66 protein-coding genes are annotated in these 56,028 nt (G+C 42.2%); 11 read left to right on the top strand and 55 right to left on the bottom strand.

Translation table 11 applies throughout. The features are described from left to right. Positions 1-24: 24 nt before the first annotated feature. The 4 genes from J7E38_RS14105 to sirA form a co-directional block, all read right to left on the bottom strand. Positions 25-225 (bottom strand): hypothetical protein, encoded by a 201-nt coding sequence (locus J7E38_RS14105; RefSeq protein ID WP_214707031.1) that lies wholly within the window; start codon positions 223-225, stop codon positions 25-27. Beyond that, positions 215-1,144, bottom strand: a complete 930-nt coding sequence (locus J7E38_RS14100; RefSeq protein WP_214707029.1) for a tyrosine-type recombinase/integrase — start codon at positions 1,142-1,144, stop codon at positions 215-217. The genes J7E38_RS14105 and J7E38_RS14100 overlap by 11 nt, the downstream gene beginning before the upstream one ends. Positions 1,145-1,334: 190 nt before the next feature. Next, positions 1,335-1,550 carry a YneF family protein gene (locus tag J7E38_RS14095; RefSeq protein ID WP_079508605.1) on the bottom strand — a complete coding sequence of 72 codons (216 nt, stop codon included), beginning with the start codon at positions 1,548-1,550 and terminating at the stop codon, positions 1,335-1,337. A 157-nt stretch (positions 1,551-1,707) separates the two neighbouring features. After that, positions 1,708-2,148 (bottom strand): sporulation inhibitor of replication protein SirA, encoded by a 441-nt coding sequence (sirA, locus tag J7E38_RS14090; protein WP_214707027.1) that lies wholly within the window; start codon positions 2,146-2,148, stop codon positions 1,708-1,710. Positions 2,149-2,400: 252 nt separating this feature from the next. Between sirA and J7E38_RS14085 the strand changes: the two genes are divergently transcribed. Next, the gene (locus J7E38_RS14085) at positions 2,401-3,036 is read left to right on the top strand and encodes an FMN-dependent NADH-azoreductase (RefSeq protein ID WP_214707026.1); all 636 of its coding nucleotides are present in this window, start codon (positions 2,401-2,403) and stop codon (positions 3,034-3,036) included. A 38-nt stretch (positions 3,037-3,074) separates the two neighbouring features. Here J7E38_RS14085 and J7E38_RS14080 read toward each other — a convergent pair whose 3' ends face one another. From J7E38_RS14080 to yneA, 11 genes are all read right to left on the bottom strand, one after another. Further along, positions 3,075-3,224 (bottom strand): hypothetical protein, encoded by a 150-nt coding sequence (locus tag J7E38_RS14080; protein ID WP_214707025.1) that lies wholly within the window; start codon positions 3,222-3,224, stop codon positions 3,075-3,077. Positions 3,225-3,340: 116 nt separating this feature from the next. Continuing rightward, positions 3,341-4,327 carry a phosphotransferase enzyme family protein gene (locus J7E38_RS14075; RefSeq protein ID WP_214707024.1) on the bottom strand — a complete coding sequence of 329 codons (987 nt, stop codon included), beginning with the start codon at positions 4,325-4,327 and terminating at the stop codon, positions 3,341-3,343. 236 nt (positions 4,328-4,563) lie between these two features. Next, the gene (locus J7E38_RS14070) at positions 4,564-5,250 is read right to left on the bottom strand and encodes a lysozyme family protein (protein WP_214707023.1); all 687 of its coding nucleotides are present in this window, start codon (positions 5,248-5,250) and stop codon (positions 4,564-4,566) included. Positions 5,251-5,349: 99 nt separating this feature from the next. Further along, entirely contained in the window at positions 5,350-6,096 is a 747-nt protein-coding gene (locus tag J7E38_RS14065; protein WP_214707022.1) for an SDR family NAD(P)-dependent oxidoreductase, read from the bottom strand. A 117-nt stretch (positions 6,097-6,213) separates the two neighbouring features. After that, entirely contained in the window at positions 6,214-6,639 is a 426-nt protein-coding gene (locus tag J7E38_RS14060; protein ID WP_214707021.1) for a VOC family protein, read from the bottom strand. Between the two features lie 175 nt (positions 6,640-6,814). Continuing rightward, positions 6,815-7,837, bottom strand: a complete 1,023-nt coding sequence (locus tag J7E38_RS14055; RefSeq protein ID WP_214707019.1) for a hypothetical protein — start codon at positions 7,835-7,837, stop codon at positions 6,815-6,817. Continuing rightward, a complete protein-coding gene (locus tag J7E38_RS14050) occupies positions 7,834-8,388 on the bottom strand; it encodes an RNA polymerase sigma factor (RefSeq protein ID WP_214707017.1) in 555 nt (184 codons plus the stop codon). Before J7E38_RS14050 ends, J7E38_RS14055 begins: the two co-directional genes overlap by 4 nt. 217 nt (positions 8,389-8,605) lie before the next feature. Then, positions 8,606-10,615 carry a transketolase gene (tkt, locus tag J7E38_RS14045; protein ID WP_214707016.1) on the bottom strand — a complete coding sequence of 670 codons (2,010 nt, stop codon included), beginning with the start codon at positions 10,613-10,615 and terminating at the stop codon, positions 8,606-8,608. A 316-nt stretch (positions 10,616-10,931) separates the two neighbouring features. Further along, on the bottom strand, positions 10,932-11,165 hold the full coding sequence (locus tag J7E38_RS14040; protein WP_214707015.1) for a DUF896 domain-containing protein: 234 nt from the start codon (positions 11,163-11,165) through the stop codon (positions 10,932-10,934). A gap of 75 nt (positions 11,166-11,240) precedes the next feature. Further along, a complete protein-coding gene (locus tag J7E38_RS14035) occupies positions 11,241-11,888 on the bottom strand; it encodes a YneB family resolvase-like protein (protein WP_214707014.1) in 648 nt (215 codons plus the stop codon). Positions 11,889-11,913: 25 nt separating this feature from the next. Next, entirely contained in the window at positions 11,914-12,228 is a 315-nt protein-coding gene (gene yneA, locus J7E38_RS14030) for a cell division suppressor protein YneA (RefSeq protein WP_214707013.1), read from the bottom strand. Positions 12,229-12,382: 154 nt separating this feature from the next. Between yneA and lexA the strand changes: the two genes are divergently transcribed. Both lexA and J7E38_RS14020 read left to right on the top strand, forming a co-directional pair. Next, positions 12,383-13,006 carry a transcriptional repressor LexA gene (gene lexA / locus J7E38_RS14025; protein ID WP_214707012.1) on the top strand — a complete coding sequence of 208 codons (624 nt, stop codon included), beginning with the start codon at positions 12,383-12,385 and terminating at the stop codon, positions 13,004-13,006. Between the two features lie 173 nt (positions 13,007-13,179). Further along, complete coding sequence (locus J7E38_RS14020) at positions 13,180-13,377, top strand: hypothetical protein (protein WP_214707011.1); 198 nt, start codon at positions 13,180-13,182, stop codon at positions 13,375-13,377. A 52-nt stretch (positions 13,378-13,429) separates the two neighbouring features. Here the strand turns inward: J7E38_RS14020 and J7E38_RS14015 are convergent, their stop codons facing one another. After that, complete coding sequence (locus J7E38_RS14015) at positions 13,430-15,352, bottom strand: ATP-dependent DNA helicase (RefSeq protein WP_214707010.1); 1,923 nt, start codon at positions 15,350-15,352, stop codon at positions 13,430-13,432. Between the two features lie 159 nt (positions 15,353-15,511). On the opposite strand from J7E38_RS14015, the gene J7E38_RS14010 reads away from it, so the two are divergent. Continuing rightward, on the top strand, positions 15,512-16,039 hold the full coding sequence (locus tag J7E38_RS14010) for a hypothetical protein (protein ID WP_214707009.1): 528 nt from the start codon (positions 15,512-15,514) through the stop codon (positions 16,037-16,039). Continuing rightward, the gene (locus tag J7E38_RS14005; RefSeq protein ID WP_215038621.1) at positions 16,032-16,568 is read left to right on the top strand and encodes a GNAT family N-acetyltransferase; all 537 of its coding nucleotides are present in this window, start codon (positions 16,032-16,034) and stop codon (positions 16,566-16,568) included. The genes J7E38_RS14010 and J7E38_RS14005 overlap by 8 nt, the downstream gene beginning before the upstream one ends. A gap of 43 nt (positions 16,569-16,611) precedes the next feature. On the opposite strand, the gene J7E38_RS14000 is transcribed toward J7E38_RS14005, so the two are convergent. The 11 genes from J7E38_RS14000 to J7E38_RS13950 form a co-directional block, all read right to left on the bottom strand. Then, positions 16,612-17,031 carry a hypothetical protein gene (locus J7E38_RS14000; protein ID WP_214707007.1) on the bottom strand — a complete coding sequence of 140 codons (420 nt, stop codon included), beginning with the start codon at positions 17,029-17,031 and terminating at the stop codon, positions 16,612-16,614. Between the two features lie 100 nt (positions 17,032-17,131). Beyond that, positions 17,132-17,971: a nucleotidyltransferase domain-containing protein gene (locus J7E38_RS13995; protein WP_214707006.1), complete on the bottom strand. Its 840-nt coding sequence runs from the start codon at positions 17,969-17,971 to the stop codon at positions 17,132-17,134. A gap of 66 nt (positions 17,972-18,037) precedes the next feature. Further along, positions 18,038-18,346, bottom strand: coding sequence for a hypothetical protein (locus J7E38_RS13990; protein ID WP_214707004.1), 309 nt, complete (start codon positions 18,344-18,346; stop codon positions 18,038-18,040). Positions 18,347-18,386: 40 nt separating this feature from the next. Beyond that, on the bottom strand, positions 18,387-18,938 hold the full coding sequence (locus tag J7E38_RS13985) for a ribonuclease FAU-1 family protein (RefSeq protein WP_214707003.1): 552 nt from the start codon (positions 18,936-18,938) through the stop codon (positions 18,387-18,389). Then, on the bottom strand, positions 18,931-19,530 hold the full coding sequence (locus tag J7E38_RS13980) for a hypothetical protein (RefSeq protein WP_214707002.1): 600 nt from the start codon (positions 19,528-19,530) through the stop codon (positions 18,931-18,933). The genes J7E38_RS13985 and J7E38_RS13980 overlap by 8 nt, the downstream gene beginning before the upstream one ends. Positions 19,531-19,620: 90 nt before the next feature. Beyond that, positions 19,621-20,082: a GNAT family N-acetyltransferase gene (locus J7E38_RS13975; protein WP_214707001.1), complete on the bottom strand. Its 462-nt coding sequence runs from the start codon at positions 20,080-20,082 to the stop codon at positions 19,621-19,623. 63 nt (positions 20,083-20,145) lie between these two features. Further along, the gene (locus J7E38_RS13970) at positions 20,146-20,364 is read right to left on the bottom strand and encodes a hypothetical protein (protein WP_214707000.1); all 219 of its coding nucleotides are present in this window, start codon (positions 20,362-20,364) and stop codon (positions 20,146-20,148) included. A 40-nt stretch (positions 20,365-20,404) separates the two neighbouring features. After that, positions 20,405-21,433, bottom strand: coding sequence for a DUF2332 domain-containing protein (locus tag J7E38_RS13965; RefSeq protein WP_483297177.1), 1,029 nt, complete (start codon positions 21,431-21,433; stop codon positions 20,405-20,407). A 16-nt stretch (positions 21,434-21,449) separates the two neighbouring features. Beyond that, a complete protein-coding gene (locus tag J7E38_RS13960; protein ID WP_214706997.1) occupies positions 21,450-22,052 on the bottom strand; it encodes a DUF4253 domain-containing protein in 603 nt (200 codons plus the stop codon). After that, a complete protein-coding gene (locus J7E38_RS13955) occupies positions 22,049-22,654 on the bottom strand; it encodes a kinase (RefSeq protein WP_483297176.1) in 606 nt (201 codons plus the stop codon). Before J7E38_RS13955 ends, J7E38_RS13960 begins: the two co-directional genes overlap by 4 nt. Positions 22,655-22,777: 123 nt before the next feature. Then, entirely contained in the window at positions 22,778-23,224 is a 447-nt protein-coding gene (locus tag J7E38_RS13950) for an NUDIX hydrolase (RefSeq protein WP_214706993.1), read from the bottom strand. Between the two features lie 270 nt (positions 23,225-23,494). Here J7E38_RS13950 and J7E38_RS13945 point away from each other — a divergent pair, with 270 nt between their 5' ends. Further along, entirely contained in the window at positions 23,495-23,824 is a 330-nt protein-coding gene (locus J7E38_RS13945) for a DUF4257 domain-containing protein (RefSeq protein WP_144475998.1), read from the top strand. A 144-nt stretch (positions 23,825-23,968) separates the two neighbouring features. Here the strand turns inward: J7E38_RS13945 and J7E38_RS13940 are convergent, their stop codons facing one another. Next, the gene (locus J7E38_RS13940) at positions 23,969-24,430 is read right to left on the bottom strand and encodes a GyrI-like domain-containing protein (protein ID WP_214706991.1); all 462 of its coding nucleotides are present in this window, start codon (positions 24,428-24,430) and stop codon (positions 23,969-23,971) included. A gap of 78 nt (positions 24,431-24,508) precedes the next feature. Between J7E38_RS13940 and J7E38_RS13935 the strand changes: the two genes are divergently transcribed. Next, entirely contained in the window at positions 24,509-25,030 is a 522-nt protein-coding gene (locus tag J7E38_RS13935; RefSeq protein WP_214706989.1) for an undecaprenyl-diphosphatase, read from the top strand. 148 nt (positions 25,031-25,178) lie between these two features. On the opposite strand, the gene J7E38_RS13930 is transcribed toward J7E38_RS13935, so the two are convergent. The 4 genes from J7E38_RS13930 to J7E38_RS13915 all read right to left on the bottom strand — a co-directional run bounded on the left by J7E38_RS13930 (position 25,179) and on the right by J7E38_RS13915 (position 27,823). Next, the gene (locus J7E38_RS13930; protein ID WP_214706988.1) at positions 25,179-25,712 is read right to left on the bottom strand and encodes a GNAT family N-acetyltransferase; all 534 of its coding nucleotides are present in this window, start codon (positions 25,710-25,712) and stop codon (positions 25,179-25,181) included. 20 nt (positions 25,713-25,732) lie between these two features. Next, on the bottom strand, positions 25,733-25,996 hold the full coding sequence (locus tag J7E38_RS13925) for a hypothetical protein (protein WP_214706987.1): 264 nt from the start codon (positions 25,994-25,996) through the stop codon (positions 25,733-25,735). Between the two features lie 18 nt (positions 25,997-26,014). Next, complete coding sequence (locus tag J7E38_RS13920) at positions 26,015-26,929, bottom strand: Nif3-like dinuclear metal center hexameric protein (RefSeq protein WP_214706986.1); 915 nt, start codon at positions 26,927-26,929, stop codon at positions 26,015-26,017. Between the two features lie 438 nt (positions 26,930-27,367). Continuing rightward, complete coding sequence (locus J7E38_RS13915) at positions 27,368-27,823, bottom strand: GNAT family N-acetyltransferase (RefSeq protein WP_214706985.1); 456 nt, start codon at positions 27,821-27,823, stop codon at positions 27,368-27,370. Positions 27,824-28,006: 183 nt separating this feature from the next. Between J7E38_RS13915 and J7E38_RS13910 the strand changes: the two genes are divergently transcribed. Both J7E38_RS13910 and J7E38_RS13905 read left to right on the top strand, forming a co-directional pair. Next, positions 28,007-28,504 (top strand): RNA polymerase sigma factor, encoded by a 498-nt coding sequence (locus J7E38_RS13910; RefSeq protein ID WP_214706984.1) that lies wholly within the window; start codon positions 28,007-28,009, stop codon positions 28,502-28,504. Further along, positions 28,501-29,943: a zf-HC2 domain-containing protein gene (locus J7E38_RS13905; protein ID WP_214706983.1), complete on the top strand. Its 1,443-nt coding sequence runs from the start codon at positions 28,501-28,503 to the stop codon at positions 29,941-29,943. Before J7E38_RS13910 ends, J7E38_RS13905 begins: the two co-directional genes overlap by 4 nt. Before the next feature lie 43 nt (positions 29,944-29,986). On the opposite strand, the gene J7E38_RS13900 is transcribed toward J7E38_RS13905, so the two are convergent. Together J7E38_RS13900 and J7E38_RS24165 are read right to left on the bottom strand one after the other, a co-directional pair. Then, on the bottom strand, positions 29,987-30,859 hold the full coding sequence (locus J7E38_RS13900) for an aminoglycoside 6-adenylyltransferase (protein ID WP_214706981.1): 873 nt from the start codon (positions 30,857-30,859) through the stop codon (positions 29,987-29,989). A 78-nt stretch (positions 30,860-30,937) separates the two neighbouring features. After that, positions 30,938-31,066 carry a hypothetical protein gene (locus J7E38_RS24165; protein ID WP_285291743.1) on the bottom strand — a complete coding sequence of 43 codons (129 nt, stop codon included), beginning with the start codon at positions 31,064-31,066 and terminating at the stop codon, positions 30,938-30,940. Between the two features lie 195 nt (positions 31,067-31,261). On the opposite strand from J7E38_RS24165, the gene J7E38_RS13895 reads away from it, so the two are divergent. Beyond that, the gene (locus J7E38_RS13895; protein ID WP_214706980.1) at positions 31,262-32,095 is read left to right on the top strand and encodes an STAS domain-containing protein; all 834 of its coding nucleotides are present in this window, start codon (positions 31,262-31,264) and stop codon (positions 32,093-32,095) included. Between the two features lie 145 nt (positions 32,096-32,240). Here the strand turns inward: J7E38_RS13895 and J7E38_RS13890 are convergent, their stop codons facing one another. From J7E38_RS13890 to J7E38_RS13800, 19 genes are all read right to left on the bottom strand, one after another. Further along, positions 32,241-35,411, bottom strand: a complete 3,171-nt coding sequence (locus J7E38_RS13890) for a DEAD/DEAH box helicase (protein ID WP_214706979.1) — start codon at positions 35,409-35,411, stop codon at positions 32,241-32,243. Positions 35,412-35,526: 115 nt separating this feature from the next. Continuing rightward, positions 35,527-35,922: a VOC family protein gene (locus J7E38_RS13885; protein WP_214706978.1), complete on the bottom strand. Its 396-nt coding sequence runs from the start codon at positions 35,920-35,922 to the stop codon at positions 35,527-35,529. Between the two features lie 11 nt (positions 35,923-35,933). Next, positions 35,934-36,260, bottom strand: a complete 327-nt coding sequence (locus tag J7E38_RS13880) for an ArsR/SmtB family transcription factor (RefSeq protein ID WP_214706977.1) — start codon at positions 36,258-36,260, stop codon at positions 35,934-35,936. 1 nt (position 36,261) lies between these two features. Beyond that, positions 36,262-36,675, bottom strand: coding sequence for an SRPBCC family protein (locus tag J7E38_RS13875; protein ID WP_214706976.1), 414 nt, complete (start codon positions 36,673-36,675; stop codon positions 36,262-36,264). Between the two features lie 107 nt (positions 36,676-36,782). Then, the gene (locus J7E38_RS13870) at positions 36,783-38,390 is read right to left on the bottom strand and encodes a ribonuclease J (protein ID WP_215038640.1); all 1,608 of its coding nucleotides are present in this window, start codon (positions 38,388-38,390) and stop codon (positions 36,783-36,785) included. Positions 38,391-38,787: 397 nt separating this feature from the next. Next, entirely contained in the window at positions 38,788-39,945 is a 1,158-nt protein-coding gene (locus J7E38_RS13865) for a homogentisate 1,2-dioxygenase (RefSeq protein WP_214706974.1), read from the bottom strand. Between the two features lie 15 nt (positions 39,946-39,960). After that, a complete protein-coding gene (locus J7E38_RS13860; RefSeq protein ID WP_214706972.1) occupies positions 39,961-40,878 on the bottom strand; it encodes a fumarylacetoacetate hydrolase family protein in 918 nt (305 codons plus the stop codon). A gap of 8 nt (positions 40,879-40,886) precedes the next feature. Then, entirely contained in the window at positions 40,887-41,498 is a 612-nt protein-coding gene (locus J7E38_RS13855; protein ID WP_214706970.1) for a flavin reductase family protein, read from the bottom strand. Positions 41,499-41,501: 3 nt separating this feature from the next. Further along, a complete protein-coding gene (hisC, locus tag J7E38_RS13850; RefSeq protein ID WP_214706968.1) occupies positions 41,502-42,593 on the bottom strand; it encodes a histidinol-phosphate transaminase in 1,092 nt (363 codons plus the stop codon). A 70-nt stretch (positions 42,594-42,663) separates the two neighbouring features. After that, the gene (gene hppD, locus J7E38_RS13845; RefSeq protein ID WP_214706967.1) at positions 42,664-43,782 is read right to left on the bottom strand and encodes a 4-hydroxyphenylpyruvate dioxygenase; all 1,119 of its coding nucleotides are present in this window, start codon (positions 43,780-43,782) and stop codon (positions 42,664-42,666) included. Between the two features lie 120 nt (positions 43,783-43,902). Further along, positions 43,903-45,330 (bottom strand): dihydrolipoamide acetyltransferase family protein, encoded by a 1,428-nt coding sequence (locus tag J7E38_RS13840; RefSeq protein ID WP_214706965.1) that lies wholly within the window; start codon positions 45,328-45,330, stop codon positions 43,903-43,905. A gap of 11 nt (positions 45,331-45,341) precedes the next feature. After that, positions 45,342-46,337, bottom strand: coding sequence for an alpha-ketoacid dehydrogenase subunit beta (locus J7E38_RS13835; protein WP_214706964.1), 996 nt, complete (start codon positions 46,335-46,337; stop codon positions 45,342-45,344). Next, entirely contained in the window at positions 46,337-47,404 is a 1,068-nt protein-coding gene (gene pdhA, locus J7E38_RS13830; RefSeq protein ID WP_214706962.1) for a pyruvate dehydrogenase (acetyl-transferring) E1 component subunit alpha, read from the bottom strand. Before pdhA ends, J7E38_RS13835 begins: the two co-directional genes overlap by 1 nt. Positions 47,405-47,484: 80 nt before the next feature. Further along, entirely contained in the window at positions 47,485-48,591 is a 1,107-nt protein-coding gene (locus J7E38_RS13825; protein WP_214706961.1) for a Leu/Phe/Val dehydrogenase, read from the bottom strand. A gap of 61 nt (positions 48,592-48,652) precedes the next feature. Then, positions 48,653-49,042, bottom strand: coding sequence for a thioesterase family protein (locus J7E38_RS13820; RefSeq protein WP_214706960.1), 390 nt, complete (start codon positions 49,040-49,042; stop codon positions 48,653-48,655). Between the two features lie 191 nt (positions 49,043-49,233). Then, positions 49,234-50,028: an ABC transporter ATP-binding protein gene (locus tag J7E38_RS13815; protein ID WP_214706959.1), complete on the bottom strand. Its 795-nt coding sequence runs from the start codon at positions 50,026-50,028 to the stop codon at positions 49,234-49,236. Next, complete coding sequence (locus J7E38_RS13810; RefSeq protein WP_214706958.1) at positions 50,003-51,034, bottom strand: ABC transporter permease; 1,032 nt, start codon at positions 51,032-51,034, stop codon at positions 50,003-50,005. Before J7E38_RS13810 ends, J7E38_RS13815 begins: the two co-directional genes overlap by 26 nt. 18 nt (positions 51,035-51,052) lie before the next feature. After that, positions 51,053-52,051, bottom strand: a complete 999-nt coding sequence (locus J7E38_RS13805; protein WP_214706957.1) for an ABC transporter substrate-binding protein — start codon at positions 52,049-52,051, stop codon at positions 51,053-51,055. Positions 52,052-52,460: 409 nt separating this feature from the next. Next, on the bottom strand, positions 52,461-53,408 hold the full coding sequence (locus tag J7E38_RS13800; protein ID WP_214706955.1) for an NAD(P)H-dependent flavin oxidoreductase: 948 nt from the start codon (positions 53,406-53,408) through the stop codon (positions 52,461-52,463). Positions 53,409-53,482: 74 nt separating this feature from the next. Here J7E38_RS13800 and J7E38_RS13795 point away from each other — a divergent pair, with 74 nt between their 5' ends. Beyond that, on the top strand, positions 53,483-54,004 hold the full coding sequence (locus tag J7E38_RS13795) for a gamma carbonic anhydrase family protein (protein ID WP_214706954.1): 522 nt from the start codon (positions 53,483-53,485) through the stop codon (positions 54,002-54,004). Positions 54,005-54,038: 34 nt separating this feature from the next. On the opposite strand, the gene J7E38_RS13790 is transcribed toward J7E38_RS13795, so the two are convergent. Both J7E38_RS13790 and J7E38_RS13785 read right to left on the bottom strand, forming a co-directional pair. Next, entirely contained in the window at positions 54,039-54,713 is a 675-nt protein-coding gene (locus J7E38_RS13790) for an NAD(P)H-dependent oxidoreductase (RefSeq protein ID WP_214706953.1), read from the bottom strand. Between the two features lie 59 nt (positions 54,714-54,772). Further along, entirely contained in the window at positions 54,773-55,810 is a 1,038-nt protein-coding gene (locus J7E38_RS13785; RefSeq protein ID WP_215038612.1) for a DmpA family aminopeptidase, read from the bottom strand. Positions 55,811-56,028: the final 218 nt, after the last annotated feature.

The following is a 56,028-nucleotide window of genomic DNA, read 5'->3' as shown; positions in this document are numbered from 1 at the left end:
AAACAGGGATTGCTCCCTGCTTAATCAATAGACACTATCTGTTGGAAATAATTCTTTGATACTACCAGTGAAGAAGTCATAGAACACAGCCATTTCTCCACCTTCCATGTCGAGGATACGTTTACCATAAGGCAATACATTAAAGTCCTCTATCACGATTGCTGATAAGTCAAAATGATTCTTAATCCATTCCATTACTTTTGATTCGTACTGATTATTTGTCATGATTCAATCCCCTTCCTAAATTCATTAATGGACTACACGCAATGGCTTTATCTAATAACTGGTCATCACTCAATGACTGTAAATACCTTTGTGTAGTGCTTATGTCTGAATGTCCAAGAAGGCGGGATAATGAGTAAATGTCCATTTGTCCTGATACCAAACTTTGCACAGCGTAAAAATGGCGAAAAGTATGTGGGCTAACCCTTTTATCTTCAACTCCTGCTCTTTTGCCTGCTTCCTTTATGACATTGTATAAACCAACATGAGATATTCCTGTTCCAAAGTAGGTTAAAAAGTAATTGTCATCCCTCATGGATATATCCTTAAAGTATTCTTTTTTCAATCTGTCATATTTTATTAAGATTTTCTTCAAGGCAGGGCTGATATAGACAATGCGTTCCTTGTTGCCTTTTCCAAAAACTAAAATGCTTGTTTCCTGAATGTTACTTGTCTTTAGTCCTCTAACCTCCATTGCTCTGAGTCCACAATCAGCCATCATAGCGATCATGGCTTTATTTCTCACGTCAATATAAGTTTTAGTTGAAAAAGCGTCTATCATCTTTTGTACCTCAATGGGAGTAAAGCCCTTCAATACCTTTTTCGGCACTTTGGGAGTTTCAACTTTCTTCATCGGATTTTCCTGTAAATATTCTTCTTTCACACACCAATTAAAGAAGGCAGAAACCATTTTGTACATAGAAACAATGCTTTGAGGTTGAAGTCCTGATTTTTGCTTGTCACGAATATACGCTTTTAAGTCAAATACAGTAACACTTTCCAATTCAGTAATTGCCCTTTTCTCCATTAGAAATGATTTAACCTGTTTCAATTCTTGACGCTTGTTAATCATGGTCTTTTTCGTGAATCCTTTGGCTAAACAATGGTAAAGATATTCTTCTAGTACATCTTCCAACAACATAAAAAAGCCACCTCTCTGCTTAATCATTCGCAGTAAAAGTGGCTTTTCGTTTCGGGATATGAAAGATTAACCAAATTAGAGAAAAATTCTAATGAAAGATTCACTCTGAAAGCAATTTTTCATTCAACTTTTATCTAATGAGATTGTACAATCACCGTCAAACCCTTATTTGATAAGGTTTTCAATCAAATTATTTTCCTGTCTGCTTGTTCATTGCTGACATCATTTGATTGATTTTCTTCTGGGATGGTTTCATACCCATTTGCATCATCATCATTTTAAGCATTTGTTCGTTGATTGGCGGATTTTTCTTTAAGTAGCTCTCCATGTATTTACGAGCAATGAAAAATCCTAGCGCTACACCGACAACTAATGCCAGTATACCAACTAGAATTATTGTCCACATAAAACTTCCTCCTTCATGTTGTCTAACATACAGTGTACTAAACCAACAGCTATTATACAATATCTGTGTATTTTTTTCTCTATCAAAAACACTCTTTAATGAACTTTTTTGTCATTTTCCATTAAAAAGCTATTCCGAAATTTTGCTTTTGATAATTTCACACGTATTTCCGCTCTTTGATCGGCTTCAGCCAACCATATTTGTTTGATTCAAGGTCGATCGCAAGGAAGGATGATTCACATTTCCGGAGGATTTCAAAGAAGGCCGTTTCCGTGTCGACCTGACCATGGGAATCCAGCTCCAGCCACCTTTCATGTACCTTAAGGATGGCTGAACTATTGTTTGTTTTGTTTTCATATACATATGTTCCGTTCTCGACATAAAACCCTTGTGTTTTTGAGAGCTGCTGGTGCAGAAGCTGATGGATGCGAAGGGCGGGAATGGGCCTGGTCACGAAGTCTACCTGTTTTGATATGATGGATTTTAAATAACCTTTTGCTTGGTTATATTCTAAAAATAATTGGTAAAACATCCGTTCTCTTCCGAAATAATGGGAGGCAAATTCATCTTCTATTAGATATAGCTGGTAGGATCTCACCTGATCCCCTCCTCTGCAGACAAGCTTTTGTCTTTATTATAGAAAAACGATCGGTCTGCGTTTGTCTAAAGATGCCGAAAATATCCACTAATCTTGTCGAATTCAAAACTTTCTTACATTTTATTATAAATTTAACCTCTTCCGTTGTCACGACTTTAGCAGCAATGCCCATTTTTTTCGAAAAAGAGGAATAGTCGGTCCTAATCAGGGGAATATATCAATGTTACTTTGAAAGAGAAAGGATGACTATACATGGCTACTGTACTTTATATTACTGCGAACCCGAAACCCGTTGAAGAATCATTCAGTTTAACGGTTGGTGAGGAATTCATCAAAGCTTACCGTGAAAACAACCCTGAAGATGAAGTGGTCAGACTCGACCTTTATAAAATGGATGTTCCATTTATTGATACAGATGTTTTCAGCGGCTGGGGCAAGTTACAGAAAGGTTCAGCTTTCGAACAGCTTAGTGACGACGAAAAGCAAAAAGTCAGTGCAATCAATACCCTGACTGACCAGTTCGTTGCCGGCGACAAGTATATCTTTGTAACTCCTTTCTGGAACTTCAGCTTCCCTCCTAAAATGAAGGCTTACATTGATAATATCGCGATTGCGGGAAAAACTTTTAAATACACAGCAGAGGGACCGGTTGGGCTGCTTGGCGGCAAGAAAGCTCTCCATATCCAGGCACGCGGCGGAATCTATTCCGAAGGCCCTGCTAAAGAAATGGAGTTCGGCGACCGTTACTTGCGCACGGTTCTGGCATTCATGGGTATAGAAGATGCAGATACACTTGCGATTGAAGGAATGGCAGCTATGCCTGAGAAAGCAGAGGAAATCAAACAGCAAGCCATCCAGCGTGCAAACGAACTTGCAAAACAATTCTAGACAACAAAAAAAGCCTGTTTTCAGGCTTTTTTTACTGATTATTTAACTCCGTCCAACGGAATGTCCTTACGGTGGTCAAAGCTGAAAATGGTTCCTTCGTTCATTTGTTGTTCTGCTGCCTTTTCCTGCTGGGCAGCCTGATTCACTAAAGCACCTTCTAGCGGAATATCCTTTCCATACTCAAACATTCGGTACACCTCCTGTTTCATATTATGGGTATTTATTACTAATATATTTACCTTTTTATTTCTTTTTTCCTGCAAAATTTCCCCAACTCGAAAAAAAAACACCCAATAGTTGGGTGTTAAGCTTTAAATGAGTCTCGATACATCTGAATATAATTCTCTAATTTTGCTTTTAGATTGAGCAGCCCTTCAGTTAAAGTAAAGCCATCTGGGACTTCTGCTATCTGCAATAATTTTACAAAGGTGATTATGTTATGCATGCGAATGAACATTGGAATTTCGTGTACCAGCTGACGGTCAAGAGTGGTTTCGGATTGATAACCGGTGATGAATGCTTTGACAAAGGGATTTTCAAGATCATCACTTGTTTTAAGGATATCTCTTAAAGCAAAGGCAATATCCGCGACAAACCAATGATTCATACTATCATCAAAATCCAACATCCCAAGTTCTTCGTCCATCCAGCTTAAATTGTCCAATTCAAAGTCATAATGGATCAACCCAAAATGATCATTGGTTACAGGCAAGCCTTTGGCCCACTGGTTGATTGTACTCAATTCCATTAATGCAGCTTTTTCCTGAGTCGGCAATTTTTTGTGTGCTGTACTTAATTGATTCTGCCAACTTTGACGGCCATCCCTATATTCTGATGGCATTTGCTTAAAAATCCTATGAAGCTTACCCAGATGGTTACCCCAGTTAAGAAAATCAGCTTCTTCCAGGTCCTCTATCTCTAATGGCTTACCAGGAAGCGCATCAAAGACTACTGCATAATACATTCCACTATTCGTCTCAACACGCTCAATGAAATTTCCATTCAATGATTTCACTGGCAGCGCAACGCGAATTGACTGTTTCCGCAAATAATCAAGGATCTTCATTTCACTCTCAATATGTGAATAGGCTTTTTCCTCAGCATCACTGAATCTTAGAAAATATCTTTTCCCTGCCTTTTTAAAAACAAACAAAAAGTTCGAGCTTGCGCGAAAGTAATAGACAGACCCAGGATCATGGCCCCACATTTCTAGGATTTCTTCTGCCAGGGTACTTTTCCATTCATCATTTACCGTTTCTACTACCTTTTGCATTGTGGTCAGTTTCATCATTGTTAATCCCTCCAATATGGTTTAAAACAACCAAGGGGATTGATGCTGCGCAAAAAAACACGAGGATTCATTACCCTCGTGGTTCATTTCTCTACTTTCATTCATCCGTATGAGTGAGAGGCAAACATTCCAGTCCCGAGGTTCGTTTTATATGGTCAGACATGTATCCTCTCACTCCCTTCAACTTTAGTTAATTTATTTAAATTTGTAATTGTTGGAAAAGTCAACCAAAATAATTAGAATGCTTCTTTGGTTGAACCTTCACTTAAACTTCCAGGGCTGTTGACCGAAATGGTTTCCATATGCCTGGCAACTTTCGTGCTATAGGTGAAATCGCCGTAGCAATACGGATAGCGAAAATTATTCTTATCGCCTCCGCAATTATAGGTTTTCGGATTTTTCTCTACCTGGATCATTGAAAACTTCTTTGCGAGTTCCTCGCTGTGCTTGTTGCCATTTTGAGCTACAAAATCGATATAGCCGATTCCCATATTATATGCCTGGATAACCGTTGGAAAATCGACTTGCATCTTTTTACCATAATCCATCACCCGTTGAAAATATTTCACACCCTGCTGGATACTTTGCTGCGGATCCTGGATCGTATTAGGCGCTAACCCCATGGATTCAGAAGCTTGCATGGGATCACCGCCCTTTCCTTTGCTTTCCTGCATCATCAGGGCAGCAACAGTAACGGTGTGTTCCTCAAGGCCTACCTTTTTCAATTCCTCCGCAATCATCGGAGTATATTTAGCAACTTCACCAATCGAACTGCTCACCCCAACATTCATCTTCTTTAAGCTATAAATATCTAAATCAAGGAATCTATCAAACAGAAAGAAACCTACAAAGGCAAGAAACAATAAGATTGCCAGATTGAAGTTCCTTTGGACCTGCTTTTTCTTTTTAGGTTTCTTTTTCATTCGTTCGTTCTCTCCCAAATGATTTTCTATTTCTATTTTATTAGAAATCATCTGAAGTTGAAAGGGAGCCGCTATCATTTTTAGCAGCTCCCTGAATCCTTATTCTTCATAAATCATTTTACGCGTCATTCCGCCATCGATGACAAGGTCCTGGCCATTTATAAAATCATTATCCTTATCGGCCAAATACAGGCAAGCCCTTGCAATATCTTCCGGTTTCCCGACACGGTTGGACCAATGCTGAAGATGGTCCTTCTGACGCAGTTCATCATATTCAACTGTCTGAATCCACCCGGGGCTTATCGAGTTGACGGTAATCCCTTTCTCTTGAAGAGAAGCGGCAAGTGCATGTGTCAAGGCCACAATTCCGCCTTTAGAGGAAGCATATGCTTCTGAATTTGGTTCAGACATAGTTGCCCTGGTTGATGCAATATTGATAATTCGTCCACCTTTAGTCATCCTTCTGGCCGCTTCACGTGAGCCGATAAACACACTCCTGAGATTGGTAAATACAACATCCTCCCACTCTTCAGTAGTAAGCTCGAACAACGGCTTGAACCGCGACACTCCGGCATTATTGACCAATACATCGATCTGTCCGAAGTCACTCAACACACTGTCAACAAGCTTGACAATATCTTTTTCTTTTCTGACATCTGTTTGATAAAATCTTACTTGTCCGCCGCATTCTTTTAGTTCAGATACCAATTCCTCCCCCTTGGATTCATCTATGTCTGCGATGCATACATTAGCATGTTCTTGCGCAAATGCTCTTGCGATCCCTTTGCCAATTCCATTAGAACCGCCTGTTATAATCACAGTCTTTCCTTCAAACTTGCCTGGCATAAAATTCTCCTCCTATTTTACAAAAGTTGATATTAATAATGATTCCACTTTGTTCTTCCATTCAATCTCTTTATGAAGATAAAATAAGCCAGACTGCATATGCAGCCCAGCGCGGGATTATTTATTACTTTCTGTTGATACTTGCCACTCGACGCCAAACTTGTCTGTCAACTGGCCGTAAGCCGGACTCCAAAAGGTTTCCTGAAGGGGCATTGTTACCTTTCCGTCCACTTGCAATTTATTAAAGACTTCTTTTGCTTCAGCGGCATTATCCACCATTAGCGCGATTGTTACCTGGGAACCAAGCTGATATGGATGGCCGGGGAATGTATCTGAAAGCATAAAGCCTGCATCACCAATTTTCAATTGGGCGTTCAACACTCGGTTCTTTGCTTCTTCAGGAAGAGGATGATCAGGGTTTGCAGGCATATCTCCAAAAGTTTGCAGACTAATCACTTCTGCTCCCAATGCCTCCTTATAAAAATTCACTGCTTCCTGGCCATTCCCATTCGTTACTATGTAAGGGACAATTCCTGTTACCATAACAGCACCTCTTTCTTTTTTAGAACATCAGTTCGTATATATTTTAACATCTACTATCTCTCTATTCAATTTTACCTAAAAGAAGGCTACTTTCACAATAATTACTGTAGGTGCTTTAGCATGTACTCAAAAAAAAACAAAAAAAGCGGATGTTTCCGCTTTTTTTCTTGTTTATTCAATATGGCAATTCTTTTCCATTTTTATCACGGACTATGATCTCATATTCATCCTCTTTTACAAGTGAATTCGGCTTTTCACTATCGATAAATTTGTTTATCTCATCACGTATTTTATTAACTGTCTCATCAGCTTCATCATCCGAAGCTGCCAGGTTGGTTTTTATAAACATTTCCAATTTATTTTGTTTGTATGAATATGCGTATCCTGTGACATGGAATTCTTTTTTGAGGGCCAGTCCTTCATAGATGGTCCTCAAATAATCAGTCCAAATGCCTTCGCGTTTATTTTTTTCAACATCGACGCTTTCTAGGATTACATCTTTTTCATACCCATACGTTTTTGCAGATTCAATTGTAGTGTTTTTAATTTCTTCTGCTCTGGTTTCTGTTACTGGTATGGAAATTTCAATACTACTGTTGAAAGGATTTACAGTCAATATTTCATATCCTGCTTTTTTTAAATCAGCTTCTAGTTTTTCACCTAACTCAGTTAATTCTTCTTCCTCCTTTGAAAGAGGAGTAACTTGAGGAATATATGAGCTTACTTTAATTTTATAGGAATCATAGCCTTTACTTTTAAGAACTTTCTCTGTGACCTCCGTGATTTTCTCTCTCTCCCGGTCTGCATCCTTTTCAGAACCCTCTATGCTGATTTCAAATTTTGTCACTTCACCCGGTGTCATCCCCAGGGAGAAATTTTTATACCCTTCCTTCTCTAGTGCTTCCCAAAGCATGACATCAACAGATTTTGTCTTGAATACCTGGCCAAGATATGGGATTTTAGAAGCCATTTCTGCAACCGAAGGATTAAGAAATGCTGAACCAGTGATTACCCCTAATGTGATCACTGCGGAGGCAGCAAATTGGAACCTTCTATTTCTCCTCATCTTGACAGTGGCCTTCTTTGGTTCTGCTTCCACTTTAATATTCTTGGCAAAATCGTATAGTGATGATGGCACCTCGATCTTCTTCATTTCTTCCTCTAGCTCCTTTTTGATCATCATGTCCTCATTTTTCATTGAGTGCTCACCCCTATTATTTGATTTTCCATCAACTGGTTTTTAAGTGCTTTCCTGGCCCTGTGAAGATGTGATTTGACTGTTGAAGTTTTTATGCCTAGCATTTCAGAAACTTCCTGAATGGTGAAATCCTGATAGTAGTAAAGGAGCAATACATTCCGATAATCCCCGTTCTTGAGTGACTGGATGCCCTGACTGATCTCGAATTGCATTTCCTCTTGAAGAACACTATCCATTACTCCACGGTGATCTTTTAACGTTTCCATTTCAATTACCGTTTCTTTCATTCTTGCATTTTTTCTTATGTTATCGATCGAGCGATGTGAAACTAGCTTGTAAAACCAGGTGTTGAAATAAATGATTTCTTTTCCAGCTATAATATTTCGATATGCTTCCAGCATTGCATTTTGGACTACTTCTTCTGCTTCTTCCTTTGACCGGACAATACTGTAACTTGTTTTATATGCTTTTTCAATCAGGGGATTCAATAACTCAGCGAAAGCAGATTCATCACCATTCCTGATTCGCAGCATCAGTTCTGACTGTTCCAAAAGCAGCACCTCCTTGTATCTTTCTATTCTTTAGGCGACGACGACCCCTTTATGGTTGCAAAGAAACAAAAAAATATATAACAGTTATGCTCTTGCGATCGAGCTAATTGTTCGATATCAAGCCAAATTGATTTTAACATAAATCCTTACTAATATTTTCCAAACCAAAAAGAGCACGCAACCATTAATGGTTACGTGCTCTTTTATCAAGATAATTTTAGTTTTGTTCGATCAATGCTTTTACGCGAGCGACTACATTGTTGACAGAGAATCCATACTCTTCCATGATCTTTTCACCTGGAGCTGATGCACCAAATGTATCGATCGCAAGGACTTCTCCCTCATCGCCAACATAACGGTGCCATCCTAGTGAAGAGCCCATTTCGATTCCAAGACGCTTTTTGACAGACTTTGGAATGACACTTTCTTTGTATTCCTTTGATTGCTGCTCGAAGCGATCCCATGCAGGCATGCTGACAACAGCCACATCGATGCCTTCTGAAGCAAGAGCTTCCTGTGCTTTTACAGCAAGGCCGACTTCTGAACCAGCTGCAAGGATCATAGCATCAGCTGTTTCTTTCCCAGCTGGAGAAATGACGTAAGCACCTTTTGATACGCCCTCGTAAGCATTCTTGTCCGTATTCTTGATTGTCGGCAAGTTTTGGCGAGTCAGCACTAGAGCTGTAGGATTCTTAGTTGATTCTATTGCCAGCTTCCATGCTGCTGCTGTTTCGTTGCCATCTGCAGGACGAATCACTGACAAGTTTGGCATTGCTCGAAGTCCGGCAAGCTGTTCTACAGGCTCGTGCGTTGGACCATCTTCCCCAACCGCTATGCTGTCATGTGTGAACACATAGGTTACAGGCAATCCCATTAATGCAGCAAGTCTGATTGCCGGCTTTAGGTAATCAGAGAATACGAAGAATGTTCCGCCGAACACCTTCAGGCCGCCGTGAAGTGCCATACCGTTCATAGCTGCTCCCATTGCGAATTCACGTACGCCGAACCAGATGTTGCGGCCTTCGAATGAACCTGGGAAGAAGTCACCTGTTCCCTTGATCATTGTTTTGTTTGAACCAGCAAGGTCAGCAGATCCGCCGATCAAGTAAGGAAGGTTTTTCGCAATGCCGTTAAGTGCTTCACCAGAAGATGCACGGCTGGCAAGGCTCTTGCCTTCTTCGTATACTGGAATGTCCTTATCCCATCCCTCTACTAACTCACCCTTCATAGCTTTTTCAAGCTGGGCACCTAGTTCTGGATACTCACTCTTATATTGAGACAATTGTTCATTCCATGCTTGTTCTGTTTGTTCACCTTTATCAGCGATTTGCTGTTTGAAGTGATCATAAACTTCACTTGGTACATGGAAGTCTTCTTCAAATGTCCACTTGTAAGCTTCCTTAGTCAGCTTCAATTCATCAGCGCCAAGCGGAGCTCCGTGAACATCTGATTTACCAGAGAGGTTCGGTGATCCATATCCGATGATTGTCTTAACTTCAATCATTGTCGGACGATCTGAATCTGTTTTTGCTTCCTCGATCGCTCTTGCGATTTCTTCCAGGTTGTTTCCATCTTCAACGCGGATATATTGCCATCCGTACGCCTTGAAACGGCCTTCAATGCTTTCAGAGAACGACTTATTAAGGTCGCCGTCGAGTGATATATCATTTGAATCGTAAAGGACAATCATCTTGCCCAATTTCAGGTGAGCCGCAAGGGATGCTGCTTCAGCAGAAACGCCTTCCATTAAATCGCCATCACCGCAAATGCTATATGTATAGTGATCAACGATATTATAGTTATCCTTGTTATAGACAGCAGCTAGATGCTGTTCAGCCATTGCCATACCAACTGCCATGGCAATTCCCTGGCCAAGCGGTCCAGTTGTTGCGTCCACACCGGCAGTGTGTCCAAACTCAGGATGTCCTGGTGTCTTGCTTCCCCACTGACGGAATTGCTTAATATCTTCCATTGATAAATCATAACCTGCAAGGTGCAACAAGCTATACAGCAGCATAGAACCATGGCCGGCAGACAAGACAAAACGGTCGCGGTTGAACCATTCTGGATTCTTAGGGTTGATGTTCATATAACGAGTCCATAATGTGTAAGCCATCGGTGCTGCCCCCATCGGCATGCCCGGGTGGCCTGAATTTGCTTTTTCAATCGCATCAATTGATAAAGTACGAATGGAATCAATTGATAGCATATCAATTTCTTTAAACATGAAATACATCCTTTCTATAGGTACTGGCTACATCCTTAATATTATAGCGAGAGAAATTATTATACAACAAATTATGCCTGAAGGAGACAGAAAAGGCCGTATTGTTATTTATTTTGACACATACTCGCTGTACTTATGTAAGCGAACAGTTTAGATGAAGACGGAATACAACTTCGAAGCTATGAGTTTTAATTGGCCTCAGTGCTGATTTTCCACTTTAGAAGTCGTATAAAACATTCTATTTCAGTTGTTTTATCTGTCTTGCTGGTAAAATAAAAATGGAATACATTCTCTCATGTATTCCAAATTAAATATATTAATGAAGTTTATTCTTCATTTTTTCTTCTTTTAATTTTTCAGGTGTCACATCATTTCCCTCAGGATCGACAATGGTAACTCCCTTTAGTGTGTTGAGCATAGAAGAACGGAATGACTGGAGATACTCGGCGCGAAGCTTTGTCTGTTCCTTTGCTTCCTCTTCATTCAGCTTCGATGTTTTTGCTTTCCTTGCCAGTTCGTTGATTCTAGCAATTTTATCACTTGATAGCATTGTAAAGCTCCTTTGTAAAAAATTACGTCAAATGACATCTTACTAAATTTTTTTGGGTTTTACAAGAAAGGAGCCTTATTCCTCATCTGTTTCTATATACTCAAGATATCGTCGATTCACTGTTGCCTTGGATACATTGTAGCCAAATCCTTTTAGGGTAGCGGCAATTTCAGCAAAAGTAAGGCCATTATTCCGCAGCCTGACAATCTCCGCAATCGGCATGTCTTTACGTTCCCTGCCGGAATGCTCGCCCTGGTTTTTCAGATTGCGCTGAGGCTTGTATCCATGTTCTACCGCACGTTTCATTCCGCGTTTAATCTTTATGTTATGGATCTTCCTCTGATATTCTTCTACCATACTGACAATCTGGAGGACCATGGAATCCGATTCAGAAAGTTGGAGTTCCCCGCTGTGCGAGATGCTGTATAACTTAACGTTCTCCTTGAGGATGCAATGGAGAATCGCAACCTTGGCATTCCCCCTGCCAAGTCTGGTCTCATCCTGAATCAAAACGGCACTGACTGACTTGTCCTTGATCAACTCCAGCAGTTCCAGTATCCCGTCCCTTTCAAGGTCATACCCGCTGGCTTGTTCCTTGATGATGCTCATCACTTCAAATCCATAGTCTTCTGCAAGGCGGAGCAATTCTTCCTCCTGCCTGGCAAGCGATGTTTCCTGTGTTTCCTTCGTGGTACTTACCCGGCAATAAATAATCGCTTTCATGCTGTCACCTTATTCTATGTACAAATTATCTTTCTGCTCCGGCAATTTGGGTAGGTTCTACATATTCCGCTTTTACCGGGATGACAAGTTCATCTCCTGGAAAAACCTTTTCTCCTACGATCGCATTTTCTTTTTCTACCCAGCTCACGAATTCATTTTTCGACAAATGATGTTCACTGGCGTATGTCTCAGCAACCTCCCACAGTGATTGCCCTTCTTCTATAGTAACAGTTATGTATGCATCATCGTTATTTAATTGTGCTTTTGCCACGAGTGAAAAAATCAGGCTGACAGCAAGAAGAATTAAAGCGTAAGAATAGTTTTCCCATAGTTTTTTCATAATCGACACTCCCTAACGAATATATGTTCGCCTATTTAATTTTTATTATAATACGAACATTTGTTTTGTGTCAACTCAAAATTCGAACTTATGTTTGTATCTATTAAATAGACATGGTATAATTAGGACAAGAAAATATACGAGGTGCGTGAATATGACAAAGTTATCAAAGCGGCAACAAGATATATTTGAATTCATAAAAGGTGAAGTCAAGAAAAAAGGATATCCGCCATCCGTACGTGAAATTGGTGAAGCAGTTGGACTGGCATCAAGTTCTACGGTACACGGCCACCTTGCAAGGCTTGAAAGCAAAGGACTGATCAGACGCGACCCAACAAAACCGCGTGCAATTGAAATACTGGAAATTGAAGAGGAAACCCGTATCCCTAAATATAATGTTGTCAACGTGCCTGTTGTCGGTAAAGTAACAGCCGGTATGCCGATCACCGCAATTGAGAATGTAGAAGAATACTTCCCGCTTCCAGATCGGCTTGTTCCTCATGATGAGCAGGTTTTCATGCTGGAAATCATGGGTGACAGTATGATAGAGGCTGGTATCCTTGATGGAGATTATGTAATCGTCAAGCAGCAAAAGACTGCCAATAATGGAGACATTGTCGTAGCCATGACAGAGGATGACGAAGCAACTGTTAAACGCTTCTTCAAGGAGAAGGACTATTTCAGGCTTCAGCCTGAAAATTCGTCAATGGAACCGATTATCCTTCGGAATGTATCGATTCTTGGGAAAGTCATTGGCGTCTATCGTCATATGCACTAAAAAGCAAGCGGCCTCCGCTTGCTTTTTTTCGTTCTATTAAACTTTCATTCTTTAAAGGTTCTATGAGAAGAGCACATTCGTTTTCAAAAATAGGTACAAACCCTGACAACTTGTCCCTTTCCGAATAAGATATCGTGTAAGTATTTTTTTGATGGAAAGGAGTTGAATTTCGAATGGGATCCAATCGAAATAACAACGATGTAGCAGGAGTTTTTTACCCTAACCGCAACAACAACCAGGTAAGGGCGACAATTGATTTCGATGACCTTTGCCGTGCTGTCCGTCGCTGCATCATCAATGATCTGGTTGCTGGTGCTCAGGATGAGAATGATCGTGACCGCGATAATAGAAAGTGCGGCTGCAGAGACTAATTACCGCAAAAAAATCCCGAAAGGCTTGTAGCTTTCGGGATTTTTTTCTATCTTAATGAATGTCTCTAACAGGAAGCACCCCAGTTATTTCTTCCATAAATTCTGCTTTTTGCTTACCAGTAAGCCATAAATGGACGATACCCTGGTCCTGGCTGCTCCTGATCAACCGGCCGATTCCCTGTCTTAATCGAAGCAGCATGTATGGAACGTCTACTTCTGCTTCAGGGTTGGCCGCATGCTTGCGTTTTGCCTGGAATACCGGGTCATGAGGCGGGAATGGCAATGAAGCGATAATGACCTGGGTCAATGATTCACCTGGAACATCAAGACCTTCCCATAAACTGTATGAGCAGAGTACAGTGCTTTTGACATTCTGGAAGTCTTTTACGGTTTCACTGATCTCCCGGTCGCCTTCAAATAAAATGGCAAAATCCCATTCCTGTTGTTCGGACCATTTTCTGAACCTTTCCATTTCCTGCATGGAAGAAAACAAAACCAGGGAGCTTCCATTTGCAGTGCTCAAGTCCTCACCTATCTTCTCCCATTTTTGATTTTCAGCATCCTGAACATGCACTTTAATTTCCATTTGTTCTTGATAATCAAACGGTGATGCCACCGTGAAGGAAGAATATTTTTCGATTCCGAGACTCTTAGCTATATAGTTGAAGTCCCCTGCCTGTGATAAAGTAGCTGATGAAAAAACGAACGGGATATTCTGTGCAAAAACTTCTTTTTTCAAAATGTCCTCTACCAAACGGGGCATGATGACGAGTGAAGACTGAACTTCATTCTCTTCAAGCCAGAAAATCCCTTCGTCGTTCTTCAGGAAGATCGCTAGACCATACGCAAAAAACTCGAGGTACTCTTCCATGATTTTTAAATGGTATTCATCAATCAAGAACATTTCTGCGTCAAAAACAAGCTGGTCCATTAATTCGCTGACCTTCTTTTCCAAAGTTTCAGCTGTCTTCCTGATGGCAGGATGCTTCGCAACTTCTTTTCGATTCGAACCCTCAACAGCAGTTGAGTTTTCAACCAGCAGGTCGAACCATGAATCATGCAGTTCTATAATATCCTCGATTAAATAGAGAGATTCCTCCCTGACATCCTGATGCATATAACCTGTTAACACAGTCGTCAGCGTTTGCGAATTAAATCTGTATGTCAAGCCTTTTTGCGCTGCGAATTCAAGCAAATGGCCTTCATCAAAAATGACGGTGCTTGCTTCTGGCAGCAATGGCATCTGGCCCTCTCTTTTGCGAGATTCTTTCGTCCAGACATGCTCCATGTAAAAATCATGCGAGCAAATAATCAAGTCTCCGGCATGTCGATAGTAATCACGATTCAATGTTTGTCCGCAGCGATGGCGCCAGCTGCATGTTGAGCATTGCTGGAGCGGATCCCACGCCATCTGGGACCATTTTTCATTGGTGACCCAAGGATATTCCTTTCGATCACCATAGCGGCTGAACGAATTCATGGAAATGCCTTCATCAAAAATAAAATCAGGCAGCTGGTCATGGACATCAAGGATTTCAATGTCGTCAGAAGTGTTGGAAAGCTCATCAAGCTTCTTGACACATACATATTGCTCCCTTGCTTTCGCCAGCCGGACGTCCACTTTGAGTCCCAATGCCTGCTCTAGTTTCTCAATATCTCCGCCCTCTTTGACAAGCTGTTCGATCAGCGTTTCATCTGAACAGGATACAATCGCAGGCTTCCCCATATAACGAGCGTAGAGGATTGCGTAGATCAGGTAAACGAAGGTTTTTCCTGTCCCCACACCTGCTTCCGCAAACACAATCCCTTTGTTCTTAAAGGCCTGTTCCACCTGGAAAGCCATATATATCTGTTCATCGCGCAATTCATAGCCCTTTTCAGGCAAAATATCATAAAAAACATCACCAATGTAATCTCCTAATAAATCAAAGAATGTATCATTTTTAGTGATGGTAAATGGAAGATTTTTTGTCATTCAGGTTCTCCTTGAAAATTGATTCTGGCCAAAAGCCAGCTTTAATCATAACAGAAAAAAGTGCTGGAAGTGAAAGAATTCATTCTGGTAAAAATTCTGATTACTCTTTTGGAATTTTCTGCTATTATTAATTCAGACTTTAACCAAAGGAGTAAATTTATGAAGGCGAAAAAGTCTAAATACCTTATTATATTCGTTCTCGCAGCATTGATTTTACTCAATATCTATCAATATAACAAAATTTCCGACATGGAAAAGGAAGCAGGACTTGAATTCCAGCGTACTGTACGGGATTCTATCTTTCTGCTGGAAAACGATGCCGATCCGACTATATGGATAAAGATCCTGAATGAAGAAGATGGCGAATTCACGTTTGCCAGTCATCTAGGTGAACTGTCTAATCTGAGCAGACAGTACCATATGATGAATGGAAAGATCTCAATGTTAGGGACAATGTGGGATCAACTAGCAGACCGTTATACAGACTTAGCGATCAGTGTTAAAAATGGCAGGGACTACACTCAAACAGAAGAGGAAATCAACAAAGACAGAGAGTTTCTAGTTATGTTTCTAAATGATATCGACTCAATATCAGGTGAAAGTGAAAAGCGTTATTACAGGGGATTTTCTGATTCCAAATCCAAAACTTCAAATATGGTATGGAGGGAGTATAAGAAATATGAATAGCGTTGATTATATTATTCGCCCGGAAGAAATGCACGATATCCATGGTATCAGGGTTCTAAATCAAGTGGCTTTTGAAAAGGGTGAAAATGAAGCCCGTTTGGTTGACCTGATCAGGGATTCTGAACATTTCATTCCTGACTTAAGCCTGGTAGCTGTTGACGAGAATGGAAAAATCATCGGGCACATTCTTTTTAGCATCATCAGTCTTGTTACAAATCAAGGAATGATTCCAACCATCGGTCTCGCTCCCATGGCCGTGAATCCAGAATATCAAAATAGCGGAATCGGTTCAGCACTCGTCACGGAAGGCCTGAAAAAATGCAAGTCTTTAGGATATCAACATGTATTCGTACTCGGCCATAAGAATTTTTACCCCAAATTCGGGTTTCAGCCCTCGAAAAACTTCGGTATCCAAGCTCCCTTTCCAGTACCAGACGAAGTGTTCATGGCAATTGAGCTTGAGCAGGGCTCATTGAATGGTTTAGAAGGAAAAATAGAATATCCTCCGGCATTTAGTGCAGTAAGCTGAAAAAAGTGCCCGTATTGGCACTTTTTCTTTTGTATGGCACTAATTATTCACCTAGCAGCAAGGCTGATCTTAGGTCACGAACTTCAGTTTTATCGGTTAATCTTCCATACCCTTCATTTTCCTTGTTGCTGATTATGGTTGCAGACTCTCCCTCAAACCAGATTCGGTATTCATCCAAGCTCTCAGGCATATTTTTCTCTTCCTGGATGAAGAAAATCGCCAATACATCTTCTTTCCTTGCCATTTCAGGCTTCGTCTTTGGGGACCATTTGATTTTATCGAATGATTGCTCAATTGTTTGCAGCTCATTTTTTGAGGCAATTATTCTCTCCTCACCGTCTTTCATGCCATCCTTTGTTAGTTTTTGCACATCGACCCTGGTTAATTCCGGTTGAAAATTCGAACTGCAGCCAGTCAAAACAACAATTAGAATCATCATTGTTATAATAGCAAGCTTTTTCATTTAATCCCCTCAATCGTATTATTCAAAGATACTGCAGAGTTAGATTATTATCCCTGATTTTTAGCGCTTATCATTGGATGATCAATCAGTGAAGGAACAATCATAACACCATTTCAATGATTTCCCTGAAACGTTCTTCATCCGCTTCCAGTCCTGCCTTTTTATGTAGAACTGTATACAATCTCATTACTTCTGGATACATTATCGATAATGCAGCTAAAATTTCTTCCGTTTCTCTTTTACAATTCCATTTGGCCAGCAACGATAATTGCTGGTCGTTCAACAAACTTCTTTCACCTTCAACTTTAGACCAAACACCATATGCAGAATCCAGATGGTTTCCGGCTTCCATATACCAGCCGTCAGCAATCAACCATCTGACCCTGTCCAGATTTGCCAATGCATAGTACCACTCTTTCCGCATTGCAGCCCGGTATGTTTCATGGTAAAAAGCCAGTATCTTACCTTTCCAAAAATCTACAGCTTCTGCATCTATCACAAATGCAATCTTGGAAGATTCCTCGAAAACATCTTTTAGAATATCTTTCGGGTCATATAAAACCTCCAAGCCTTTTAACCAGATAGAAGGTTGTATTTGACCTGCCGTTTTATACCAAGTATCAGCTTTAACAAAGGAATCAAAGTGTGCGACCACAACTGGTGAATCCGGGTGACTGTCTTCAAAAAATAATACATTTCCCCAATTCAAAGCGCGCTGCCTTTTATATCGAATAAAATCTACCAGACTGGCATCCTCAACAATGATATGTAGATCTATATCTGAATAGTTATCATAGTTTCCTTTTGCCAATGACCCACCAAGATAAATGGCTCTTACATTTTCATCACTAGTTAAGTCTGCTGTTGCTTTTTTTAAAATTTCATGGCGGTCCCTTGGTAAATTCATATCCCTGACAAAATTCTTAGTTTCTAATCCCACACATATATAACACTCCTTATTTGTCATCACTAATTGCTAATTAAATAACCCCATATTGATTTAATTTCATGTTAAATTCCTGATGTTATAACTATCTTCTGTTAATTCTTCCTCTGAAGTTATGACTTCGAGAAAATGCTTATACATTTCCTTGATTTCTGGCTGCTGGTCAACTGCATGAATACTGTCAGTATAGCTTTTTTCATCCTGATAGATATGCATCTCCATCCACTTTGAACTGTCTTCCTTGCTTTGTAAGTAAAAAGTCTGTTTATTGGTGAAACGTGAATAAATTTGCTCGGCTTTCACTTGAATCTCAAGGTAGTCTTTTTCCCGCTCTGGCTTAATGCTGTAACTATATGTTTTTACGAACATAATAGAGTTTATCATCCCTTAAATTTTTCTCGAGTAGGTCTCAATCCTTCCTGTCAAAATACTCTTTATGGATCCTGGTCAATTGAAACAATTTAAATTCATTTGCTTCTATTTGTTTCTTAATTTGCTCGGCCTCGGTTATTGCGATTTGATATAAATCCTCATTGATCATTCCTGTCGAAAATGCTTCTTCCAGTTCATCATGATCTTTATAGAATATTTCCCCACCAGGCAATATGATAATATCCAGAAACAGGTCATCCCAATAGGGGCGGTTGTTTTCAACCCCATTTCGAAGGCAAATGTCGATATACCACTGAACAACCTCTCCCTGGGCATTGAACATGGTTGTGACGGAATGGCGTTTTCCTTCAGGAAAATGCTGCATCCAGGTAAAGCCATTGTTTACTATGCAAACCTTTTTATCTTCGTATTGAAAAAATAATGGTTCGGTGACTTTTTTTACTTCCAATGAAGTTACATATCCTCGGAAATCTTCCTCTTCAAAAAATTCCTGTTGGAACTCCCTATGGCTAACCCGTTTCCAATCTGCACGGTCACCGTACCTTCTTTCTAGCATTGGCTTATTCATATAAATCTCCCATATTATTATTCAACGGAATATTGAATTCTTGCAGCTTTTCCATTATTCTTTGCTTGTTATAAGTTACCTTGCTGTTATTAGGCAATTCAATCACAGTTCCATTGTTAGTAGTAAACAGATAATGATCCGAAACGGTTACCCCTTTGTTTTTGACGAAAATCTCCTTCGCTTCCTTAATATCCTTCCAGCCATAAGAAACAACTTCATTGAAACTACTCGCCTCATTAAAATGCAAACCCTTGTCATTGAGATAGTAATAATTCGAAATACTGAACATAAAGAATGGTACGCTTCCCAACATAAGTAGAATAGTGAGCCACTTGAACCCTCCCCATTCGAATTTCCATTGAACAAACAGATAAAGGAGCAGCGTGACAGCAAGCCAAAGCATGCCGACCATGAACAGAATATAAGCTGATGGCGGCGTCACATAAAACCACTTATCTTTTGTCAGGTATAGATAATCCTGTATAAAATAAACGAAAACGAGAGGCATGAATAAACTGCTGATGATCAGAATGATGGCTGAAACAAGAATAATATTCGAGGTATTCTCGGATTTGAAGGTTAATTGCGCCATAACTCTTTCCTCCTTTTACCAGATACCTTCTATACGCGTAAAAGGACACAAAGTTTCAAATAAATTAGATTATTCTTAAAATAAAACTGGCTAAAAATGCCTTTCCATTGGCTCCTGGCAATGAGTGTATCCATTTTTTTCGTAGAAGTTGATGCTTTTATCACTTGGCCAAACAATGATGAACTCGAATTTATTCTCTTCAACCCATGAATTAACAATCGATAACAATTCACTGCCCACACCCTTCCCTCTATATGCCGGCACAGTATAAACATTTGTCATGTAAGCAAACGGTCTTGTGATCCTGCCAGGGTGAGGAACCTTTTCGATCAATTCAATATAAATATGTGATATGATTTCCCCTTCTTTTTCCGCAACCCACACAAACCACCTGCCATTTTCCAATGCAGTATTAAGAAAATGTTGGCATTCTTTTTCAAAGGAACGATACGCTATTCCTTCTCCCATTTCCGGGTAATCCTCGAGTGTAAAATCCCACCTCATCTTAATTAATTGCTGTATATCCTGCTTTGTTGCTAAACGAAATTCCATCGAATGTCTCCCTATTTTCAAGTTTCTTTGACATTGTTTCATAGCTTCAAAAATCAATTAGTTTTAACTAGTGGATTTTGCATAGAAAATTCCTAACCCAATTGGAAACAGAGGTACCAAAGCCAAGACGCGTAACCAGTTTTCGGCTCCCAAAAAATAAAGGGATGGCAGAAGTACAGCAACCCCACACCCAATGAGCGCTTTCCAGGACTTGTTGACCAATCCGAATATCAAAAGAATTCCCGATGCACCAACCAGCAGCCAAAATATTGTTCCCGCCATCTCTTCGCCCTCCTAAAATACAGTATGTGTAATAGTCACCCTATCTGAGATTCAGGCTGAACCAGCGTCCATGGCCTTCGGTTTCCCCGATTGTTTTCAGGCTTTCTTTTCCATCATGATAGTAATCCAGGTGGAGACTTGAGTCGTACATATTATTGTAAATATGAAAGATGTCCCTTCGGTCACCAATCTGCTTTACTTGGTCCAAGAGTTTCTTCTTTGTTGTGTCAGGCATTTGATTGGCAACATGAGTATGAAAAACGCAGATCACCTGCTCATCAGGTATTTCGGCATCAAGGGATTTGAGGAGTTCGACGCCATCCCCTTCTATTAATCTCAAAGACTGGTTAGCCACAAAGTTTGCTGCTTTTTCAAACAGTTTCCGCCTTTCATGATGTTCAGGCCAGATGAGAGCTTTAAGCCAAAGATAGTCCTCCGTATTTTTAACATCGTTGATATGCAGGTCAATCCCAATCCTGGTCTTCACTTCAGGGATGTCCATTTCACTGAATATATTATTTTGCCCTTTGATTTTAGATATTAAGTGAACCGGCGAATCAGGTTTACCAAAGATTTGTCCTGACCCATACGAATAGCTATATTGATCAAGGAAAAGCTGCAAACCCGCACTACTCCCGATTTCTATCAAGGCCAACGGTTTTTGGACCTTTTTAAAAATATGGCTAAAAACCGGGTAAAGGTAAGAACAGCGCCTTACTTCATTAGTCTGAACGATTTTGCTTTCAATAATCTCAGTCATTTCTTCAGTAAATTCACGGCAAAAATCAACGAAAGCAGTAAAAGCTTCATCACTTGAACGTGGATGGTTTGTCAAACTTGGGTAGAATTCAGCGAGTGGATGCTCATAACCTTTCATCAGCAGATAATGTACAGCCCCAAAAAGCAAATTTGGCACCGGCTGGCCATCCTTCGCTTTATTTGCAAGTTCAAGCATTTCCCAATCCTCAGCAATTTTCAAAGAAAGAAATTCATATAAAGGACTCGATCCCATGCATTCATGCACAGCAAAATGTTTGAACTTCTCAGAAATCCTTGAATCCATAATAATCCCCTTCCAAAGATGATCAGTCCCACCATAAAAATAATTTATTTGACTCTTCCAATTCTTCCATTAATCCATTGATCGAACCTGCTCCCTGCTCAACGATGTCTGGACAGAATTTATACATTTCGGTGGCGAAGGATCTCAATTTTTTGCTCTCAGGAATTACCTGAAATGTGGCTTCCACCCAGTCAAAATCCGCTCCTATGATGGTGAATGGATACCTGTGATGCCACTCCTTGAGTTTGGAAATAACCATTTCGCTAGTAATATCATAGTTATCTCCATTGGTTTGCTGAATTTTAATGATGTCAAACTGGTCTGATACCTGGGTGATACACACCTTGTTATGTTCGGAATCACAGATAAAAGGAAGAAATCCTAGTTCTTGCATTTCCTCCCTCATTTTTAAGACAAGATGTTCCGCTTGATCCTGTTTTACCTCTATACAGACTCCTATGACACTCTTCTTATCTGTATACAGATCTGTTTTATAAAATGGCTTCAACCTTCCAGTGGTGAATTTACTTATGATGGACAGCACCTCGTCAGAAATCCCAATGTTAGCTATATTAATGTCTTGTTTTGATTCCCTGCCAAAGCCAAATATTCTTTTCCAATTCATTCACTATCACCTTCTGTGCGAAATGAACCTTCCATTAATTGATGACATGTTAGGACTTTATCGGCTTTTACTTTTGGACTGAGCTTTTCCAGATAATAATCCTCCGATTTCCAATATCTATTCTCGAACTTTTCTATATTCTCCCGAGTGCGGGCATTTTCCCTCTCAAATCTTATATGGCGGGGGCAGTCGATAAAAATGGTATAGTCCAGATACTCTTTCCACTCTTTTCGCTGCAGGAATATCCCTTCGACCAAAACAACGTTCTTGCCCATTAAGTTCAGCTTTTTATATACTTGTTGATCCATTTGATCATCATAGAACGGAAGCAAAAGTTCATTATCATGATGGAGTTTTTCAAACAATATTTCACTCAGTTTCTCTACTTCCCACTGCCGGTAATAATACTCCTTCCATTCCGCTTCGCCCGTTCCATATCTTTTCGTTCGATCGACAATATGGTCATCCAAATGCAGGATCTGGCTTTTCATTTCGGATTCTTCCAGCAATGCAGCTAACTTCTTTACAATGGTCGTTTTCCCCGACCGGCTAAGCCCGTCAATGCCAATGATCAATCGGTGTTTATGATTAATCATCAACATGAATTCACTGACTAACTTTTCTAAGATATTCAATTTGCCAACTCCTCAATTCACCGAAGAAATTCCTTAACATATTCGATAGCCGACCTCGCATTTCCTTTTTTAGGCAAAAAAATAACCACCTTAATCGGTGGCCATCATTGTCGAAGAATGAACATAACGTTCGGCTTTCTCAATGCTTTCCTTTAACCAGATTGGTGCGTTTGGATGTGCATAAATTTCTTCTGCAGACATCCAATATACGGCCTCCACTTCATCCGGACTTTTTGCAAACGGTTCTCCCCTTTCGATTACACAATGAAACACGATGTCGAGAACTTCTCTCCCGTCAGGCAGTACAAACGAACTGCTTCGCAAATAATTCATATTGGCACTAACTTCGATCCCAACTTCTTCAAACAGCTCCCTCTTCAAAGTCCGCTCGAGCAAATCTTTAGAGAACCCTTCGTTTTCTACCTTCCCGCCAACAAGCGATAATTGCCCTCCAGCATGATCTTCCTTCGTACTCCTCTCAATAATGAGCCATCTCCCACCTCTCTGGATCGTACCCTCAACATTCAGAATAAACATTTTTGTCCTCCTTCTTAATAAATAATATTTTTTTCATTTCACACCGATGTCAAATCCCGTTCTTTATGACTTAAGGCCTGTAACTTTTCAAAATTAGACAATAAAACATTATCTTCCAAAAAGTTACACATATTATTTACCATTTAAATATACTGAAAATTCGATAAATTTACGCATGCTTTTCCACCATTACTACTTGTATAATAGTAATACATCCAGAGTTACCAAAGGAAGACCAACAAAAATCTGGACTTTGGGAGAGTGATCAATTTGTTAGAAAACATGATTTTCGCAATGGTCATTGGTGGATTTGTTGGACTGACAGCACATGTGAGAAAACGTGGCAAGATTATCATGCCTAGAAAAACAAAGAAATTTATCTACCTCGGTTTTCTTGAAGAAATCCTGACAGGATCTTTAGCAGCAGCATTGTTGGTAGTCTCATCCGAGGCTGACTCGATGCTCAGGGTATTTTTAATGTCGATAATGGCTGGATTCGGAGGGGATGCCTTACTCAGAGGACTGGAATTATTCCGAATAAGCAGCGGTAACAATGGCGGGGAGGATATTGGCAATGAAAAAACCAATACCTCGGCCTGAGAGAAAGAAGTTTGCTAACGCCACTGGTCAAGCAGCTTCCAGAGTGCTTGTTTTTTTTTGATAAAAATGAACTTGGGAAATTTTAAGCCATCCCTTACATTCCTCAAACATTCCCCTCTTATAAAAACTCCTTTTAAATTCCAGCTACATCATAATTGGAATATGAATCTTCAGTTCAGGTACACCTGTTAAAGGATCAAAGCTTCCCGGATACTCTTCCAGATGCTCCAAATCACTCTGTTTTAACGTATATTCATTTTGTTTCACCCAAGTGTACAATCTTGTATATGCTTCATGCACTGCTGATCCCTTATAATCTAAGCTGGCAAATGTATACGCGGGAACCGTAATAAGCTCCATATCTTCAGGTATAGACTGCGCATCCTCCACTTCAAGAGCAAGATAATATGTAAAGCCATCTTTTGTGTTGTGGTAAGATAGCCCGAAAATGTTATCAGGCTCCACAGCATGTTTAATCTCATTCCTTCTTTTTAGGAATTCATGATGGAAGACCTTAATTTCTCCCCTGGCTGCCTGTTCATAAGTGCCAATCCATTTTACACCTACAGCTTTAAACGTTTCTTTATTGACTACCTTTGGTTCCATTGAATATCCTCTCCTTTTTCCATACATTTTTGCCGTCAGCGAGGGAAAAGTAAGACTAAAACATTAAGGAGCTCCATGATGGACCTTAAACTTTTTCGGCTGATCAACAGACTTTCCGGCCGTTTCACACCAGTGGATCAACTCATGATCCTTATTTCGAATCGTGTACGTTATGTTTATCTTTTCATCATATTAGTAATGCTGTTCAAGAACCGATTCAATAAAAAAATCGCTATTGAAACAGGCCTTTCAGTGACCATCAGCTTGGCTGCCCAATTTTTCATCCATTTATTTTATTTCAAACCGCGACCATTCATAAAACGGCGCGTCGGGATTCTTATTCCGTCAAAAATGGATTCTTCCTTTCCCAGCAAGCATACAATGCTCGCTTTCACCGCCTCTACCACTGTCCTGATGTTCCACCGGACACTGGGGACAATCATGATGTGGATGTCGGCACTAACAGGTTTTTCTAGAATCTGGGTCGGACACCATTATCCATCCGATATTGTTGGAAGTGCCTTTCTTGGTACAATGATAAGTGTTGTGACGAGGATCTTTTCATTCGGTAAATTCGGGAACAAACCAGAAACCAGCTAACGCCATGCTGTTTAGTCAATGCAAATCCTAAATATCAAGTTGAAAATAGAAGGAAGCCAGTAAATAAGGCAGCCATAATCCAAGGAGATCATGTTCCTGAAAGAGTAACAGCTCTTAGCCTATTACATGCAAAGTGATTTTTACGGTATCAACTTGATTTATTTTCAATCCAAAACCGTCTCACTACATTGCCATCTTCCTCCGTAAAGCTGACATCCTCGACTCCGCCATTATTGATTATTGTTTTGGCGGATCCTATATTGTCAGCATCACAAACGACAAGGACCTTATCGATTCCAAATTCCTTCGTTTTTACCAGTGAATAAGCAAGGATTTTTGTCGCATAGCCTTTATGCCTCTCACTCGGGCGGATTCCATAGCCTATATGCCCGCCAATGTTGAATAGTTTTTCAGTAAGCCCATGCCTGATATTGACTACACCCAATATTTTTTTGTTATTGTTTACAAGCCAGTAAGTTGAGTCTTTAACCCAGCCTTTTGGAATGTTGACCCCTTTTTCATTATCCAGCAAGAATTGAACCATGCCGGCAAAATCCGCTGGGTCCTTTGCAATTACCCAGGGAATCATATCTTCTCCGCTTTCTTTCCACTCGTGGTAAAACTCAAGGTATTCATTTTCCAAATCTTTTGTTGGCTTGATCAGCTGAACTTTTTCTTCCATTACACTTAACCCCCAAAATCCTAACCCGCCCTAGACATTTTAAAAATTTTCCTGCTGACTACAACTAACATCAACACAAATGATAACCCGGCTGCTATAAAAAAACCTGTAGCATAAGAAGGAATATTTGCTTCCTGTACGCTGTCATTGATTTCGAAGCCCAAGAAATGAATACCGATTCCATCTCCATCAACATCAGTCCCTAGCTTCCATAAGTCCATCCCTTGTTGTAAAAACAATACAGAAATAACAATTAGAACGATTGACGCAAGCCAGTATTTCATATTATTTTCTGCTCCTTTTTACAGCCACCATTTTCCCTGAGGAATCATGATAGTCTCCATTTTGAGTTTTTCGTGAAACCAGTTTCTAATTAACGTTTTCTTTACCAAGTATTCAGAAGCCGAATGAGAAACGCCAATCAGCGACATGTTGGATTCAGATACATAATCCATCATCTGCTGATATTTCTTCTTTCCATAATCATTATCAATATGGCAATGGATTTCACCTGTGATATATGCCTGAGCTCCTCTCATTTCGGCTTCCCTCATCCAGTCCACCTTGTCACCGCATCCTGCAATAATCGCTACTTTTGTAATTCGGTCATGTTTCTTGCCTTCAAAATCGACATATGGGATTTCGAAAATCTTCTCAAGTTTCGTAACAAGATTATCGGTGCTTATTTCGTCTATTTCGCAAATAAACACCAGATCCTCACCATTATCCCCTGGTAAAAAACCATCGATTTTCCTCCCCTCAAGGGATTGCTGAATTGCTATACTAGTTCCCAATTCCCGGTGAAAATCCAATGGTTCATGTACTGTGTAAACGGACAGCTTTTTATCGATCAATCTATTTAAGAATTCTTTTCTTATTGGTACAAATCCGCGCCCCCACTTCCCATTGGGATCACCACATTCCATCAGAAGCGGGTGGTGCATGAACAGCAGGTCTCCTTCTTTACTGGTATTGATAAAATACTCAAGCACTTCATCTGTTGGAAACACAGCCAGGAATACCCTGCTCACTTCAGGCGCCCCTTTAATCATTAACCCGTTGAAAAGCTCTGTGTACCTCTTCCCAAAAACTTCCTGCCACTCAAATCCCGTAGATTCATAGGCAGCTGGAATGAACCTGCTGAAACCCGGATCCTTGCCAAATGACTCCACATCGAACTCCATATTTAAAGCAATTAACAACTCCTCCAGATTCATAAAAAACACTCCCCATTTGTTTCAATTGAAGGTTTTATTGATTATGACGGACACTTTTGTCTGTTGTTATCGTGTTTTTGTCCATCCTAACCCTAATGACGGACACTTTTTGCCTTCTATTCTCTCCTTTTTGTCCGTCAAACCCCGATGACGGACACTTTTCTCTTCTTTTCTCTCATTTTTGTCCATCATAGCCTCGATGACGAACACTTTTGTTCTCTCTTCTCTAATTTTTGTCCGTCATAGTCTCGATAACGGACATTTTTCTTTTCTTTTCTCTCATTTTTGTCCATCATAGCCTCGATGATGGACACTTTTCTCTTCTTTTCTCTCATTTTTATCCGTCATAGCCTCGATGACGAACACTTTTGTTCTCTCTTCTCTAATTTTTGTCCGTCATAGTCTCGATAACGGACATTTTTCTCTCTATTTCGTCCGTCATTGAACAGCTTCGTTCAGTCTAAAGGCTGCCAGCTGTTCTCCCCATGGAGCGATTTCTGTCTCGACAAATCCGGCTTTCATATATGTTGCTCTTGCACCTGCGTTTTCCTGGTTGTAGCCAATCATGATGAGCGGAATTCCAGCAGTGTTTATCCTTATGATCTCGGCAACGATCAACTTTACTGCTTCAGTTCCAAACCCTTTACCCTGATGCGTCTCATCGACCATCAGCCGATAGATCCAATAATTATTATCATCTGGGTCAATGCCGTACATCGCAAAGCCTACCATCTGCTGACCATCATAAATTCCGCATGCTTGAAACTGGTCAAGGAACTGGACTTCAGCAATTGAATACAAATTTAAGGCCATAAAGTGTTTTTGGTCTTCCTTCACTTTTAACTCAATTGCGTCCTCCCAGTTGTCCTTTGTAATTGGCTTTAAAGTTAACATCCTTAATTTACTCCTTCACATCTATAAAAATATAAAACTAAACCGATGATAATCATATTGATATTTTAGCTAATTTTACCATTAGTTGAAAGATTCACAACCTTCTTTGTGGATTTTTTTCTAAAATAAGGTGTAACTTTTACCAATTTCAAGTGTCTATGCTTCCAGAGAGAGGGGGATGGAATGTCGGATCCGAGGATTGAATTATATGAAACCTACAAGAATGCGATTTTCTTGTACCTATACCGGTCAACTTTGAATCAGCATATTGCCGAAGATCTTACCCAGGATACATTTTTGAAAGCATTCCAGTCATTGTCCAGCTTTCGTGGTGAGTCCTCATTGAAAACCTGGCTTCTTAAAATAGCACGAAACACTTATATCAATTTCAGCAAGAAGAAACAAAACAAAGTCGAGTTTCAGTCGGATTTGATTGACGAGCAATGGTCTAAACAGCCAGACCAATACAAACGTTCAGATGATCAAAAACAGATCGAGCTGACGTTGCTGCAATTGCCTGAGAATTACCGGACTTATATCATTTTACGAGATGCCAACGGTCTTTCGTACGAAGAAGTTGCACTTATAACCAACGAAACAATCGGCCAGGTAAAGGTTGGCTTGTACCGTGCCAGAAAGAAATTCAAGGAAATTTACAGGAATCTGGAGGGTGGAGAATGAGATTGGAACATGAAGTAGTCCAGGATCTATATCCTTTATATATTGAAAATGATCTTAGTCCCTCTGTAAAAAAAGCAGTAGAGGAACATCTGAAGGAATGTGAAACATGCAGGGTATTTTATTCAACCGGTGAAAAAACAGTCCAAATAAATGACATGGAAGACGCTTCCGTATCTAAATCCCTTGATGAAAAAATCATTTTAAAAATGAAACTGAATCGCGTAAGGCTAATTTCTGTTGTACTTGCAGGAATACTTTTTTCAATGCTATTCACGGATTACATAAATGAGCGTGAACAATTGTTCAGGGCTACAGATGGTTATTATGATGCAATAGGGCAAATGGACAGATTGATTGATGCAGTGAAAAACGAAGAACAGATCAACTCTGGTTATGAAATGGATCGATTGTTTGAATATAATAATGAACTTAGAGATCATTTGAATTTCTTCGAGGAGTACAAAACAAATGCAACAGAATTCTCCCTCATTCTGAATTCACAAAGATTAAACGATATGCTGGAAGTTTTGAAAACCCGTTACAACCAGGGAAGATGGTCTAAAACAGATGAAGCAGCATTCCAGGCACTTAAAGAATATTTTGCCGAACAGGAAGAAATTGCTGAGAATGAATATAGGAAAACCCATCATGCCTACAGCTCGTACCTCCACATCTTAAATGTAAAAGAGTTGGATAAGTTTTATGAAAATGTAAATTTACTAACCTACAGTTATACCCGCTTTCATAAAATGCCTGATCAAATCAAGCCTATGAACGAGTCGAAGTTAAAAAATCGAATTGCGGAGGCACTGGATTTTGATAAAGATAAAATCAAGTTAAAAAAGGAAAGCCCGGTTAATGACTTGTTTGTATATCGTTTTGAAATTGGAAATGGTTATGGCGGAGAAATTGACGCGATCACAGGCCAGATAACCCAGTACTTCGGTGATACCGGACCTTTAACTGACGGACCGGTAATGGATAAAAGTGAAGTCGAAAAAAAAGCCAGGATGTATTTAGAAAAAATATATGGAAAAACGATCAATTTTGAGCTTACTACTTTAGGTTTCAACTATAATTATTTTTCCGAGGACTCAAGGCATAAAGTATACAGCTTTAAAGCTGTCCCTAAAGTTCAAGATTTTATGTTATATACACCCTTGGAAACCGAAACCATAATGCATATTAATGCCAGGAATGGCGAACTTGAAAGCTTCAATCACAATCGCTATGTACCTACTTTTGAACAATTGAATCAAGTCGACCTTCCAGCTGAGATAAAGAATAAAGATAATACCCAAAATCTTATTATCTACTCGGCTTTATCTGGTAATTTTGAATTAGTCTACATGGCCCCTGATGAGGAAGACGTAGATGAAGAAAAATTCATCTCTGTGAAAACAGGCAAAGAAGACCAAGTCTATGTGGATGTAGATTGAACGAAAAGCTGCCATGAATTTTCATGGCAGCTTTTACAATCTATTATTCGAATCTTTCCGCCTCTGCTGGCAGATTCCTGACTTTTAACAAATACGCCCTCATTTTCTGCTCATATTCCATGGGATACTGATAACCCAAACTCTCCCCAACTTCCTTGGCCATACGGCTGAACAGGTCTGCAGTCCGGAAAAGGGCTTCCCAGTTTTCCTCAATCCCTGCTCCTGCATAAGTCCCCTCCAATTCCGACCATGTTCCGGGGTCCAGGTAACGTTTGAACCAGCGCCCGAACTTATTGGGATTAATGGACCAATCATGCTTTACCCCAAGATACCATTCAATCGCTGGCTGAAGGTAATTGAATCGGATCACATTGTCGAGCATGTATTTTGCAAAGTACAATTCATCACGCCAGAGGCTGTTCGCTACGTATGCCGTATCACCCCAAAAACTATTGATGATCTCAGTATATATTTCTTCAGAAGGCTTCCTGGTGAAATACGCCTTATAGGATGGAGCAGGAATTCCCTTTGTTAAACCGTCCTTATCTAACAGGACTTTATAGCCATTATCATATTTTGCCGGCAGCTCAGTAAGCTCAGCAAGGCTTTTTATGAAATCATTGGTTGAAATCTGAAAATCAATTTTTGTTCCATCCTCGTAAAGGACTAGGCGCGTACGCCAATTCCCATCCTGCAAAACCACTTTCTTGATTAGCACTCCAAATTGATCAAGCCAGCCATCGTCACTCATAAAGACATCTAAATCATCTACGAAAATTTCGAAATCATAGTCTGTAAAAAGGTCAGTGAAAGCGTACGGGTTGGCCCGGGAACTGGTCAGAAGAACTGTGCGGATATGATCATTTCGCTGTGCCCAATCAAGCAACAGGCTTACCATTTCTTGTTCTTGTTTCATTTACTAATTACTCCCTTTCGAAAGCACTTTACATAATAACTTTATGATTAACGTAAGCTGTCTGCAAACAGGCAATTCCTATTCAGTTCTCCGACTGTCGTGGTCTTGACTCAACCGTTCAACTTCTTTTTCCAAAAAATCTAGCCGCCGATGGATTCGGTAAATAATCGGCAAATAAGCAATAATGACAATAACCAACCAGCCCATTGATTTCCCCCCTCTAAAAAATACTTTTTACTATACTTCTTTTTTTCTAAGATTTATCCTTTAATTATAGGATACATGCTGTTAATTATTTGAATTCGCCCCACCGTTTTGTTACAGTTTGTAAAAGGGAGTAGTTTTACCTATCTCCGTGTTGTTAATTACACTAAAGTTTATATTCGAGGAGTGTACATAGAAATGGAATCCACTTTTAACCAAAAAGATATTACAGATTTCATTAAAACAAATAGAGACCAATTTGAAGAGAAATTGTTATCAGAAGCAGTGAATGTTGCCAGTAAAATTCATGAGATCCTTCAAAAAGGGAATATTGACCTGTTGAAGAACGCTGAAAAATTGATTGTTTACATAGTTGAACAGCAAGAAGAAGAGCTGATCGCTTTTGCTGAACAAGAAGGAATCGCCTGGGCAGAACATTCTTTGACTGTTGCCTTCAAACTAGAATGGATTCAGGCCATCCGCCGGACATTATGGCAATTTCTGAACCAATATGATGAATTGCATAATAATGTTACAAATCGCGAGGATTTTTTCCAGCTGGAGAAAAAGATCAATGACCAGGTAGACCAATTCTTGAATACCTTCTTCTTAACTTATACTAAGTACAAGGATGAACTGCTGAATTCACAGCGAAAACTGGTTGAACATCTTTCCGTCCCTATAATCCCTGTCAGCGCTACTGTTGCAGTGCTTCCTCTAATCGGGATGATTGATGATTACAGAATGCAGATTATCGAAGAAAAAGTACTGATGGATATTTCCAGATTGAAAGTCCAAACCCTAATCATGGACCTATCCGGGATTGCGGATATGGAAATGAACGTTATCGACCATTTCCAAAAAGTATTGAATGGTGTTGCCATGATGGGCTCTAAGGCTGTCATAACCGGGATGCGCCCTGAGCTTGTAAGGAAAATGATCCATTCTGGAATCAACTTTGATCAAAAGGCAGATACCAGAGGAACATTGCAGCAGACACTCAGGTCTTACCTGGATAGTGAAACAAAATAAAGCATACAGAAAGCCCCTTTGTTTTTCACAAAGGGGTTTTATTATCGTTAATGTACTAGCTGTTTCAACTAAAGAACATTATAGTTCCCTCAATATCTGAAGAATTAACGGCCAACTTTGTTAAAACTTTAACACTCCAATGAATCTACAGCATAAGGATTTCGCGGATATCTTCCTCTGTCAGGGCCGCTGAGGATTTTTCTTCAATGATTTCTTCAATCATATTTCGCTTTTTCTCCTGCAGCTCATTCATTTTTTCTTCAATCGTCCCTTTTGAGATTAATTTGATGACCTGAACTTTATTTTTCTGGCCCATACGGTGTGCCCGGTCGGCAGCCTGCTCTTCAACCGCTGGATTCCACCATAAATCATAGAGGATGACAGTATCGGCTCCAGTGAGATTCAAGCCTGTCCCGCCTGCTTTCAATGAAATCAGGAAGAAGTCCCGCTCTCCGGCATTGAACTTTTCGCATGTTTCAACCCTGTCTTCCGATGGCGTCTGTCCATCCAGGTAAAAGTAGGGAATGCCCTGATATGCTAACTCCCTCGCAATCAAACTCAGCATCTTTGTATACTGCGAGAAGATCAGTACCCTTCTGCCGGCATACCTGGATTCCTCGATTATTTTCTTCAATTGCTCAAACTTTGCAGAGCTTCCCTTGTAGCCATCGACAAACAGGGCGGGGTGACAGCAAATTTGCCTGAGCCTTGTCAGTCCGGCGAGGATTTTGATGCGATTTTTTCTGATTGTGTTCTTATCAAGCTGCTTAAAGGTTTGATGACGAAGTTTGGCCAAATATGCTGCGTAGAGCTTCTTTTGTTCAGGAAGCAATTCCACTCGATCGATGGATTCGATTTTTTCAGGCAGCTCTCCAAGTACATCCTCTTTCACTCTCCGCAACAAGAAAGGGCGGATTCTGCGTGCGATGGTTTTGCTTGTCAGATGGCTGTATTCCTTTAATCCCTGGAACAACTCCGGGAATACGACCCTGAAAATGGACCATAATTCTTCTGTTGAGTTTTCAATCGGCGTTCCAGTCAAGGCAAATCGGTGCTCTGCCTGGATATTCATAACCGCCTTTGCCGTTTGTGTCAGCGGATTCTTGAAGGCTTGTGCTTCATCGAAAAAGACCGTATGGAATTTTATTTTTTCATATAAGTGGATGTCTTGTCTTAACAACATGTAAGAAGTGATGACGACATCCATTTCCGAAACATCCGTTAATAGTCTGCCCCGTTCGTTTTTATTTCCGTCGATGATCACTGCCTCTATTTCCGGTGTGAATTTCAAAAATTCACTTAGCCAGTTATAGACCAGCGATGAAGGACAAACAATCAGAATCGGCTGTTTCTTATCCCTCGCATCTGCGAGTTCCGATGCTATATAAGTGATGCTTTGAAGCGTTTTTCCCAGTCCCATGTCATCAGCAAGGATGCCTCCGAAGCCATAGCTTGCGATTGTTTTCAGCCATTGATAGCCCTGCTTTTGGTATTCACGCAAAACAGGTTCCAGTCTTTCAGGAATCATGAATTTAGCTTCTGAAGGGAGGGTGATTTCCTGTAAAAATTGCCTGAAGGATTCTTCTGCTAGAATGACAGATTGATCATCGAATGAATCCAACATCTGCATTCCCCGTATGATTGGCATGTTCAACCCTTTTTCCAGGTCATCTGCCTGAACTGGCCCTGCTTTTAAGAAACGCTGGATTTCTTCCCATTCTCGTGTTTCAAGCGACATCAGCATCCCATTGCGCAATCGGAAATATTTCTGTTTCTCTTCAAGTGCTTCCAGAACCTCGCGGATTTGCTTTTCGGCTATTCCATCCATTTCAAACTTGAATTCAAGCCAGTTAGTCCGTTCTTTTTTTACCTTCACACGGATTTGCGGCCTTGCCGGCTCCCTGAATATCCTGTTCCTGACCGAAGTCGTAGCATAGACCTGTACGAATTTCTGGAGTTTCGGCAATACATGATACAGGAATTCATATTCGAGTTCTTCATTATGCAAGAAATAACCGCCATCCGTCTTGGCGAAAGAACTTTCGTCCAGTATATCAATGATCACATCTTCTTTTTCAACATCCCGAATCAACAACGTATTAACCCGGGGTTCCCTGTCCTCGAGCGGGTTGAATACAATGTTGCCATACTGGAATTCCAGTCCCGCCAACAACCGGTTATTGACCCGGTCAAGGTAAAGCTTCGCCACCAGGGGATCTGTCAGGAATTGCTTTGCCATGTCACCATCGATTTGCACCTCGCCAATACGGCGCAGACCGGGAACGACTTTTTCGACGAAGAATCCCATTTGATCCTGTAAAATTGGAATGCTGTCTGTCTTTGATGTCTCCAGGATATTTTTCAGTTCAAACAATCGGCTGAAATCCTCCTGGCTAAGCTCCACTAAGTGGGTATTGGACAGAACCACGTTATATTTATCAAAAACAGTCAATTCATGGATGCCGACTATACTTAAAGAATAGTCATTCCCTATATTTTTTTCAAAATTAAACTTCAGGGAAAGCTTTTCATTGGTAACATTGAATTCTGTAAGCTCGCCGCCACTTTCCAGTTTTGAATCCGGCACCTTCCTAAGCAGCTGCAGAATGTGCTGCCAAAAAGATGGCGGAATGACCACAATGGAAGGATCGTCCACTTCATTGATGGCCAAATCTGCATCCAGCACAATTTGAGTCAGCAGCATAATGACAGAATCGGTTTCATTTTGAAAGCAATGGAGCTGTGGATCGTATTGGAACAGAGGAGAAATTGTTGCTGGCTCTCGTTTCGCTATACTCAGTAAAAAACCAGCCAGATCATTAACTTTGACAGGCCCCAGGCTGATGGAAACACCGAACAAGTTCTCCTGGCTGCTGCCTTCAAATGGCTTGATTATGAACTGAGTATTCAATACCTTCCGCGTTTCAAAATGCAGCTGATGGCCGCTTGTCCTTCTCGGCTCTTCAGTGAAGATGGCCAGCACTCCATCAGCCAGATCATTTTTCGTTTGTGTTATCCTGTTTGTACTTCCCCGCTTTTGTTCATCAATAATCGCAATCAGGACAGACGCCACATGCTGGCACTCTTGTTTGACAGATGCAAGCTTCGGGCATGTGCACTGAGTCTGGAAACGTCCATTCCCGGTGTTCGTGACAGTGACATGGAAGTCATCTGCACCTGTCACGATTGCTTCTGCATGATCGGTACTGTAATCAGTAAACTTCACTTTACCTGCACGGTAAAATGCATCCCCGCGTTTGAAGGAAACAGTTCCGCATAAATCCTTGATGAGTTTTTGATTCAGTTTGATTTCCATGGCCTGCTTCCCTCCTGGCAGATGCATTTATCAATAATTATTAGTGTAGACTTTATCACAGCATTTGTTAAGCAGGAATGTAAAAAGCATGGAGGATTCTCCATGCTCTCAAGGACTAATTAGGCAGATTCAATTGCCAGGAGACGCCAAACTTGTCGACTGTCCAGGCGAATTTTTTGCTGAAGGAATAATCCCCTAAAGGCATTAATACTGAACCCTCTTCAGACAGTTTTTCAAACAAGTGATCAATTTCAGCTTCCGAACTGCAGGTAAGGAAGATTGAAAAAGAGGGAGTAAAGGTGAATTCATGATGGATATTGCTGTCGATGCACATGAATTCCTGCCCTTTTAATGTAAAGGTCGCCTGAATGACGCTACCTTTCTTTCCTGGCCCATCTGCTCCATATCTTGAAATGGAGGTGATTTCCGAATCTTCAATGAGCGAAGTGTAGTATTTCATTGCTTCCTCTGCATTACCTTCGAACATTAAAAACGGGGTTGCTTTTTCCATGAAAATGCCTCCTATTCTTCATCAGATTCCACAAAGTTTTTCAGTGCCGATAATTTGTTATCCCAATAAATCTCGAAGAAGGAGAGCCATTCCTGCAATTCTCGGAGCGGTTCTGGCTGCAATTCGTAACGTGTTTCCCGTCCAATTTTCCTGCTTGTGACGAGCCCCGCTTCTGATAACACAAATAAATGCTTATTGACGGCCGTCCTGGTTATCGGGAATCTTTCCGTTATGGAGGCGATCGGCATCTCCTTTTCGGCAAGCAGCTTTAATATTTTTCGGCGAGTCGGATCCGCGACAGCCTGGAACACATCATGTCTCGCTTGAGAAGCTGGCATGTTAACCCTCGATATAAGAAGGAAGTGCTTCTTTGACGATTTTATCCCAGCCGTTATCCATAATACCCTGAACAATTGTATGTGGCTGGCCAAATTCAGTAACCTTTTCTGGATCCCAGCCGGAGTGAATCAGTGTGAATTCTGTCTTGCCATCAAGATCCTTTAATTCAAAGGCAAGATGCCAGTCTTTTCCCCAGTCAAAGCCAAGTCGATTCGGGGGATCCAATTCTGTCACCTTGCATGGCGAATCACCAAATGGCCCTGCGTGAAGAGTGAACTCCCTGCCAAGTTCCGGTTCGAACGTATTCGGCATCCACCACGCTGCCATTCCTTCCGATGTGGCAACTGCTTTCCACACTTTTTCAATTGATGCATTCAATAGGATTGTTTTACGAATATCAGGTTGTATTGTCATGGTTTGACCTCCAATATATTTATAACACCTTTTTGTGTCGCTTCTAATTTTATAACACCATATAGTGTCATGTCAACAAAAAAACCAGATACTTGGTCAGTACCTGGTTAGATTTCAATGATAATCGGGAGAATCATCGGCTTCCTTCTGGTCTGCTGGAAAATATGCTGGCCGACCGCTTTTTTGATTCCCTGCTTGATGACATTCCAGCGGTGAACATTATCCTCTTGCAGTTCAGTTACGGTTTTCGTGACGATATTATTTACATCACGCATCAGGTCCTCCGAGTTTTTCACAAACACAAAGCCTCGCGAAATGGTATCGGGACCTGAAATGATTTTCCGTTCTGCCTTGCTCAAAGTCAGGACAATCACCAGCATGCCATCCTCAGAAAGCTGCTTGCGGTCCCTGAGCACGATTTCGCCAACATCCCCGACACTGACACCATCCATATAGGTATCACCAGCCGGGATATTCCGAGTCTGGCGTGCTTCGCCATTTTCGATATCAACGATATCCCCATTTTTGATAATGAATGTATGCCCTCTTTCCACTCCCACCGATTCTGCCAACAAACGGTGATGGTGAAGCATCCGGTATTCCCCATGAATCGGGATGAAATATTTCGGTTTCATCAATGTCAGCATCAGCTTGAGGTCTTCCTGGTAGCCGTGCCCCGAAACATGCATGCCCGTTGTACTGCCTGAGCCGTAAATGACTTTCGCACCGAGCTTGAATAAATTATCGATGATCTTGGATACATCTTTTTCATTCCCTGGTATCGGTGATGCCGCCATGATGACCGTATCACCTGGGTATATGTTGACATCACGGTAATTTCCTGTGGAGAGCCGGGACAGTGCCGCCATCGGTTCTCCCTGGCTGCCTGTACAAAGAATGGCCACCTTGCCCGGGTCTAACTGGTCGACAACTTGTGGCTGAATCAGCATTCCTTCAGGGACATTCAAGTATCCTCTTTCGATCGCGACATCCACAACATTCACCATGCTCCTGCCTAGCAAAGCAAGCTTCCTGTCTGTCTTAATTGCCGCTTCGACAACCTGCTGTACCCTGTTCACGTTTGAAGCGAAAGTTGAAACAAAGATTTTTCCATCCGCTTTCATGAACGCCTCTTCCAGATGACCGGCGACCATCCGTTCAGAAGGCGTCAATCCTGTACGTTCTGCATTTGTGCTCTCAGAAAGCAGTGCCAAAACGCCTTCTGTCCCGATCTTCGCCATTTTATGGATTTCTGATTGTTCATCATTCGCAGGGGTCAGGTCGAATTTAAAGTCTCCTGTATGCACTACATTCCCCTCTGGAGTATGAAAAACGATCCCAAGGCAATCGGGTATGCTGTGGCTCACTTTGAAAAAAGAAACCTTGACCTTCCCAAAATCCAGTACCGAATCCGAATAGATTTTCTTCAGTTCTGTACCTCTCAAAAGCTTATGCTCACTCAGTTTTAACTCGATCAATCCCAATGTAAAATCTGTCGCATATACAGGCGCCTTCAGCTTTTTGAAAAAATAAGGAACCCCGCCGATATGATCCTCATGGCCATGAGTCACAATCAGCCCGCGGATTTTTTCCCGGTTTTCCTCCAGATAAGTCATTTCCGGGATGATCAAATCGATTCCCAGCAAACTCTCATCAGGAAATTTGCCTCCGCAATCAATCACAAAAATATCGTCCTCATACTGGACTACATACATATTTTTGCCGATTTCATTTATGCCTCCCAGGGCAAAGATAGATAAAGTCACATTATATCCTCCTAAACGTAATCGATTTTGTTAGTATTGCCCATTGTTTTTCAGATTATTTCGTCTTGAAGAGGAAAAACCCATCCTTTCTTTACCCTTTTACAGGAGGTGAATATGCTTAAATATCATTTTTCATAACTGAGTTCGTACTATTATTGGTGAAACCGCCCCTTATTCGCAAAACTATACGTTTGTTCGCAAAAAAATGAATTTGTTCGCAAAAAAATAAATTTATTCGCAAAAATTGCGAGTTTATTCGCAAACTGGAAAAAAACATTGATTTTTCCCAGGATTTTATTTCCATATAAAAAGACCAACTCGCTTCTACACGAATTGGTCCTCTTTCTTATTTCTCGATCCATGTATACATATACTGTTCGTCTTCAATTTCTTTCGCTTTTTTAACTGTCTTCAACGGGCGGAATGTATCAATCATGACGGCAAGCTCAAGTGTTTCTTTTTTGCCGATGCTTGCTTCAGTCTTCCCCGGATGCGGTCCATGCGGGATGCCGCTTGGGTGCAGGGTAATCGAACCTTCCTTGATGCCTTTCCTGCTCATGAAGTTTCCTTCTACATAATACAACAGCTCATCGCTATTGACGTTGCTATGGTAGTAAGGCGCCGGAATCGCTTCAGGATGGTAATCATAAAGTCGCGGCACAAACGAACAAACCACATAGTTATGTCCTTCGAATGTCTGATGGACCGGAGGCGGCTGGTGGATCCGGCCAGTGATTGGCTCGAAGTCTTCGATATTGAAGGCCCATGGATACAGATAGCCATCCCAGCCGACGACATCAAGCGGATGATGGTTCAGCACATGACGGTGCAGATGCCCGCGCGTCTTTGTAATAACCTCGTGTTCTCCTTTTTCAGAGACAGTTTCCAAAGTCTCCGGTCCGCGGATATCGCGCTCGCAAAATGGACTGTGCTCGAGCAGCTGGCCATATTCATTGCGATAGCGGCGCGGAGTGGTAATCTGGCTGAACGATTCCACAATCAGCGCTTTAGTCATTTCTGAACCGTCAGGCACCACCCTGTAAATCGTGCCAATCGGGATCACTACATAATCACCAGGACGGTAATTCAAAGTCCCAAACATCGTTTCAATCTTGCCAGATCCATGATGGAAAAAGAACATTTCATCTCCATCGCCATTACGGTAAAATTGCTTCATCGGCTCGGTAATATTCGCAAATCCAATTAATAAATCGTCATTACCGAGAATATAGTCCCTTCCATTTAAGGCGTCCCCAGTTTTCGTAATCTGGTCAGTCAAAAAATGCCTGTGGTTCAGCGATCCCTGCTCCTCAAATTCAGGCAAATAGCTGCCGATCAGTTCGCTTTTTACTACTTCAGTCGGCATATGGTGGTGATAAAGGATCGACTGAGTACCGGAAAAACCCTTCGTTCCCATTACCTGCTCACGAAATAGCGAACCGTCTTCTTTTTTAAAAATGGTATGACGTTTCTTCGGGATTTCTCCCATCTGACGGTAGTACATGAATCCACCTTCTTTCTAGTCTTCAATAATTTTATTTTTCAGGACACCCAGTTCCTCAATCTCAAGTTCGACTTCATCGCCAGGCTCCAGCCAGCGGTGCACATCACTGCCAAGCTCGAGTATACAGCCTGTTCCAACAGTACCTGAGCCAATCACCTCACCCGGGAACAGCGTCGTCCCCGCCGAAGCACGTTCAATCATCTCTCCAAAGGAAAAATAAAGATCCTTCATATTGCCTGCAGAGAGCTCTTTGCCGTTCACCCTTGCCGTCATTTGCAGGTCATAACCTTTGCCGGCTTTCCTTGATTCCAGCTCATCCTTCGTAACGAGATACGGACCAAAGGAAGTAGCGAAATCCTTTCCTTTTGCCGGACCAAGACCGACCTTCATTTCCTTCCTCTGAAGATCGCGAGCGCTCCAGTCATTCATGATCATAAAGCCAAAAATATGCTGTTCGGCATCCTCCGCTTTTATGTTGCGGCCTTCTTTACCGATAACACAGGCGATTTCTAGTTCGTAATCCAGCCACTCGCATGTCTGTGGCCGCCTGATTTCTTCTTCAGGATCCTTGATTGCGAGGTGGTTGGTAAAATAAAACACGGGAATTTCATACCATTCCGGAATCATCTCAAGTCCGCGGTTCTCCAGGGCTGTTTTTACATGCTGTTCGAATGCGTAGAAATCACGGACGCTTTTCGGGGTATGCAGCGGCGCTTTCAACCTGACTTCTTCCAGCGGATATGTCCCCGTTTCGCTCTCCAATAGATTCTGTTTGATATATTCCAAATGTTCCTCATGGTTCTCAAGGAATGCCAGCATATTGTCCGGCAAATGCCCATTGGTTGCTTCATGCATATCGACTGCTTCATTGCGCGAATTAATCCAGCCGGCGCGGATGGAACCATCATTTTTCACAAACGTTATGAATTTCATGTCATCACCTATTTTCTTTGCAGTTCAAAGGTTTTAGCCAGCGGCAAGGTGTATGTAGCGCCAGCCAGCCTGCCTACCGGGTTCAATTTTTCCGAATTGATCCGTCCGTTTTCATACAAGTCATCTTCAACGTGCACATGCACGACTTTCCCGATGACAAGGCTGCCGGCACCGGCTTCGTCCTGCCCGAAATGGAGGACCTGGTCAAGTTCACACTCAAGGTGGACCTTCGACTCCTGGACCCTTGGAGGATTTACAGCCGCACTTTCTATCTTTGTCAGACCAGAGGCCTCGAACTCATCGACATCCGCCGTAAATTCAGTTGCACAATCATTCATTTGCTGGACGAAATCCTCACTGACAATATTGATGACAAACTGTTTCGTTGCTTCAATATTGTTCAATGTATCCTTCTTCGCTCCATCTGTCCCCCGCCTCATCGGGGAAAAGCAGACCATCATCGGATTGGCACTGATGACGGTGAAAAAACTGAAGGGTGCCAGATTGGTCGTTCCGTTTTCATCCTGGCTTGATACGAACGCGATTGGGCGAGGCAGCACCGAACCCTGCAAAAGTTTATATGCGTCTTTCCATTCAAGACTGTCTGTTTTGATTTCCAAAGTCTACACCGCCCTTTCGTGAAAAAGCTGGCTGACAACTTGGATGATGAATTCATGGTCCTCACGAGTGCCAAGGGTGATCCTGAACGCTTCCTTATAGCCTGGAAGCTGCATCTGGCGGACAAGGACACCGTTCTCTGTCAGCGTATGGATGACGGGAGTGTTACTGTAAGCAAACAGGAAATTGGATTGTGATGGAAAACTCTCAATCTCCAGCTCTTTAAATTTTTCACGGAGGAATTCCCGTTCTGCACTATTTTTTTCTGCGCAATCCTTTACGAATTCCTGATCATCAATTGCTGCCATGGCTGCCGCCTGTGCCAGCTGGTTCACATTGAACACATCCCTGACCTTATGAAGCTCTTTCGCAATTTCCTGATGCATGATTCCATAGCCTACCCGCAGGCTCGCAAGTCCATAGATTTTCGAGAAAGTCCTTAAGATGACGAGATTTTCATATTGATCAAGCAGGGGCATCGTATCCAGAAAATCTTCGGAATCAGTGTATTCAAAATAGGCTTCATCCATGACAATTAGTACATTTGATGGCACATTGCCGATAAAAGAAAGCAGCTCTTGTTTCGCAACAATCGTACCTGTTGGATTGTTAGGATTGCAGACAAAAACCAGCTTTGTTTTTTCAGAGATGGCTTCAAGCATTGACTTTAGGTCATGCCGTCCCTCGATCATCGGAACAGTTACAGCTTTTCCGCCTTCTATGAGGACGTTCGTTTTATAGCGGGGAAATGTCACTTCCGCCATAACCGCTTCATCATTTTTATCGATATAGGCTCTTGTAAGCAGCCGGATGATTTCCTCCGATCCATTCGAAACGAGAAAGTGCTCCGGTTTTAATCCATAATGTGCTGACAGCTTTTCTGTGATGCCTGAAGTCATTCCGTCTGGATAAAATGCCAGATTCGCTGATGCCTGCAGGATCGCTTCTCGCACCTTTGGTGAAGTGCCATATACATTTTCATTATCTGACAGTTTTCTTACTGTTGTAAGCTTATATTGTTCCTTGATTTCCTCAATTGTCTGGCCGAGGGCGTATGGTGTGATCCCTTCAAGTTCTGCTCTAGCATTTACCTTCATGTTCATCCCCCATTTTTCAAGTCGCCGTTTATGACAAAAGGGAGCAATCCGCCCCCTTTTATCCCGGTTTTTATAGATTACCGCGTCGTTCCTGTTCACGTTCGATTGATTCGAAGAGAGCCTTGAAGTTGCCTTCCCCAAACCCTCTCGCGCCTTTACGCTGGATGATTTCAATGAATAAAGTCGGGCGGTCGACGATTGGCTTCGTGAAAATTTGCAGCAGATAGCCCTCATCATCACGGTCTACTAAAATACTAAGCTCTTTCAGCTTCTCGATCTCTTCATCAATTTCACCAACACGCTCTGACAGCATTTCATAGTAAGAATCCGGAGTGCTCAGGAACTCAACACCGTTTTCACGCAATTGTGATACCGTGCTGACAATATCCTCAGTCAAAATCGCAAGATGCTGGACGCCAGGGCCATTGTAGAATTCTAGGTACTCCTGGATCTGTGATTTGCGCTTTCCTTCAGCCGGCTCATTGATCGGGAATTTGATGCGGCCTCCATTATGCATAACCTTGGACATTAACGCTGAATACTCAGTCACAATATCCTTATCTGTGAAGTGCTTCATTTCCTTGAAGCCCATTACGTTCGCGTAATAATTCACCCATTCTTCCATTCTCTCAACATTGCCGACAACATGGTCGATGCCGATGAAGCCAGCATCATTGACCGGAACTGTTGTTTTATGCTCAACAAATCCTGGCATGAAAAGGCCTTTATAATTCTTTCGCTCAACCAGTGTATGGATGGTATCACCGTAAGTACCGATGACCGCCTTCTTCAAAACACCATTTTCATCCGAAACCTCGTGCGGCGGCTGGATTTCGATTGCTCCGCGGCTGACCGCACCCTTGTATGCCTTCTCGACATCATCCACTGCCAGTGCAATATCCTTCACGCCATCTCCATGTGTTTTCACAAACTGTGCTACACGGGATGAGTCGTTATAAGTCCCGGTTACCACAAGGCGGATTTTTCGCTGCTGCAGCACATAGGACGTCGTTTCGCGGTTCCCTGTTTCTAGGCCGGAATAAGCTACTACTTTAAAGCCAAAAGCGGTCTGGAAAAAATGTGACGCTTGCTTGGCGTTGCCTACATAAAGCTCCAAATAATCTACATCCTGTACCGGGAAAAAATCTTCTGTTGTCTGGCCAGATACCATTACCTTCTCTTGCATCATAAAACCTCCTGTTAAAAATATTTACAATATTTAAAATAATTTTATAGTAATTCTTTCCGCTCTCTCAAGAGCGCGATGTAAAGCTATAATGCTTTTATGTGGTGAAGAAATGTACTTGAATTACATCAACTCAAGAAGCATCATCTTCGGATTCTCGATTAGTTGGGCGAAGCGGTTTGTAAATGATACCGCCGTTGCACCATCGGCTACCCGGTGGTCAAAAGCCATCGACAGATTCATGATCGAACGGATCGCAATTTCATCTTGTTCGGTCACGACAGGCCGTTTCTTTGTTTTATGGAAAGAAACAAGCGCTGTCTGCGGGTGCTGGATGATTGGGGTTGCGCCAATGCTGCCGCCGAGCGGTCCAACATTGCTAACCGTGAATGTACCACCCGAGATATCTTTGACCTTGAGCTTGTCATCCAGGGCAAGCTTCGTCAGCTGCTTCATCTCTGCATGAATTTGTTTCAGGTTCTTTTTCTCGACATTCCTGATGACCGGGACAATCAGTCCTTCTGGAGTGTCCACGGCAATCCCGATATGATGTTCACGAAGCAGCTGGATGCTTTCATTTTCTTCATTCAGCTTTGCATTGAACACCGGGAATTCTTTCAGCCCAATCGAAAGGGCTTTAATAAAGAAGGCAGTCGCTGAAATCGAATTTCCTGCTGCCTTGATCTCTTCCCTTAATGTGATCAATTCACTGACATCCACTTCCTCGAAATGGGTGCAGTGAGGGATGGTATAGAGAGACTGAACCATCTTTTTCGCAATCTGCTTCCGGCGTCCACGGAATGGCAGGATATCTCCGGATGCCTCCGCAGTAACAATCTCTGCATCTTCGATATCTGCTTTTGCAGTTGCAGCCAGATGATCGGAATGATGTCCTCCCTGCTCTTCAGAACCACCTTTTGAAACCTTCACAGCCCGACTTTCGGAACCAGCTTCCGAAGCACTCGGAGCCACCTGTTCGGAGCCTGGTTGCGAAACCTTCGCAACCTGCTGTTCGGAAACAGCTTCTGAACCATTCGCAGCCTTGCTGTCTCGTAAACTGGCAAAAGCCAATACATCCTGGTCGGTGATCCGGCCAGCGGGTCCAGTCCCGATGACCTCCATAATGTTTACACCATTTTCCCGGGCAATTTTCCTCGTGTACGGAGAAGCAAGAACCCTGCCCAACCGAACACTGACACCAACGGGAACAACAGGATCTGCAGGTCTGTCAAGAACATCTACTGTAGCTGCAGGCTTTGTTTTCGCATTTTCTGCTTCCTTGGCTTTTTGCAGCCCGCCATTTGCTCCGAGCCCGGATTGGTCCTCGATTATCAATAGTGACGTCCCTACTTGTACCGTTTGTCCTTGTTTCAACAATAATTCTTTTACAACACCGGAACAGGGGGCCGGAATCTCAGCGGTCATCTTGTCGGTCTGGACTTCTACCAACGGATCATCAGCCTTGACGAAGTCGCCAGGCTTCACCAGGTAACAATTGATGTCCGCTTCGGTCATCCCCTCTCCTATGTCGTGGAGCTTTACTTCAACCATCGGCAAGCCTCCTAAAACTTCATCACTTTCTCGATTGCTGCTGCGACTCTTTTCGGGGTCGGCAGATAGTGGTTTTCAAATCCAAAGTATGGAACTGGCGTATCAAAGCCTGTTACCCTTTCAGCCGGCGCCTTTTGGTAAAGAAATGCTTCATCATTGATCAATGAAATCAAATCACTTCCCGTGCCGCCTGTTTCATGGGCTTCATGGACAATGACAGTGCGTCCCGTTTTCTGTATGGATTCAATGACAAGATCCTTATCGATAGGGTATAGTGTCCTGAGGTCAAGAAGTTCGCATTGAACTCCCTTATCCTTCATTTCTTCAACAGCCTTCATGGCTACAGGAACCATCGCGCCCCAGGAAATGACCGTCACGTCCTCGCCTTCTGTCAGCTTCTTGCCTTTGCCAATTTCAACGGTATATTTCCCTTCAGGAACTTCATCACGGGACGACCGGTAGCTTCGCATCGGCTCTAAAAAGAGAACAGGATCGGGATCTTCAATCGCGGCAATCATCAACCCTTTTGCGTCATATGGATTGGATGGACATACAACCTTTATTCCTGGCATGTGGGTAAAAATTGATTCTGTGCTGTCACAATGAATTTCCGGAGCACGGACACCAGCGCCATAAGGAGCACGAATGACCATTGGCACTGTATAATGGCCCATCGTCCGCATTCTCAGTCTTGAAGCATGTGTCATGATTTGTTCGTATGCTGGATAGATGAATCCGAGGAACTGGATTTCCACTACTGGCCTGAAACCATTTACCGCCATTCCAATGGCAGCACCGACAAAACCAGCTTCACTTAGTGGTGTATCAATCACACGTTCCTCACCATATTTCTCCTGAAGACCATCAGTCGCACGGAATACTCCTCCGTTCTTACCAATGTCTTCACCAAGGAGTATGACCTCATTCTTTTCTGCCAGCATCGTATCCAGTCCATCGGTAATCGCCTGGACCAGTGTCAAGGTCTTGGTCTGAACTGCTGTTTCCATCAAGCCTCACCCCCGATCAGTTCAAGGTACTCCCGCTTTTGTTTCTCGATTGTCCAGGTTGGTTTTTCAAAAACATAATCAAAGATCACAGACGGATCTGCAGCAGGGAAACTCTCCATTTCCTTCACTGCGGCATCAATTTCTGCTGCAGCCTGTTCTTCGACTTCTTTTGTCCATGCTTCATCAAAAAGCCCTTCATTCTTCAACCAGCGTTCCAGCCTGAGCAGCGGATCTGTTTCCATCCGCTTCATTGCACTTTCATTCTGGTCACGGTATTTAGAAGCATCATCTGCTGTTGTATGGGAACCATATCTCCATGTCATCGCTTCAATCAATGTTGGCCCTTCGCCATTACGCGCCCGTTCAAGAGCCCTTTCAGTTTGAGAAAAAACGGCAAAAACATCATTTCCATCCACCCTCACACCAGGCATATCATAGGCCAGTGCTTTCTGCGCTATCGTTGCCGAATTCATCTGTTTGCTGATTGGTACCGAAATCGCATACTGGTTGTTCTGGCAAAAATAAACGACCGGGGATTTAAATACACTGGCAAAATTTAGCCCTTCGTGAAAATCCCCTTCCGACGTTGCTCCATCACCGAAATAACAGATGGCAGCATTTTTTGTGCCTTTTTGCTTTTCAGCGAACGCTGCTCCTGCAGCATGAGGGATTTGTGTCGCAATCGGGATGGCCGGCGGAAATATCTTTTTCCCATACGGCGGGACACAGCCTTCGTTTCGCCCATTCCAAAACAGCAGGATATTCCTCAGTGAATGCCCGAACACCATTGCCGCACCATGGTCGCGATAAGTCGGGAACATCCAATCATCACTTTCAAGCGCTAGAGCCGTTCCAACCTGGGAAGCCTCCTGGCCTTCGAATGGAGCATAAGTCCCGATCCTTCCCTGGCGCTGCAAGCTTACTGATTTTCTGTCCAGCGTCCGGATTCTTACCATTTCCGTATAAAACTGCTTCACTCGATCTTCGGTCACCAAATATTTATATTCCTCGGACACAATGTTTCCGCTTTGGTCCATCACTTGTAAAATTGGAAAATCCTTATCCATGTGCTCACCCTTTTTTTAAAATCGCACTGAATTTTTCAAAGCATCAAAGTTAAAAAACAAACTAAATTTCTATGATTCTATTACATTCTTACAGCCCATTTAGGACGTTTCATATGCGAGAAGAAGCTGTTCCTTCTGGTCCGTGCTTCTATCCGGTTTTCACAGAATTTATTGGCCGCTTCCATTGTGGTGATTCCTTCTCGTTCGGCATGGCTATATACATTCAAAAGAGAATTATAGATTGCTTTAGTCTTTTTAAGGACGCGCTCTTTGTTCGGTGAATAAAGCTCATCCGCCACCTGGATCAAACCGCCAGCATTGACGATGTAATCAGGTGCATATAGAATTCCTTTTTCCTGGAGGGCATGGCCATGGCGTTCTTCCTTCAGCTGATTATTGGCAGAGCCGACCACCGCTTTTACCTGCAGCTGAGGGATAGTCTCATCATTGATGATTCCTCCCATTGCACATGGAATGAAGATATCGGCAGGCTGTGAATAAATTTCATCACTGGCCACAACCTTGATCCCTGCTCCCATTTCCTTCGCTTTCTGGACAATCTGGTCGATCGCTTTTTGATTGATATCTGTTACATACAGATCCGCACCATTTTCCAGCAGATACTCTGCTACCTTATAGCCAACCTTGCCCAGACCCTGGATCGCATAGGATTTGCCAGACAGGTCATCCGTGTCCCACAAAGCTTTGCTCGTTGCCTGCAATCCAAAGATGACTCCCTGTGCAGTCGGCACAGAAGAATCACCGCTGCCGCCGTATACTTCATCAACGCCGACGATACAATTTGTTTCCTTCAATGCATGGACAAAATCCTCCGGGTCGGTACCCATGTCTGTCCCTGTATAAAAACGGCCCTGGATGGACTCGACAAACTGGCCGAATGCCCTGAATAATTCCGGGCTCTTATCCTTAGTAGGATCGCCAATGATGACAGCCTTCCCGCCTCCGAAATCAACATCGGCAGCTGCACATTTATACGTCATACCTTTTGAAAGCCGGAGTACATCTTCAAGTGCATCGTCGACTGACTTATAAGGGTACATCCGGCAGCCGCCAAGGGCAGGACCCAATCGTGTGCTGTGTATTGCAATAATTGCCTTTAATCCTGTCGCTTCATCATTACAGAACACGACCTGCTCGTGTTCACGAATTTGTTCAAACATATCCATTTTTCTTTCCCCCTTTATTCCGTTAAACCATGTTAGCGCTTACATTTTTGCGCAAAAATTTTTAGCTGCCTGTCAATAATTCAGTTATCCTGGACTTTGGAAGGACGACTTGTTTAACTTCCCCGACACCAACCAAACGTCCGTTGGTTTCTGCCCTGACATTTGTCAGGATCGTATTGTCCTGCAGATCTGTGACGGTCGCTGTAATGACCACTTCTGCTCCTTCAATACAAGGAGCAATATGCTTGACGGTCACTGCACCACCCATTCCCTCCTCATCGTCTTCTAAAAAAGGAAGTATAATTTGTCTCGAAGCCCATTCCATGTGATACACCATTGATACCGTGGAGTATACTGGATGGACGAGCTTTCCCTCAAAGCGGGCAAACATATCTGGTGTAACAATGACTTTGATGGAGGCCGTATGCCCTGCTTTTAAGCCATCTCGCATCATATCCCACCTTTCCAAGTTGCAAATATGTATAACGTTTATTTAACGTTATCATAACATTTCGTTAAATAAATGGTCAATAAATTGTAAGAAATTTTGGTATTTTCTTAAAAATAATTCTGATATAATATTTTGTTGTTCTTTTTAAACATAAAAAAATCAACCAGCTTTTCTAAAGCTGGTTGATTTTTTTAGCTAAGCAACGCCCTGTCACTTGCCATTTTCGTTCCGCGGATTCGCTGGAATTCATTCAGCAGGTCTTCGATTGTCAGCTTTGCTTTTTGTTCTTCATTGACTTCTAGGATGATTTGCCCTTTGTCCATCATGATCAGCCTGTTGCCGAGGTCGAGTGCCTGCTGCATATTATGGGTGACCATAAGCGTTGTCAAATGGTATTTATCAACGATTTCTTTTGTCAGATTTGTGATAAGCTCTGCCCGCGAAGGGTCAAGTGCTGCAGTGTGTTCATCCAATAAGAGGATGGATGGCTCGGTGAATGTAGCCATCAGCAGGGATAACGCCTGGCGCTCTCCGCCTGACAGCAATCCGACCTTGGCATTCAACCGGTTTTCAAGGCCTAAGTGCAAGGACTCCAATACTTCCTTGAAAAGCTCCCGCCTTTTTTTGGTCACGCCACGGCCAAGTGTACGTCGCTTGTTCCTTGAGTACGCAATCGCCAGGTTTTCCTCGATTGTCATGCTTGGAGCCGTTCCGGCCATTGGGTCCTGGAAGACACGACCGATCATTTTTGAGCGGTTGTACTCAGACATATAGGTAACATCCCTGCCATCCAATTCTACTTTGCCATGATCAGGAATCATCACACCAGAAATGATATTCATTAAGGTAGACTTACCGGCACCGTTACTGCCGATAACAGTAACGAAATCCCCTTTTTCCAATGTGAGATTGATATTATCCAGGGCGATCTTCTCATCTGGAGTGCCTTCGTTGAATACTCTATGAATCTGATTTAAGTGCAGCACCAGCCTCACCCTTTCCTTCAGAAGGAACAGCTACCATCTGCATGTTCTCAAGCTGTCTTTTGACCTTCCGCTTTTTCTCTTTATAGCTTTCAATCATCTTCGGAGCAGTCAGCGCAAGAATGACAATCACCGCTGTAATCAGTTTCATGTCACCTGGTTCAAGGAACTCCACCCTTAGTGCCAGCGTAACCACGATGCGATAGATAATCGAACCGCCAATAACAGCGAATGTTGTCCTTGCAATTGATTTTGTTCCGAACAGCGCTTCACCAATAATCACGGAAGCAAGCCCGATGATAATCATCCCGATTCCCATGCCTACATCCGCGAATCCACCCTGCTGGGCAATCAGTGCACCTGAAAATGCTACCATCGCATTCGAAAGGCCGAGGCCAAGAATGATCATCAGATTCGTATTGGAAGAAAAACTGCGGATCATCCTTTTATTATCGCCTGTTGCCCTGATTGCAAGTCCGATTTCTGTTTTAAGGAATGCGTCTGTTAGGAACTTGATCGCAAAGGTAACAAAAATCATGAACAGCAGGATTCCCCATGTACGCGGAAGGCTGTCACCCAGTCCAATGGCTGTCAGCATGCTATTAAAGAATCCGTCGATTCCTGTTTTCTCAAAAAAGTCCCTCACAGATGTCATTGCAGTGTCGGTGTTCAACAGCGGCACATTCGACTTGCCCATAATTCTCAGATTGATAGAATATAAGGCAATCATCATCAGGATCCCAGATAATAAAGCATTCACTTTACCGACAGTATGAATCACACCTGTCAGGCAGCCTGCGATGAATCCGGCAACCAGTGCCACCATTGTCGCAGCAAATGGATTAGCGCCATTCACGATCATGATCGCGGCAACCGCAGCTCCAGTTACGAAGCTGCCGTCCACCGTCAAATCCGGAAAATCCAGAACCCGAAAGGATAAGTATACGCCCAGAGCCATGATCGCATAAATTATGCCTGACTCAAATGCTCCAAATATTGAAGTAAACAAGTTGAATCATCCTTTCTCTTATTCTTCGTAAAACTCTGCGTTGCCTCCCCATTCTTCCTTAACCTCAACACCTTGTGCTTCTGCAGCTTTTTTATTAATTGTCAGTGTCAGAGATTCTGGAAGTTCTACAGGAATTTCAGAGGCTTTCTTGTCGCCAGATAGAATTTTTGCAGCCATTAGACCTGATTGATAGCCGATATCATAGTAGTTGAACCCGCTCGCAGCTACTGCCCCGCGCTTCATGGAATCAAGTTCACCAACAAACAATGGGATCTTTTTGCCATTTGCCACAGAGATTACCGATTCAAGTGCAGATACGACAGTGTTGTCTGTTGGTACATAAATTGCATCAACACGGCCAACAAGAGACTCAGCCGCCTGCTTAACTTCAGCAGATGTTGAAATGGAAGCTTCCACTACTTTCGCTCCATTTGCTTCAGCAAGCTTCTTCACTTCCTTCAGCTGAACTTCAGAGTTCTGTTCACCAGCATTGTAAATCACACCGATTTTCTTGGCTCCGATTTCATTTGTCATGAAGTCGATGGTTTTTTTCGTCGCATCTGGATGGTTATCAGTCGTACCGGTGATATTGTCGCCTGGCTTGTCGAATGCTTCAACAAGCCCCGCTCCAACAGGGTCTGTCACGGATGTGAAAATGATTGGTATATCCTTTGTTGCATTAAGTGCTGCTACAGCGCTCGGAGTTGCGTTGGCAAAGATCAAGTCGACCTTGTCGCCGACAAAGTTGTTGGCGATCGTTGCTGTATTGTTCATGTCAGCTTGTGCGTTTTGGAAGTCATATGTTACATTTTCGCCTTCCTTAAAACCTTTTTCTTCGAGAGCCTTTTTAAAGCCTTCGGTCGCCGCATCCAGTGATGGATGTTCCGCGAATTGAGTTAAACCGATTTTGTACTGATCTTTTTCTGCTGAACCATTTGATGATTCTTTTCCTCCACAGCCAGCCATTAGCAAAGCACTGGCTAGGACAAGAGAAATAGCTTTTACTGATGTTTTCATGTTAATCCCCCTTGATTTTTTTATAAACCGGCTTTACTTTATGTAGGTTTTATACTTTTAGACAGCCGGAACGCACCATTTTTACATTTGACCCAAGAATTCTATGAAAGCGATTCCAAAAAGTATGATATCTACTATTGATACCGTAAATATAACGTTATATTAACACCAGCCTAAAATAGTGTCAATAATATTCCGAAAATTTAGTATGTTGAGATTTCAGTTTCTTTTTTCATCCACCTTCCTGCCTGGGAGTTAAATATTCTCCAAGTATAATAAAGTTCTTTCGGTTACTTTACCGCTTTTATGCATAAAAGTAAAGACGTATTTATTATTTTTTTCTGATTAATTTAAATTTTTTGTTCAAAATAAAAAGCATACCTCTTTTTTAGAAGCATGCTCCGCGAAATTATAATAAAGCTTCTGCGATTTTCAGTCGTTCTTTTGCTTCCATTACCATCCGATCAAGCAATTCCTGTACGGTTGGAATGTCAGATATCAATCCTGAAACCTGGCCGCCATTCATGAATCCGGCCTCTTCGTTTCCTTCCAGCGCGCCTTTTTTATGTATGTCCTCCGTCGTGAGTTCTGCAAACTCATCAGGCGTGATTCCCTGTTTTTCCGCTTCCAGCAGTTTTCCGGCATAAGAGGTATTCAGCAGTCTTCTTATTTTTCCAACGGATCGGCCAACAATAACTGTTTCATGATCATTTGCCTGCAATAGTTTTTGTTTATAAACTTCATGAAATGGAGCTTCCTTTGTGGCGATAAAACGGGTCCCCATTTGGACACCGCTTGCTCCCAGCGCCAGCATGGCCGCCAGCCCTTTTCCGTCCCCAATTCCGCCTGCTGCGACAACTGGAATGTTTACCTGTGCGACAATCTGCGGAATCAGCGCCAAAGTTGTAGTTTCCAGGTTCGAGTTGATCCCTGCAGCCTCAAATCCTTCTGCCACTAAAACATCTGCTCCTGCAGTTTCTGCTTTTTTTGCCTGTTTAACGGATGCAACAACGGTTATGACTTTGATGCCAGCTTTTTTCAGCTTGGGAATGAAAGGCGCAGGATTGCCTGCTGATAAGGTGACGACTTTCACCCCATGTTTTACTGCCAGCCTCAGGATTTCCACCACATTGGGCGAAACACTTAAAGCAATATTCACCGAAAAAGGCTTTTTTGTCCTTTTTTTGGTTTCCATAATAATTTGTTCCACTTCTTCTGCAGCCATGGTACCTGCTCCGATGGTTCCTAATCCTCCAGCCTCTGAAACGGCTGCCGTCAAAATCGCATTGCTGATGTTTCCCATCCCACCCTGGATGATTGGATATTTTATGTCTAGAACAGAAGTGATTCCATTCACAAAAATTCCCCCTTCGTATGATTAATGTTATACTAATTTTAAAATTAAGACAATTAAGAAAAGGAGAGGCTATCGTGATTTTATCTTATTTAGAGAAAAAGCCGGCAGTTCATGAAACGGTGTTCCAGGCACCGGGCAGCTATATTATCGGAGACGTCAAGATTGGAAAAAATTCGAGCGTCTGGTTCAACGCGGTTTTGCGGGGAGATGAAGATACGATTACAATAGGCGAAAGCTGCAGCATCCAGGACAATGTAACCTGCCATCTGTATGAAGGCTCACCTCTTGTCATTGAAGACGAAGTGACTGTTGGGCATAATGCGATCCTCCATGGCTGTACCATCAAGAAAAGATGTATTATTGGGATGGGATCCACAATTCTTGACGGAGCGGAAATCGGGGAGGAATGCATCATCGGCGCAAACACCTTGATACCTGCCGGGAAGAAGATTCCGCCACGCTCTTTGGTAGTGGGTGCACCTGGAAAAGTGGTTCGAGAAATTGGCGAAAAGGATTTGGAGCTGATTCAGCTATCCATCGATACATATGTCCAAAAGGGCAAGGAGTACCGAGAAACGCTTAAAGAATCAAAGTAAAAGGAAAAAGCCTGGCAATGTCCAGGCTTTCCCTTTAAACCCACTTAACGATGTCATCCAGTGGCCTTCTTGTTTTCGGTTTTGGCTCATTCACACGGTAACCAAACGCACACATAACCGAAATGCCAAAGTGACCATTTTCAAGCAACCCTTCTTCTTCCAGAAGTTTGTTCATTTTTTCAAAATCAAAGCCTTCGATCGGACAGGAATCAATGCCGATTTGGGCGGCGGCTGTCATCATATTGGCCAGGGCAATATAAGTTTGCCTGCATGCCCAATCAAATAGCGGACGGTCACCATCAAGCAATTTAAAATCAGACTTTTGGAATTCCTCGATTCGCTTCAAGTAATTGGCCATGAATTCCTCAGGCATCTGTTTCTTGTTTTTGAAATGGTCCTGCAGGTATTCTGAGTCATATTTGGTATCAACTTTCGTCCTTGCAAGGATTATCACAAAATGGCTTGCTTCCGGAAGCTTGCCAAACGCTCCCCAGGCAGTATTTTTAACTTTCTCCCGTAACTCTTCACTCTGGACAACAAGAAACCGCCATGGTTCAAAACCAAAAGAACTTGGAGATAACTGTCCAGTCTCGAGGATGAAGCGGAAGTCCTCCTCTGGAATCATTTTGGCTGGATCAAATTGCTTTGTGGCATGCCTGAAATTGAAAGCATCAAGGACCTCCTGCTTCAAAGTCTCTTTGTCTCGCATATGTATCTCTCCTTCCAAGTTTTGTTTTTTTAAACTTATCATATTTCTTTAAAAATTGCCTACAAAAAGGGATACGCCTCAACCACACTGCCTTTTCTCCCTCTGGTAGTTTCAGCCTGGGATAGTGAGTTGAGGATGGCTTCCTCGGTTGCTTCAGCTGCAGCCGTGAAAAGCTCGTTCATCAACGAATGCTCATCTCTTATCTGGCTGCTTGTGTGAAGATATTCTTCTGAATCATGCTCGGTTTGATTGGCTGTTGAAAAAGCAATCACAATATCCCCGCTTCCATGGCTAAAATGACTTCCAGTCCGGCCAAGACCGATGCCGCATCTTTTTGCCAGCCGCTGCAGCTGACGGTCACTTAAGGGGGCATTTGTTGCCAGGATGATGATGATAGAACCATCTGCCGTCTCGGATAACCCTGATTTTATGGTCCCAATACCATACTTTCCTGTCAAGAATTCTTCTTTTTTGCCAAAGTTGCTGAGCACAAGGCAGCCAACCGTATAGGCAGGGGTATCCTCTATAACCCTTGAAGCTGTTCCTATTCCGCCTTTATGACCAAAACAAACCATCCCTTTTCCCGCTCCGACCGCCCCTTCTTCGACAGGTCTCGTTGAAGCCTCCTTTAGTGCTTGTCTTGCATGCTCAGGTTTTACCGGAAAAAGACGGATCGAGTTTAAATAGCTGTCATTGCATTCACCCACCACAATATTGATGGTACCGGTCGACTCGCCAATCTCTTCATTTTCAGCAAGCATGTATTCCAGAGTCCCCTGGGTAACTGCCGGTACCCCAAACGTATTTGTCAGCATAATGGGTGACTCGATTGTTCCAAGTTCATTTAGCTGAACAAGCCCTGTCGTTTTGCCAAAACCGTTAAGGACATAGCTGGCAGCCGCAACTTTCTCTCGGAACAAATTCCCGCCATGCGGCAGGATTGCTGTCACACCGGTACAGGCATATTCCTCACCTTTTTCATCCAGTGGAAAATCAAGAGTTACATGGCCTACCATTACACCCAGAACATCGGTTATACAATTATTTGTCGCAGGAGACATCCTGCCAATTACTATACCTCTGTCTCTTATTTTCATGTTCATTCTCCTAAATTTTATTAGTCATAAACAAGCTACGTTTTTTCTGGTAGAAACAGAGAGTTGCTTCTGACATTCTACTGCTGGGATTCTTGTTGTTTAGTTCGAATCTGTGATCACTTCGGACTGCTTTTCTCCTTATTCCCCTAAACCGGTCTGAACTCGGGGCTACTTCAGACAGCTTTTCTCCTGCTTCCAGTCAAGCCCATTATTCTGTG

This window comes from Bacillus sp. ISL-35, assembly GCF_018613355.1.
GTDB lineage: Bacteria > Bacillota > Bacilli > Bacillales > Cytobacillaceae > Mesobacillus.
This window is presented reverse-complemented; position numbering and strand designations above follow the sequence as displayed.

What these genes read in the sequence shown, in the direction of transcription:
- J7E38_RS13990 (WP_214707004.1), bottom strand. Translation starts at nt 18,346, where the DNA reads ATGTTCGTAAAAACATATAGTTACAGCATTAAGCCAGAGCGGGAAAAA.
- J7E38_RS13790 (WP_214706953.1), bottom strand. Translation starts at nt 54,713, where the DNA reads ATGCGAGACAAAGAGACTTTGAAGCAGGAGGTCCTTGATGCTTTCAAT.
- yneA (WP_214707013.1), bottom strand. Translation starts at nt 12,228, where the DNA reads ATGAAAAAACTATGGGAAAACTATTCTTACGCTTTAATTCTTCTTGCT.
- J7E38_RS13955 (WP_483297176.1), bottom strand. Translation starts at nt 22,654, where the DNA reads ATGTTGATGATTAATCATAAACACCGATTGATCATTGGCATTGACGGG.
- J7E38_RS14060 (WP_214707021.1), bottom strand. Translation starts at nt 6,639, where the DNA reads ATGGTAACAGGAATTGTCCCTTACATAGTAACGAATGGGAATGGCCAG.
- J7E38_RS13950 (WP_214706993.1), bottom strand. Translation starts at nt 23,224, where the DNA reads ATGTTTATTCTGAATGTTGAGGGTACGATCCAGAGAGGTGGGAGATGG.
- J7E38_RS13860 (WP_214706972.1), bottom strand. Translation starts at nt 40,878, where the DNA reads ATGAAATTCATAACGTTTGTGAAAAATGATGGTTCCATCCGCGCCGGC.
- J7E38_RS13820 (WP_214706960.1), bottom strand. Translation starts at nt 49,042, where the DNA reads ATGCGAGATGGCTTAAAAGCAGGGCATACGGCCTCCATCAAAGTCATT.
- J7E38_RS13875 (WP_214706976.1), bottom strand. Translation starts at nt 36,675, where the DNA reads ATGACAATACAACCTGATATTCGTAAAACAATCCTATTGAATGCATCA.
- pdhA (WP_214706962.1), bottom strand. Translation starts at nt 47,404, where the DNA reads ATGGATAAGGATTTTCCAATTTTACAAGTGATGGACCAAAGCGGAAAC.
- J7E38_RS13960 (WP_214706997.1), bottom strand. Translation starts at nt 22,052, where the DNA reads ATGAATTGGAAAAGAATATTTGGCTTTGGCAGGGAATCAAAACAAGAC.
- J7E38_RS14005 (WP_215038621.1), top strand. Translation starts at nt 16,032, where the DNA reads ATGAATAGCGTTGATTATATTATTCGCCCGGAAGAAATGCACGATATC.
- J7E38_RS13825 (WP_214706961.1), bottom strand. Translation starts at nt 48,591, where the DNA reads ATGGATATGTTTGAACAAATTCGTGAACACGAGCAGGTCGTGTTCTGT.
- J7E38_RS13930 (WP_214706988.1), bottom strand. Translation starts at nt 25,712, where the DNA reads ATGGAAGAAAAAGTTCAGCTGATCAAGCCAACAAAAGATTTGGAAAAT.
- J7E38_RS13870 (WP_215038640.1), bottom strand. Translation starts at nt 38,390, where the DNA reads ATGTATGTAGTCCAGTATGAGGACGATATTTTTGTGATTGATTGCGGA.
- J7E38_RS14055 (WP_214707019.1), bottom strand. Translation starts at nt 7,837, where the DNA reads ATGAAAAATGAGGACATGATGATCAAAAAGGAGCTAGAGGAAGAAATG.
- hppD (WP_214706967.1), bottom strand. Translation starts at nt 43,782, where the DNA reads ATGATGCAAGAGAAGGTAATGGTATCTGGCCAGACAACAGAAGATTTT.
- J7E38_RS13975 (WP_214707001.1), bottom strand. Translation starts at nt 20,082, where the DNA reads ATGGAATTTCGTTTAGCAACAAAGCAGGATATACAGCAATTAATTAAG.
- J7E38_RS13865 (WP_214706974.1), bottom strand. Translation starts at nt 39,945, where the DNA reads ATGTACTACCGTCAGATGGGAGAAATCCCGAAGAAACGTCATACCATT.
- J7E38_RS14085 (WP_214707026.1), top strand. Translation starts at nt 2,401, where the DNA reads ATGGCTACTGTACTTTATATTACTGCGAACCCGAAACCCGTTGAAGAA.
- J7E38_RS13785 (WP_215038612.1), bottom strand. Translation starts at nt 55,810, where the DNA reads ATGAAAATAAGAGACAGAGGTATAGTAATTGGCAGGATGTCTCCTGCG.
- J7E38_RS14105 (WP_214707031.1), bottom strand. Translation starts at nt 225, where the DNA reads ATGACAAATAATCAGTACGAATCAAAAGTAATGGAATGGATTAAGAAT.
- J7E38_RS13840 (WP_214706965.1), bottom strand. Translation starts at nt 45,330, where the DNA reads ATGGTTGAAGTAAAGCTCCACGACATAGGAGAGGGGATGACCGAAGCG.
- J7E38_RS13835 (WP_214706964.1), bottom strand. Translation starts at nt 46,337, where the DNA reads ATGGAAACAGCAGTTCAGACCAAGACCTTGACACTGGTCCAGGCGATT.
- J7E38_RS14095 (WP_079508605.1), bottom strand. Translation starts at nt 1,550, where the DNA reads ATGTGGACAATAATTCTAGTTGGTATACTGGCATTAGTTGTCGGTGTA.
- J7E38_RS13925 (WP_214706987.1), bottom strand. Translation starts at nt 25,996, where the DNA reads ATGAAATACTGGCTTGCGTCAATCGTTCTAATTGTTATTTCTGTATTG.
- lexA (WP_214707012.1), top strand. Translation starts at nt 12,383, where the DNA reads ATGACAAAGTTATCAAAGCGGCAACAAGATATATTTGAATTCATAAAA.
- tkt (WP_214707016.1), bottom strand. Translation starts at nt 10,615, where the DNA reads ATGTTTAAAGAAATTGATATGCTATCAATTGATTCCATTCGTACTTTA.
- hisC (WP_214706968.1), bottom strand. Translation starts at nt 42,593, where the DNA reads ATGAAGGTAAATGCTAGAGCAGAACTTGAAGGGATCACACCATACGCC.
- J7E38_RS13805 (WP_214706957.1), bottom strand. Translation starts at nt 52,051, where the DNA reads ATGAAAACATCAGTAAAAGCTATTTCTCTTGTCCTAGCCAGTGCTTTG.
- J7E38_RS14040 (WP_214707015.1), bottom strand. Translation starts at nt 11,165, where the DNA reads ATGCTATCAAGTGATAAAATTGCTAGAATCAACGAACTGGCAAGGAAA.
- J7E38_RS14075 (WP_214707024.1), bottom strand. Translation starts at nt 4,327, where the DNA reads ATGATGAAACTGACCACAATGCAAAAGGTAGTAGAAACGGTAAATGAT.
- J7E38_RS13920 (WP_214706986.1), bottom strand. Translation starts at nt 26,929, where the DNA reads ATGAATCTGGAGGAGTTGTTAATTGCTTTAAATATGGAGTTCGATGTG.
- J7E38_RS13940 (WP_214706991.1), bottom strand. Translation starts at nt 24,430, where the DNA reads ATGGAACCAAAGGTAGTCAATAAAGAAACGTTTAAAGCTGTAGGTGTA.
- J7E38_RS13935 (WP_214706989.1), top strand. Translation starts at nt 24,509, where the DNA reads ATGGACCTTAAACTTTTTCGGCTGATCAACAGACTTTCCGGCCGTTTC.
- J7E38_RS14100 (WP_214707029.1), bottom strand. Translation starts at nt 1,144, where the DNA reads ATGTTGTTGGAAGATGTACTAGAAGAATATCTTTACCATTGTTTAGCC.
- J7E38_RS13900 (WP_214706981.1), bottom strand. Translation starts at nt 30,859, where the DNA reads ATGAAACAAGAACAAGAAATGGTAAGCCTGTTGCTTGATTGGGCACAG.
- J7E38_RS14080 (WP_214707025.1), bottom strand. Translation starts at nt 3,224, where the DNA reads ATGTTTGAGTATGGAAAGGATATTCCGCTAGAAGGTGCTTTAGTGAAT.
- J7E38_RS14020 (WP_214707011.1), top strand. Translation starts at nt 13,180, where the DNA reads ATGGGATCCAATCGAAATAACAACGATGTAGCAGGAGTTTTTTACCCT.
- J7E38_RS14070 (WP_214707023.1), bottom strand. Translation starts at nt 5,250, where the DNA reads ATGAAAAAGAAACCTAAAAAGAAAAAGCAGGTCCAAAGGAACTTCAAT.
- J7E38_RS13885 (WP_214706978.1), bottom strand. Translation starts at nt 35,922, where the DNA reads ATGGAAAAAGCAACCCCGTTTTTAATGTTCGAAGGTAATGCAGAGGAA.
- J7E38_RS14010 (WP_214707009.1), top strand. Translation starts at nt 15,512, where the DNA reads ATGAAGGCGAAAAAGTCTAAATACCTTATTATATTCGTTCTCGCAGCA.
- J7E38_RS14035 (WP_214707014.1), bottom strand. Translation starts at nt 11,888, where the DNA reads ATGAAAGCGATTATTTATTGCCGGGTAAGTACCACGAAGGAAACACAG.
- J7E38_RS13880 (WP_214706977.1), bottom strand. Translation starts at nt 36,260, where the DNA reads ATGCCAGCTTCTCAAGCGAGACATGATGTGTTCCAGGCTGTCGCGGAT.
- J7E38_RS13890 (WP_214706979.1), bottom strand. Translation starts at nt 35,411, where the DNA reads ATGGAAATCAAACTGAATCAAAAACTCATCAAGGATTTATGCGGAACT.
- J7E38_RS13915 (WP_214706985.1), bottom strand. Translation starts at nt 27,823, where the DNA reads ATGTTAACTTTAAAGCCAATTACAAAGGACAACTGGGAGGACGCAATT.
- J7E38_RS24165 (WP_285291743.1), bottom strand. Translation starts at nt 31,066, where the DNA reads ATGGGCTGGTTGGTTATTGTCATTATTGCTTATTTGCCGATTATTTAC.
- J7E38_RS13895 (WP_214706980.1), top strand. Translation starts at nt 31,262, where the DNA reads ATGGAATCCACTTTTAACCAAAAAGATATTACAGATTTCATTAAAACA.
- J7E38_RS13905 (WP_214706983.1), top strand. Translation starts at nt 28,501, where the DNA reads ATGAGATTGGAACATGAAGTAGTCCAGGATCTATATCCTTTATATATT.
- J7E38_RS13970 (WP_214707000.1), bottom strand. Translation starts at nt 20,364, where the DNA reads ATGGCGGGAACAATATTTTGGCTGCTGGTTGGTGCATCGGGAATTCTT.
- J7E38_RS13910 (WP_214706984.1), top strand. Translation starts at nt 28,007, where the DNA reads ATGTCGGATCCGAGGATTGAATTATATGAAACCTACAAGAATGCGATT.
- J7E38_RS14000 (WP_214707007.1), bottom strand. Translation starts at nt 17,031, where the DNA reads ATGAAAAAGCTTGCTATTATAACAATGATGATTCTAATTGTTGTTTTG.
- J7E38_RS14065 (WP_214707022.1), bottom strand. Translation starts at nt 6,096, where the DNA reads ATGCCAGGCAAGTTTGAAGGAAAGACTGTGATTATAACAGGCGGTTCT.
- J7E38_RS13985 (WP_214707003.1), bottom strand. Translation starts at nt 18,938, where the DNA reads ATGAATAAGCCAATGCTAGAAAGAAGGTACGGTGACCGTGCAGATTGG.
- J7E38_RS13980 (WP_214707002.1), bottom strand. Translation starts at nt 19,530, where the DNA reads ATGGCGCAATTAACCTTCAAATCCGAGAATACCTCGAATATTATTCTT.
- J7E38_RS14015 (WP_214707010.1), bottom strand. Translation starts at nt 15,352, where the DNA reads ATGACAAAAAATCTTCCATTTACCATCACTAAAAATGATACATTCTTT.